General features: G+C 43.5%; 50 protein-coding genes, 1 pseudogene and 1 other annotated feature (2 of these 52 cut by a window edge). Of the genes and pseudogenes, 16 read left to right on the top strand and 35 right to left on the bottom strand.

Going from position 1 to position 57671, the window contains the following annotated elements; translation table 11 throughout:
* Window positions 1–216, bottom strand: partial view of a DNA ligase D gene (locus AC0L13_RS06355; protein ID WP_473645098.1) — the beginning only. It extends 1626 nt beyond the left edge of the window; the window shows 216 of its 1842 coding nt (coding positions 1–216); it begins with the start codon at window positions 214–216; its stop codon lies off the left edge, out of view.
* 108 nt (window positions 217–324) lie between these two features.
* On the opposite strand from AC0L13_RS06355, the gene ku reads away from it, so the two are divergent.
* Window positions 325–1152 (top strand): non-homologous end joining protein Ku, encoded by an 828-nt coding sequence (ku, locus tag AC0L13_RS06350; RefSeq protein WP_473645097.1) that lies wholly within the window; start codon window positions 325–327, stop codon window positions 1150–1152.
* Window positions 1153–1365: 213 nt separating this feature from the next.
* On the opposite strand, the gene tyrS is transcribed toward ku, so the two are convergent.
* Window positions 1366–2631, bottom strand: coding sequence for a tyrosine--tRNA ligase (tyrS, locus tag AC0L13_RS06345; RefSeq protein ID WP_473645095.1), 1266 nt, complete (start codon window positions 2629–2631; stop codon window positions 1366–1368).
* A 363-nt stretch (window positions 2632–2994) separates the two neighbouring features.
* On the opposite strand from tyrS, the gene AC0L13_RS06340 reads away from it, so the two are divergent.
* Window positions 2995–5967, top strand: coding sequence for a transglycosylase domain-containing protein (locus AC0L13_RS06340; RefSeq protein WP_473645093.1), 2973 nt, complete (start codon window positions 2995–2997; stop codon window positions 5965–5967).
* 46 nt (window positions 5968–6013) lie between these two features.
* On the opposite strand, the gene acsA is transcribed toward AC0L13_RS06340, so the two are convergent.
* Window positions 6014–7732: an acetate--CoA ligase gene (gene acsA, locus AC0L13_RS06335; protein ID WP_473645091.1), complete on the bottom strand. Its 1719-nt coding sequence runs from the start codon at window positions 7730–7732 to the stop codon at window positions 6014–6016.
* A 178-nt stretch (window positions 7733–7910) separates the two neighbouring features.
* On the opposite strand from acsA, the gene AC0L13_RS06330 reads away from it, so the two are divergent.
* From AC0L13_RS06330 to AC0L13_RS06320, 3 genes are read left to right on the top strand one after another with little or no spacing between them, the layout of a single operon-like run.
* Entirely contained in the window at window positions 7911–8543 is a 633-nt protein-coding gene (locus AC0L13_RS06330; RefSeq protein ID WP_473645090.1) for a GNAT family N-acetyltransferase, read from the top strand.
* A 15-nt stretch (window positions 8544–8558) separates the two neighbouring features.
* Window positions 8559–9206, top strand: coding sequence for an acetoin utilization AcuB family protein (locus tag AC0L13_RS06325; protein WP_473645088.1), 648 nt, complete (start codon window positions 8559–8561; stop codon window positions 9204–9206).
* Window positions 9206–10360, top strand: a complete 1155-nt coding sequence (locus tag AC0L13_RS06320) for an acetoin utilization protein AcuC (protein WP_473645086.1) — start codon at window positions 9206–9208, stop codon at window positions 10358–10360. The genes AC0L13_RS06325 and AC0L13_RS06320 overlap by 1 nt, the downstream gene beginning before the upstream one ends.
* 79 nt (window positions 10361–10439) lie before the next feature.
* Here the strand turns inward: AC0L13_RS06320 and AC0L13_RS06315 are convergent.
* The 3 genes from AC0L13_RS06315 to AC0L13_RS06305 form a co-directional block, all read right to left on the bottom strand.
* Window positions 10440–11767, bottom strand: a protein-coding gene (locus tag AC0L13_RS06315; protein WP_473645084.1) for an IS3 family transposase whose coding sequence is annotated in 2 segments (ribosomal slippage) — window positions 10440–11389 and window positions 11389–11767 — 1329 coding nt in all. Because the reading frame shifts where the segments join, the coding sequence is not laid out codon by codon here.
* 133 nt (window positions 11768–11900) lie between these two features.
* Entirely contained in the window at window positions 11901–12899 is a 999-nt protein-coding gene (ccpA, locus tag AC0L13_RS06310) for a catabolite control protein A (RefSeq protein ID WP_473645083.1), read from the bottom strand.
* A 113-nt stretch (window positions 12900–13012) separates the two neighbouring features.
* Window positions 13013–14095 (bottom strand): bifunctional 3-deoxy-7-phosphoheptulonate synthase/chorismate mutase, encoded by a 1083-nt coding sequence (locus AC0L13_RS06305; protein WP_440501519.1) that lies wholly within the window; start codon window positions 14093–14095, stop codon window positions 13013–13015.
* Window positions 14096–14236: 141 nt separating this feature from the next.
* On the opposite strand from AC0L13_RS06305, the gene AC0L13_RS06300 reads away from it, so the two are divergent.
* On the top strand, window positions 14237–16384 hold the full coding sequence (locus AC0L13_RS06300) for a cell division protein FtsA (protein WP_473645081.1): 2148 nt from the start codon (window positions 14237–14239) through the stop codon (window positions 16382–16384).
* 52 nt (window positions 16385–16436) lie between these two features.
* Here AC0L13_RS06300 and AC0L13_RS06295 read toward each other — a convergent pair whose 3' ends face one another.
* The 9 genes from AC0L13_RS06295 to AC0L13_RS06255 all read right to left on the bottom strand — a co-directional run bounded on the left by AC0L13_RS06295 (window position 16437) and on the right by AC0L13_RS06255 (window position 26038).
* Window positions 16437–17075, bottom strand: coding sequence for a YtxH domain-containing protein (locus AC0L13_RS06295; RefSeq protein ID WP_473645079.1), 639 nt, complete (start codon window positions 17073–17075; stop codon window positions 16437–16439).
* Between the two features lie 32 nt (window positions 17076–17107).
* Entirely contained in the window at window positions 17108–17593 is a 486-nt protein-coding gene (locus AC0L13_RS06290; protein ID WP_473645076.1) for a DUF948 domain-containing protein, read from the bottom strand.
* Window positions 17594–17782: 189 nt separating this feature from the next.
* A complete protein-coding gene (gene murC, locus AC0L13_RS06285; RefSeq protein WP_473645074.1) occupies window positions 17783–19096 on the bottom strand; it encodes a UDP-N-acetylmuramate--L-alanine ligase in 1314 nt (437 codons plus the stop codon).
* A gap of 143 nt (window positions 19097–19239) precedes the next feature.
* Window positions 19240–22113: a DNA translocase FtsK gene (locus AC0L13_RS06280; RefSeq protein WP_473645072.1), complete on the bottom strand. Its 2874-nt coding sequence runs from the start codon at window positions 22111–22113 to the stop codon at window positions 19240–19242.
* 157 nt (window positions 22114–22270) lie between these two features.
* Entirely contained in the window at window positions 22271–22876 is a 606-nt protein-coding gene (gene ytpR, locus AC0L13_RS06275; protein WP_473645070.1) for a YtpR family tRNA-binding protein, read from the bottom strand.
* A complete protein-coding gene (locus tag AC0L13_RS06270; protein ID WP_473645068.1) occupies window positions 22873–23691 on the bottom strand; it encodes a DUF1444 domain-containing protein in 819 nt (272 codons plus the stop codon). Before AC0L13_RS06270 ends, ytpR begins: the two co-directional genes overlap by 4 nt.
* A gap of 72 nt (window positions 23692–23763) precedes the next feature.
* Window positions 23764–24279 carry a hypothetical protein gene (locus tag AC0L13_RS06265; RefSeq protein WP_473645066.1) on the bottom strand — a complete coding sequence of 172 codons (516 nt, stop codon included), beginning with the start codon at window positions 24277–24279 and terminating at the stop codon, window positions 23764–23766.
* 83 nt (window positions 24280–24362) lie between these two features.
* On the bottom strand, window positions 24363–24884 hold the full coding sequence (locus AC0L13_RS06260) for a DUF84 family protein (RefSeq protein ID WP_473645064.1): 522 nt from the start codon (window positions 24882–24884) through the stop codon (window positions 24363–24365).
* Window positions 24885–24964: 80 nt separating this feature from the next.
* A complete protein-coding gene (locus tag AC0L13_RS06255) occupies window positions 24965–26038 on the bottom strand; it encodes a M42 family metallopeptidase (RefSeq protein ID WP_473645062.1) in 1074 nt (357 codons plus the stop codon).
* A 162-nt stretch (window positions 26039–26200) separates the two neighbouring features.
* Between AC0L13_RS06255 and AC0L13_RS06250 the strand changes: the two genes are divergently transcribed.
* Window positions 26201–26515 (top strand): hypothetical protein, encoded by a 315-nt coding sequence (locus AC0L13_RS06250; protein ID WP_473645060.1) that lies wholly within the window; start codon window positions 26201–26203, stop codon window positions 26513–26515.
* A 68-nt stretch (window positions 26516–26583) separates the two neighbouring features.
* On the opposite strand, the gene AC0L13_RS06245 is transcribed toward AC0L13_RS06250, so the two are convergent.
* From AC0L13_RS06245 to pepV, 5 genes are read right to left on the bottom strand one after another with little or no spacing between them, the layout of a single operon-like run.
* Window positions 26584–27429, bottom strand: coding sequence for a YtnP family quorum-quenching lactonase (locus tag AC0L13_RS06245; protein ID WP_473645058.1), 846 nt, complete (start codon window positions 27427–27429; stop codon window positions 26584–26586).
* Between the two features lie 25 nt (window positions 27430–27454).
* The gene (gene trmB, locus AC0L13_RS06240) at window positions 27455–28099 is read right to left on the bottom strand and encodes a tRNA (guanosine(46)-N7)-methyltransferase TrmB (RefSeq protein WP_473645056.1); all 645 of its coding nucleotides are present in this window, start codon (window positions 28097–28099) and stop codon (window positions 27455–27457) included.
* An 18-nt stretch (window positions 28100–28117) separates the two neighbouring features.
* Complete coding sequence (locus tag AC0L13_RS06235) at window positions 28118–29104, bottom strand: nuclease-related domain-containing protein (RefSeq protein WP_473645054.1); 987 nt, start codon at window positions 29102–29104, stop codon at window positions 28118–28120.
* Between the two features lie 32 nt (window positions 29105–29136).
* Window positions 29137–29991: a D-amino-acid transaminase gene (gene dat / locus AC0L13_RS06230; RefSeq protein ID WP_473645052.1), complete on the bottom strand. Its 855-nt coding sequence runs from the start codon at window positions 29989–29991 to the stop codon at window positions 29137–29139.
* Window positions 29988–31403, bottom strand: a complete 1416-nt coding sequence (gene pepV, locus AC0L13_RS06225) for a dipeptidase PepV (RefSeq protein ID WP_473645050.1) — start codon at window positions 31401–31403, stop codon at window positions 29988–29990. The genes dat and pepV overlap by 4 nt, the downstream gene beginning before the upstream one ends.
* 265 nt (window positions 31404–31668) lie before the next feature.
* Between pepV and AC0L13_RS06220 the strand changes: the two genes are divergently transcribed.
* Window positions 31669–31890 carry a DeoR family transcriptional regulator gene (locus AC0L13_RS06220; RefSeq protein ID WP_239431539.1) on the top strand — a complete coding sequence of 74 codons (222 nt, stop codon included), beginning with the start codon at window positions 31669–31671 and terminating at the stop codon, window positions 31888–31890.
* Window positions 31891–31987: 97 nt separating this feature from the next.
* On the opposite strand, the gene AC0L13_RS06215 is transcribed toward AC0L13_RS06220, so the two are convergent.
* Window positions 31988–32704, bottom strand: coding sequence for a pseudouridine synthase (locus tag AC0L13_RS06215; RefSeq protein WP_473645048.1), 717 nt, complete (start codon window positions 32702–32704; stop codon window positions 31988–31990).
* Window positions 32705–32707: 3 nt separating this feature from the next.
* On the bottom strand, window positions 32708–34324 hold the full coding sequence (locus AC0L13_RS06210) for a putative polysaccharide biosynthesis protein (protein ID WP_473645046.1): 1617 nt from the start codon (window positions 34322–34324) through the stop codon (window positions 32708–32710).
* A gap of 130 nt (window positions 34325–34454) precedes the next feature.
* Here AC0L13_RS06210 and AC0L13_RS06205 point away from each other — a divergent pair, with 130 nt between their 5' ends.
* A complete protein-coding gene (locus AC0L13_RS06205; RefSeq protein ID WP_473645044.1) occupies window positions 34455–35723 on the top strand; it encodes a BaiN/RdsA family NAD(P)/FAD-dependent oxidoreductase in 1269 nt (422 codons plus the stop codon).
* Window positions 35724–36031: 308 nt separating this feature from the next.
* On the opposite strand, the gene leuS is transcribed toward AC0L13_RS06205, so the two are convergent.
* The 4 genes from leuS to AC0L13_RS06185 all read right to left on the bottom strand — a co-directional run bounded on the left by leuS (window position 36032) and on the right by AC0L13_RS06185 (window position 41632).
* Entirely contained in the window at window positions 36032–38446 is a 2415-nt protein-coding gene (leuS, locus tag AC0L13_RS06200; RefSeq protein WP_473645042.1) for a leucine--tRNA ligase, read from the bottom strand.
* 73 nt (window positions 38447–38519) lie between these two features.
* Window positions 38520–38735, bottom strand: a binding site (T-box leader).
* A gap of 265 nt (window positions 38736–39000) precedes the next feature.
* Window positions 39001–39645 (bottom strand): 3-oxoacid CoA-transferase subunit B, encoded by a 645-nt coding sequence (locus AC0L13_RS06195; RefSeq protein WP_473645040.1) that lies wholly within the window; start codon window positions 39643–39645, stop codon window positions 39001–39003.
* Window positions 39646–39654: 9 nt separating this feature from the next.
* Window positions 39655–40341, bottom strand: coding sequence for a CoA transferase subunit A (locus tag AC0L13_RS06190; protein ID WP_473645038.1), 687 nt, complete (start codon window positions 40339–40341; stop codon window positions 39655–39657).
* Window positions 40342–40450: 109 nt separating this feature from the next.
* Window positions 40451–41632, bottom strand: coding sequence for an MDR family MFS transporter (locus AC0L13_RS06185; RefSeq protein WP_473645036.1), 1182 nt, complete (start codon window positions 41630–41632; stop codon window positions 40451–40453).
* A 155-nt stretch (window positions 41633–41787) separates the two neighbouring features.
* Between AC0L13_RS06185 and mnmL the strand changes: the two genes are divergently transcribed.
* Together mnmL and mnmM are read left to right on the top strand one after the other, a co-directional pair.
* Window positions 41788–42747 carry a tRNA modification radical SAM protein MnmL/YtqA gene (gene mnmL / locus AC0L13_RS06180; RefSeq protein WP_473645034.1) on the top strand — a complete coding sequence of 320 codons (960 nt, stop codon included), beginning with the start codon at window positions 41788–41790 and terminating at the stop codon, window positions 42745–42747.
* A complete protein-coding gene (gene mnmM / locus AC0L13_RS06175) occupies window positions 42744–43343 on the top strand; it encodes a tRNA 5-(aminomethyl)-2-thiouridylate-methyltransferase MnmM (protein WP_473645032.1) in 600 nt (199 codons plus the stop codon). The genes mnmL and mnmM overlap by 4 nt, the downstream gene beginning before the upstream one ends.
* A 37-nt stretch (window positions 43344–43380) precedes the next feature.
* On the opposite strand, the gene AC0L13_RS06170 is transcribed toward mnmM, so the two are convergent.
* Both AC0L13_RS06170 and AC0L13_RS06165 read right to left on the bottom strand, forming a co-directional pair.
* On the bottom strand, window positions 43381–44109 hold the full coding sequence (locus AC0L13_RS06170; RefSeq protein ID WP_473645028.1) for an SDR family NAD(P)-dependent oxidoreductase: 729 nt from the start codon (window positions 44107–44109) through the stop codon (window positions 43381–43383).
* 114 nt (window positions 44110–44223) lie between these two features.
* Entirely contained in the window at window positions 44224–44808 is a 585-nt protein-coding gene (locus tag AC0L13_RS06165) for a 3D domain-containing protein (protein WP_473645026.1), read from the bottom strand.
* 126 nt (window positions 44809–44934) lie between these two features.
* On the opposite strand from AC0L13_RS06165, the gene AC0L13_RS06160 reads away from it, so the two are divergent.
* Together AC0L13_RS06160 and AC0L13_RS06155 are read left to right on the top strand one after the other, a co-directional pair.
* Window positions 44935–45450 carry a GNAT family N-acetyltransferase gene (locus tag AC0L13_RS06160; protein ID WP_473645024.1) on the top strand — a complete coding sequence of 172 codons (516 nt, stop codon included), beginning with the start codon at window positions 44935–44937 and terminating at the stop codon, window positions 45448–45450.
* A gap of 114 nt (window positions 45451–45564) precedes the next feature.
* Window positions 45565–46227, top strand: a complete 663-nt coding sequence (locus AC0L13_RS06155) for a GntR family transcriptional regulator (RefSeq protein WP_473645022.1) — start codon at window positions 45565–45567, stop codon at window positions 46225–46227.
* Window positions 46228–46527: 300 nt separating this feature from the next.
* Here AC0L13_RS06155 and AC0L13_RS06150 read toward each other — a convergent pair.
* The 5 genes and pseudogenes from AC0L13_RS06150 to AC0L13_RS06130 all read right to left on the bottom strand — a co-directional run bounded on the left by AC0L13_RS06150 (window position 46528) and on the right by AC0L13_RS06130 (window position 54527).
* Window positions 46528–47896, bottom strand: a pseudogene (locus AC0L13_RS06150) (IS1182 family transposase).
* Between the two features lie 276 nt (window positions 47897–48172).
* Complete coding sequence (brnQ, locus tag AC0L13_RS06145) at window positions 48173–49537, bottom strand: branched-chain amino acid transport system II carrier protein (RefSeq protein ID WP_473645020.1); 1365 nt, start codon at window positions 49535–49537, stop codon at window positions 48173–48175.
* A 195-nt stretch (window positions 49538–49732) separates the two neighbouring features.
* Window positions 49733–52810 carry an AAA family ATPase gene (locus AC0L13_RS06140; RefSeq protein ID WP_473645017.1) on the bottom strand — a complete coding sequence of 1026 codons (3078 nt, stop codon included), beginning with the start codon at window positions 52808–52810 and terminating at the stop codon, window positions 49733–49735.
* The gene (locus AC0L13_RS06135; protein WP_473645015.1) at window positions 52807–53958 is read right to left on the bottom strand and encodes an exonuclease SbcCD subunit D; all 1152 of its coding nucleotides are present in this window, start codon (window positions 53956–53958) and stop codon (window positions 52807–52809) included. The genes AC0L13_RS06140 and AC0L13_RS06135 overlap by 4 nt, the downstream gene beginning before the upstream one ends.
* Before the next feature lie 194 nt (window positions 53959–54152).
* Complete coding sequence (locus AC0L13_RS06130; protein ID WP_473645013.1) at window positions 54153–54527, bottom strand: nucleotide excision repair endonuclease; 375 nt, start codon at window positions 54525–54527, stop codon at window positions 54153–54155.
* A 168-nt stretch (window positions 54528–54695) separates the two neighbouring features.
* Here AC0L13_RS06130 and AC0L13_RS06125 point away from each other — a divergent pair, with 168 nt between their 5' ends.
* Window positions 54696–55310 carry a DUF3298 and DUF4163 domain-containing protein gene (locus AC0L13_RS06125; protein WP_473645011.1) on the top strand — a complete coding sequence of 205 codons (615 nt, stop codon included), beginning with the start codon at window positions 54696–54698 and terminating at the stop codon, window positions 55308–55310.
* A 71-nt stretch (window positions 55311–55381) separates the two neighbouring features.
* Here AC0L13_RS06125 and AC0L13_RS06120 read toward each other — a convergent pair whose 3' ends face one another.
* Together AC0L13_RS06120 and AC0L13_RS06115 are read right to left on the bottom strand one after the other, a co-directional pair.
* Complete coding sequence (locus AC0L13_RS06120; RefSeq protein WP_473645009.1) at window positions 55382–55954, bottom strand: hypothetical protein; 573 nt, start codon at window positions 55952–55954, stop codon at window positions 55382–55384.
* A gap of 67 nt (window positions 55955–56021) precedes the next feature.
* Window positions 56022–56696: an SOS response-associated peptidase gene (locus AC0L13_RS06115; protein WP_473645007.1), complete on the bottom strand. Its 675-nt coding sequence runs from the start codon at window positions 56694–56696 to the stop codon at window positions 56022–56024.
* Window positions 56697–56788: 92 nt separating this feature from the next.
* Here AC0L13_RS06115 and AC0L13_RS06110 point away from each other — a divergent pair, with 92 nt between their 5' ends.
* Both AC0L13_RS06110 and AC0L13_RS06105 read left to right on the top strand, forming a co-directional pair.
* Window positions 56789–57550 carry a metallophosphoesterase family protein gene (locus AC0L13_RS06110; protein ID WP_473645005.1) on the top strand — a complete coding sequence of 254 codons (762 nt, stop codon included), beginning with the start codon at window positions 56789–56791 and terminating at the stop codon, window positions 57548–57550.
* Window positions 57531–57671: the 5' end (the start) of a protein-tyrosine phosphatase family protein gene (locus AC0L13_RS06105; RefSeq protein ID WP_473645003.1), read on the top strand. The gene runs 285 nt beyond the window's last position; 141 of the gene's 426 nt are visible here — the first part of the coding sequence; it begins with the start codon at window positions 57531–57533; its stop codon lies off the right edge, out of view. Before AC0L13_RS06110 ends, AC0L13_RS06105 begins: the two co-directional genes overlap by 20 nt.

The following is a 57671-nucleotide window of genomic DNA, read 5'->3' as shown; positions in this document are numbered from 1 at the left end:
GATGGGCAGAAAAGGCTCTATCAAATTTTCGATGCAGCGACATTCCTCAATTATTTCCGGAAACATATCGTTCAGTAATTTTTCATTTCTGCTGAACAGCTGTATTCCTTTTTTATCCCATTGAAGAATTGCTCTGAATCCGTCATATTTTGCTTCGTATAGCCAATCTTTCCCTACTGGCACTTCATCTGCATCCATCATTAGCATCGGTTTCATCTGATCGCTCCAAGTTTTATGTATTATCCTTATTGTTTGACGGAACTTATTTCGTATACATAGGAATGCGTCAGCTTTCCATACTAAAAATAAAAGCAGGTGATTTCATTGCATACGATTTGGAAAGGCAGCATCAGTTTCGGTCTTGTCAATATTCCAATCAAGCTTCATACGGCTACTGAAAACAATGATATTAAATTGCGCCAACTTCACAAGGAATGCCATTCCCCGATCAGCTATCAAAAAGTATGCCCGATTTGTGATAAAGAAGTGAAAAACGAAGAGATCGTTAAAGCGTATGAGTACACAAAAAACAAGTTTGTCGTTCTCGATGATGAAGATCTCGAAAAGCTGAAGAAGGAAAATGAAGATAAAGCTGTTGAAATCATTGATTTTGTAAAGTTGGAGGAAATTGACCCGATTTATTTCGAAAGGAGCTATTTCATGGCTCCTGATGCAAACGGCGGAAAGGCATACGCTCTATTGCGGAAAGCTTTGAAGGAATCCGGCAAAATCGGTGTTGCCAAAATAATCATTCGTTCGAAGGAGCAGCTGGCGGTAGTACGAGTTTATAAAGACGCTTTGTTGATGGAAACAATTCATTTCCCCGATGAAGTGCGAAATGTGGGAGAGGTACCGAATATTCCAGATGAAGATACCGTCGTGAAAAAAGAGCTTGATACCGCGCTTTTGCTAGTCGATCAACTGACGACCGCATTCGATCCCGATAAATATACGGACGAGTATCGAACGGCTCTTATGGAATTAATCGAAGAGAAGAAAGCGGGCAATACGACCGTTGCCAAGACGGAGAAGCCAGCGATTTCTCCTTCGAATACAAACGATTTGATGGCAGCATTGCAAGCATCGCTCGATAAGACGAAAAAGAAGAAGCCGGCGCCACGGAAAAAGACACCAGCGAAGATGAAAGCGTAAAAAGCTTCCCGGAAGACGTGTTATCACCGATTCGTAATGGTTTATCACAGACTCTCGAGATGTTATCACCGACTCGATGCATTTTATCACCGACTCTTGAGAGTTTATCACCGACTCGGCAATTTGCGACAGACTTTAGATTGTTTACCACCGACTCTGACTTTCCACCTATACAAAAAGGCCATTCCCCGTTTAAAGGATGGCCTTTTTGCATTAGATGAATCTCACCATTTTATAATTTTTCTTCCCTCTACGAACGATTGTGAACGCGTCATCTAGACGATCAGTTGCAGTAACTTCGTATGCGAGGTCCGTTACCTTTTCTCCGTTCAACGAAATCGCACCGTTTGTCACATCTTCACGTGCTTGGCGTTTAGAAGAAGACACGCCAGCTTCGACGATGAAATCGACGATATTCTTATCTGCCTTATCCACTTCGGACGTCGGTACATCTTTGAATGCGTCTTTCATTTCCTCAACAGTCAATGCTTTCAAGTCTCCGCTGAATAACGCTTTCGAAATGCGGATTGCTTGGTCGAGTGCTTCCTCACCGTGGATGAGACGCATCATTTCTTCAGCAAGTGCTTGCTGCGCTTTGCGTAAATGCGGTTCTTCCTGTACGGAAACTTCTAGCGCCTCGATCTCTTCACGGTCCATGAATGTGAATATTTTCAAATACTTGATAACATCAGCGTCAGCTGTGTTGATCCAAAATTGGTAGAATTCATAAGGGGATGTTTTTGCTGCATCCAGCCAAACGGATCCACCAGCTGTTTTACCGAATTTCGTACCGTCCGCTTTTGTAACGAGAGGAATTGTAATGCCGAACGCTTTCGTCTCTTCCTCATGCGTTTTCCGGATAATTTCAAGACCTGTCGTAATATTGCCCCACTGGTCGGATCCGCCAATTTGTACACGGCAGCCGTAATTGTCATACAAATGATTGAAGTCGGCACCTTGGATGAGCATATACGTGAATTCCGTGAAGGAGATGCCCGTTTCCAGACGGGATGCAACATTCTCTTTTGCGAGCATATAGTTGATGCTTAACAGCTTTCCATAGTCTCGAAGGAAGCTGATGGCAGACATTTCCCCGAACCAGTCTTTATTGTTAACTAAGATAGCACCGTTTTCACTTTCGAAATCAAAGATGTGCTTCAATTGTCCGCGGATGCCCGCCACGTTTTTCGTAATTTGCTCATCTGACAGAAGCTGCCGCTCGTCCGCCTTGAAGGAAGGATCCCCAATCATGCCGGTTGCTCCGCCCACCAGAACGATAGGACGGTGGCCGTGTTGCTGAAAACGGCGAAGCGTCAGAAAAGGAACAATATGACCGATATGCAAGCTGTCCGCCGTCGGGTCGACGCCGCAATATAATGAAATCTTTTCCTCATTCAATACCTTTTCAAGACCTTCCTCATCAGTTTGCTGATACAGAAGGCCTCTCCATTTCAAGTCTTCCAGCAATGCGCTTTTCATCAAAATCCCTCCTATAAATTGAAAAAGCCCCTACACGATTCAATCGAATCATGCAGGGACGTTAGACACATAGTCAAATAACGCGGTACCACCCGGCTTGAGAACATATAAATTCTCCGCTTTAAGACGCATTATCGCCGCGTACGCGTCACACTCCAAAGCTGTAATTCGTAAACGATGTACCGGACAGCTTCCACCAACCGCTGCCTCTCTATACGGATCGACCGTTCCTACTCCGGCTTTCTCACCATGTGAAAAATGATTTAAACCTTATTGTAGTCTAAAATATCGTTTTGTCAAACATTTTCTATTGATTTGCACGAAATGTGCTATAATAGGAAAGATTTTAGGGGGGATGAAAACTTGCGCGAAAAACGTAAAAACAGGATAGATCTTATAGAAGAAAAATTTGAATCATTGAAGAAAAAGGGATGGGCAAAGGGAGTCCGTATCACATCAGGAGTAATTTGGAATCTCTTTCTCCTCTTCCTCGTCTTCGGTCTGACATTAGGTGTTTTTGCAGCCTCCGTCGGTGCAGGTTATTTCGCATCATTAGTCGCGAAAGAACCGCTCCGTTCGAAAACTGAAATGCGAGGAGATATCTTCAATTACGAAGAGACTTCGGAAATCTACTTTGCCAACGACATATATTTAGGGAAAGTTAGTGCAGATATCGAACGGAAAGAAACGACATTGAAAGATGTTTCTCCTTTCGTCATTGATGCAGTTCTCGCAACGGAAGACGAGTATTTTGAAACACATGATGGAATTGTCCCGAAAGCGATTTTCCGCGGACTGTTCCAAGACGTGACGAATTCATCCAGCCAGACGGGTGGCTCGACCCTCACCCAACAGCTGATCAAAAATCAGATTCTCACGAATGAAGTTTCTTATGAGCGGAAAGCGAAAGAAATCCTTCTCGCCATGCGGCTTGAACATTTCATGGATAAAGATGAGATTCTAGAAGCCTATTTAAATATCATTCCATATGGAAGAAATGCCATGGGACAAAATATTGCAGGAATCGAAACTGCCGCTGAAGGTATTTTTGGCGTGAAGGCAAAAGAACTCAATCTTCCCCAAGCGGCATATATCGCAGGAATTCCTCAAGCACCGTTTGCATATACCCCTTTCCTGAGCAACTATTACGGCGGCGGCTTGAAGAAGGAAGAAAATATCAAGCCCGGAATCGACAGGATGAAAACGGTCCTTTTCCGTATGAAGGAAACCGGCTATATTACCGAAAAGCAATATGAAGAAGCGATCGCTTACGATATTACAAAAGACTTTCGCGAAAAGACGGAACGCGCAACCGAGAGATATCCATATTTGACCCAAGAAATCCAAGAACGCACGAAGGACATTTTAGCCGGGATTCTCGCTGAGAAAGATGGTATTGATGCGGAACGTCTAGAAGAAGAGAAAAAACTCGCAGAAAAATACCGCATCTTAGCGGAGCGCGACATGCGCACGGGAGGGTACCGGATTTATTCGACAGTAGATAAAGATCTTTACGACGGAATGAATAAAGTCGCAGAGGAATTTGAGAACTACGGATTCACTTACACACGTGAGGAAAAGGATATCAGCACAGGCGAAGTCATTATGAAAGATGACCCTGTACAAGTCGGAGCTATTATGATCGAAAACAAGACAGGCCGAATCCTCTCATTTGTCGGAGGACGCGACCATAATCTTGAGAACACTAATCATGCGACAAGAGCTTTCAGGCAAAACGGATCCTCCATGAAACCGCTTCTCGTCTATGCTCCAGCAATTGAATATGGGGTAATCGGTGCAGGAAGCCCTGTCGTCGACGTAAAATTCGAAGTGCCAGACAACGGAACAATTTGGGCGCCAACGAACTATAATGCTAACGTGGAAAACGGAATTATCCCAGCCAGGCAGGCGTTAGCTGAATCCCTCAACTTACCGACAGCAAGACTTTACAAGGAAATCGTGGATCGACGGCCAGCAGAGTTTCTTGAGAAGATGAACTTCACCAAACTCACGAAGGGGGATTACGTCCATCTATCCGTTTCATATGGTGGAATGGATGTAGGAGTCAGCGTTGAAGAAAATACAAACGCATTCGCCACTTTCGCGAATGGCGGCAAGTTCATACAGTCTTACATCATTGAACGAATCGAAGACATGTCTGGAAATGTCGTGTATGAACACAAGATTGAACCTGTTGATGTGTTCAGCCCTGAAACTTCGTATATCGTAACAGATATGCTCAGAGATGTTATAAAACCTGGCGGAACAGGACAGCAATTGCCTGGATTCATGAATTTCAAAACCGATTTGGCAGCAAAAACCGGGACGACGAACGGATACGGCGACGCTTGGCTAGTCGGGTACAATCCGAACGTCTCGATGGGCCTCTGGTTTGGCTATAAGGATCAAAAGCGTAAATTGTACACCCGAAAATCCGGCGCGATGCATCCGACAACCCGGACGACAATGCTCTTCGGAAGATTGATGAATAAAGTGAATGAAATAAAACCCGATATCGTCGGAGCAGGCAGCACCTTCAAACAACCAGAAGGAGTCGTTTCGAAAGCGTTTTGTGGAATTTCAGGATTGGCCCCATCAGCTGCATGTACATCCGCTGGATTGGTTAGGTCTGATCTGTTCAATTCAAAAGTAATGTTGCCTACAGAACCGGATGACAGCATTATCAATGCTTCCTATGTCTCCGTGAAAGGCAGCCGTTACATGGCGCTCCCTTCAACACCTGCTGAATTTATCGTTTCAGGAGGAACAGGGGTTAACCAGGCGTTCATTGACCGGATGCTCGGACCTTGGGGCGGTGATGCTTCGAAGCTGTTCCCATCCATGTCTGTGTTTGCTTCAAGCGTCGTATCGGGAGCGACTTTCCCAGCCGACGATGCAGCACCGGGAGGAGTTAGCGCCTCTCTTAGCGGTTCGACATTGGTTTGGTCTGATTCCCCTTCCAATGATGTAATCGGCTATTACGTGTATCGGAACAATGATCGGATTGCAACAGTTATTGACGGATCAGCAAATTCGTTAGATGTCGGCCCAGGCGATTACTATGTAAGAGCCGTTGATATTACCGGACTATTATCCGGAGGATCCAATATCGTAATTGTCGATAACCCGGAACCGCCACAAACAGAAACGCCAGATGATGAGAATTCACCGCCGACACCTCCAGGAAATGAAGGCGATGGCGATGAAAACGGTGACGGCACTAATGGAAACGAGAATAACGGCGGAAATAACGGGAACAATGGTAGTAACGGTAATGGCAACAACGGAGGAGGTAATAAACCTCCTTCAGACGGCGATAATGAAGACGATGATTAAGTAGAAAGGGACTCCCACAACCGGGAGTCCCTTTTGTTATATTCATTTAATCTTCCATCGTCGATAAGTCGCCTGTCGGCAAGTTCAGTTCCCATGCTTTTAGTACACGGCGCATGATTTTTCCGCTTCTCGTCTTCGGAAGCTTATCCTTGAATTCAATTTCCCTTGGGGCTGCATGTGCCGCAAGTTCCTTTTTAACGAATTGTTTAATTTCCTCTTCGAGCTCATCCGTCGGTTCATATCCTTCATGAAGTGCGTCAAACGCCTTAATGATTTCACCACGGACCGGGTCGGGCTTTCCGATAACCCCCGCCTCGACAATCGCCGGATGCTCTAATAGCTTGCTTTCCACTTCAAACGGTCCTACACGTTCGCCGCTTGTCATGATGACGTCATCAACCCGTCCTTGGAAGAAGAAATAGCCGTCCTCGTCCATATAGGCGGAATCTCCGGAAACATACCATTCATCATTTAAGAAATACGAATCATATTTCTCTGGGTTATTCCAAATTTGCCTCATCATAGCTGGCCAGCCTTTTTTAATCGCTAAGTTGCCCATCCGGTTCGGCGGCAATACTTGCCCTCGGTCATCGACAATCGCGGCTTCGATCCCCGGCACTGCTTTGCCCATGGAGCCCATTTTAATCGGCAAAGATCCGAAGTTACAGATCGTTTGCGCACCAGTTTCTGTCATCCACCAAGTATCGTGGATGCGAAGCTTAAACACTTCCATTCCCCAACGGATAACTTCAGGGTTCAACGGTTCACCGACTGATAGAATATGGCGCAATGAAGATAAATCGTATTTTTCTAAAGGTCCCGCACCAGCTCCCATCAACATCCTGAATGCTGTCGGCGCACTGTACCAAACCGTTACTCCATACTCTTGGATAGCTCCGTACCAACTATCTGTAGAAAATCTTCCACCGACTATTAGTGATGTCGCACCAGCAAGCATCGGTCCGAAAATACCATATGCAGTCCCTGTAACCCAACCCGGATCCGCCGTACACCAAAAAACATCTTCATCTTTTAAGTCCATTACCCAACGTGCCGTCTGTAATTGCTGCACCATCGCCTCCTGCACATGCAGAACGCCTTTCGGTTTTCCTGTAGATCCGGATGTATAGTGAAGCAATGTTGGAGATTCTCGATCCATCCATTCCACTTTGAAGTATGGTGACGAATTTTTGAAATGCTTAAGGAAATCTATATACTTATCATCTTCTTTAATATTTTCGCCGACTAGAAAGATTGTTTTCAAGTGAGGCAATTTGTCTACTGGTATCCTGTCCAATAATTCCGGTGTCGTCACAATCGCTTTTGCTTCACTGTCTGATAGTCTATCATAGACTGCACCTTCCATGAATGCTTCGAATAGCGGCCCGACGATTGTCCCCATCTTCAATGCGCCGAGTATCGCGAAATACAATTCAGGAGAACGTGGCATGAAAACGAATAAGCGGTCCCCTTTTTCCAATGTCGAATGGTTCGTCAATACATTTGCAGCTTTATTGGACATTCTTTTCATTTCATTGTAAGTATACGCTTCCTTGCGTACCGCATCTTTGTAGAAGAGTGCAACTTTGTTTTTCCGATAGGAATTCGCATGACGATCTACAGCTTCGTGCGCAATGTTGATAAGCCCGGTCTCATGCCAGCTGAACTCCTTCTCTACGTCAGACCATTTGAAATCCTTCGCTGTTTGGTCATAATCCTGTAATTGATAATCCCCCTGCATTACAGGTAAAATGTTAATCTCCATTCCTATCACCCTTTCGTGAAACATTTACCTCTCTTATTCTACATTATCATTTCTTTATTTGCTAATAAATTGATATTTTTAGTATTGTCGTTTAATTGTTGCTTATAAGTTCTCTACCTCATATATAATTGTTGTATACTATGTATAAGGTCTATTTATTTGTAGGACGGTGATAAGTTTGGAGCATAAGAAAACGTATAATGCGATGGAAGTTAAACATAAGAATGGCGACCTCGTAATTGAAGGCCCAATTCCTGGAAAAGAATTGGCAAACCTTGAGTTCCATAACGATTTAATTGCTTTCAGACCGCCTGAACAGCAGCATAAAGCACTGATTGAAATCGCCGATCTCCCGGAAGGACGGATACTTATCGTACGCGACATGAATGAAATTGTCGGTTATGTTACGTACTTGTATCCAGACCCTCTAGAAAGATGGTCGAAAGGCAAGATGGAGAATTTCATTGAGCTAGGAGCAATCGAAGTAATTCCTAAATATCGAGGCGGCGGAGTCGGAAAGGCATTGCTTGAAGTGTCCATGATGGACGATGCAATGGAAGATTATATTATAATTACAACAGAGTACTATTGGCATTGGGATTTAAAAGGAACGAAATTGAATGTATGGGAATACCGAAAAGTTATGGAAAAGATGATGAACGTTGGCGGGTTGGAATATTACGCAACCGATGATCCGGAAATTAGCTCACATCCGGCTAATTGCCTTATGGCAAGAATCGGAAAACGAGTGGATCAGGAATCGATTCAACAATTCGACAGTCTTCGTTTCATGAACCGATTCATGTATTGATGGGAGGATATTCTAGTGCTAATTGAAGAGATTATGAAAAGGGACGTCATCTCCCTTTCACCGGACCATACTGTAAACGACGCTTTGTTGATCATGCAAGAGAAAAAGATCAGGCATTTACCAATTATAACCGAAGATAAAGGGCTTGTCGGCGTCGTAACAGACCGTGATTTGAAAGATGTCGTTCCTTCCCTTTATTCTGATTCATGCCATGTAACCGTTTACAAAACGCCACTTTCTAAAATTATGACGAAAAACCCAATTAGCGGACATCCGATGGATTTTGTAGAAGAAGCGGCTGTCATTTTTTACGATAACCGCATCGGCTGTCTTCCCATCGTCACAGGCGGCAAACTTGTCGGCATCATTACAGAGACGGACCTACTATATAAGTATATCGAATTGACCGGGGTTCATCAGCCCGGTTCCCAGATCGAAGTCCGTGTTCCCAATATACCCGGCATCCTTTTTGAAGTGTCCAAAGTGTTCCATGAGCATAAATTGAATGTGCTAAGTGTTCTTGTTTATCCTGATAAGGAAAATGAAAATAATAAAATTCTTGTCATTCGTGTGAAGACGATGAATCCGCTCAATGTCATAGATGGCTTGCGAAACAATGGATTTGAAGTCCTTTGGCCGAATGTACCTGGCATTGACCTATGATGAAAGATGCTGTATTTATTTATTCCAAGGAACAACTTGGCTATTCGTTTTCGGATACCCACCCATTCAATCAAAAGAGGATTGTTTTGACGCTGGATCTATTGAAGAAAAGCGGTGCCATATCCGATGAAGACATTGTTATACCGCGATCTGCGACTGATGAGGAATTATTATTAGTGCATGACCCGAAGTTCATCGACATCGTCAAAAGGGCGGGCAAGGGACTTATTAGTGAAGACGTCGGCTCCGTTTATGGCATTGGAACAGAAGACACCCCCATTTTCCCGCATATGCACGAAGCGAGTGCTATGCTTGTTGGAGGGACATTGACAGCTGTCGATGAAGTAATGGAAGGAAGGGCGAAATACGCTTTGAATTTGGGAGGAGGGCTCCATCATGGATTCCAAGGAAAAGCTTCAGGCTTCTGCGTCTACAACGACAGCTCTGTCGCCATAAAATATATCCAAAAGAAATACGGTGCCCGTGTGCTTTATATCGATACCGACGCACATCACGGCGACGGTGTCCAATGGACTTTTTACGACGATCCAAACGTCTGCACACTCTCCATTCATGAAACAGGGAGATACCTTTTCCCTGGAACAGGAGCTATAAACGAACGAGGAAACGGAGAAGGTTATGGGACTTCTTTCAATTTCCCGATAGATGCTTTTACAGAGGACGAGTCATTTCTTGAAATTTACAAAACCGCCATTGAAGAAGTCGCCGCTTATTTCAAGCCGGATGTAATATTGACACAAAACGGAGCCGATGCACACTTTTTCGATCCCCTTACCCATTTGTACGGAACGATGAAGATTTATGAACAAATACCACGGATGGCACGTGAAATTGCCGAGCGTTATTGTGAGGGACGCTGGATTGCTGTTGGCGGCGGAGGTTATGATATTTGGCGTGTCGTTCCAAGGGCATGGTCGCATATTTGGCTCGCCATGAAGCAGTATCCTGCGCCTGCAGGAAGACTGCCCGAACAATGGCTGACTGCTTGGCAAGCTGATTCCCCTGTACCTTTCATTGAAACGTGGGAAGATCCAAATCCGCTGTACGAGCCTATTCCAAGAAAAGCGGAAATTATGGAGAAGAATGCTCAAATGCTTGAACGCGCGTTACATATCGTGCGAAGTCAGCAATAAATCTCAAATGAAAAAAGCTGTTCCGGATAATTGAACTGAGCCCCATATAATGGACAGTTTAAAAAAACAACGTTTTAATCTATGCAGCTAAGAGATGACTTCGGTATTGTTCCGGAGTCATCTTTTTTAAATCCCATTGTTTGCGCGTGGAGTTGTAGTGTCCCATATATTCATCTACCATTATTTTTAACTCTAACAGACTGGATGCTTCCTTGTAGTCTACATCGTCCTTAAAATGACCAAAAAATGATTCGATAGGTGCGTTGTCCAAACAATTCCCCCTTCGGGACATGGATTGTGTGAGTTGCATTGCTTTAACACGTGCTTGGTATTCTGGATGCGTATAGTGAAAACCTTGATCAGAATGAATCATCGCCTCTGGATGGACATTTCCGTCTAATGCTTCCTTTAGCTTCCTTAAGGTTCGATATACAATTCCCATACTTAAGCTTACCGAAAGTTCATAAGCGATTATTTCACGGCTAGCTACATCCTTTACACAGGAAAGATAAGCAGTCTGTCCAGTTTTCATTTGGAGATAAGTAATGTCTGTGACGAAAATCTTGCCCGGTTCATCTTGAGTGAATTGTCGATTCAAGAGGTTTGGTACCGTACGGTGTTCTTGAGTAGCCTGAGCTATATTTCTATAAGGATTTTTTCTTCGTATTTTGGCAAAGAGATTAAACTTACGCATTAAACGAAGGATCTTCTTATGATTCATAGGGGTCTCCAGTAACTCCTCTAACGCCATATAGAAGCCTCGATAGCCGATTTTCCCCTTGAATGCATCATAAACACATTTAAGTAACAGGTAATCTTGATAGTCGTTTTCCTCGCGGATGGCATGACTCTCCGACTTTTCTAGCCATGCATAGTAACCACTTCGATGTACTTTTGCCACTCTACACAGGTGAGCTGTGAACCTCTTTAATTGAAATTTACGAATCACTTCATTAATCACCTGATATTTCTCACCGGATGTCAGTATTACTTCCTCGCCTGCCTCTCTAGTTCCTCTAGCTTTTTTAACAACTCGATCTCAGCTTCAAGATATTTAATTCGTGCTTCAGCTTTTTCAAGTTTTTTCTCAGGAGATACTCCTTTAGTTGATGGACGCCCAGTACTTCCTTTTCCACGGCGCTCCTCAAAAAATCCCTCTTCACCGTGAAGCTTATATGTTCTTCTCCAACGACTAAGTGATTCTTTAGCTTTCTTCGTACCAATCATTTCTAAGTCAAATCCATTTTCAATAAAAATTTGAGAAGGACCTTTACCGCTCAGATTCTCTTTGACAGCTATTATTTTAAACTCTGGCTTATATTGAATAGAACGATCCGAAACTGAATTCACATTTGGATTAGCTTCTAATAGTCTACGTTGGTGTTCATTGAAAATTATTTTACTCATTGAAAACACTCCTGTCAGGATAGTTATTTTTAGTATACCTAGGCTTTTAGACAGAAAAAACCCCAAATGGGGTCACTTTTTTAAAAGTGTCTACCATTTGGGGTTCAGTTCAAATCTCGCGGAACAGCTTTTTTCATTTCGTCGATTGACGTTCTTCCTTATGATACGGCAAAATCACATTTATATCGTCGACTTCCTCACCATTCATCAGCTTCGTCAACAGACGCATCGAAACCGCCCCTAAGTCATACAGCGGAACGATGATAGCCGTCAATTGTGGCCTTACTGCACGCGACAGCAACGTATGCTGGAAACAGATCAATTCGAAGTCATCCGGCACTGAAAAGCCGTCATCTCTAATTCCATTTAAAACACCTACTGCAATTTCATCATTGCCGGCAAAAATGGCAGTCGGCTGCTCTTCAAGGTTTCGTATAATGGACCACTTTTCATAAGCGTCATCATACGTATTATCAGTTTCAATGAAATATTCCTCAATGATCGGAAGACCTGCTTCCTTCAATGCCCTTTCATATCCAACCTTTTTACACAATCGATTGATGTCTCTGGACATCGGTCCGCTCACATGTGCGATACGTTTATGTCCATTTTCAATCAATTTCCTCACTGCTTCATATGCAGCTTCTTCATGGTCTATGTTCACCGTCGGCAAATCCGTTTCAGTTCCTAATGTACCTGCCAAAACAATTGGCACATTCGCTGTTGCCATTTCTGATCGAATTTCCTCTGAAAGCGAATCGCTCATGAAAATAAGTCCATCAACCTGTTTGCCGAGATGGTCTTCTAAGAGCTCCACTTCCCTCGTCGCCCGTTTATCTGAATTGGACAAGATGATATTGTATTCATACATCGTCGCAATATCCGCAATTCCTCGGGAAAGTTCGGCATAATAGCTTTTTGAAATATCCGGAACGATAACGCCGACTGTTGTCGTCTTTTTACTCGCAAGACCTCTCGCCACAGCGTTCGGACGATAACCGAGGCGCTCGATGCATTCAAGCACCTTTTTTCGTGTTGCCGGTTTTACGTTCTGATTTCCGTTTACAACACGTGAAACTGTAGCCATGGAAACATTCGCTTCCCGTGCTACATCATATATAGTAACTGCCATTGACGAATCTCCTTCCCATCCGTATGTATTCGCTTACCTTCATTATAAACAAAACACCGGATCCTTTAAAGGTCCGGCGTTGTTTATAGAATAATTAAAATAACAACCCTTGCTTAGACAGTTTGATGGGTATTCATAAATCTTTGAATTTCCGCGTAGAACTCATCGAATTGTTTAATATCCATTTGCTGTGCAGAATCGGATAGAGCAACAGCTGGATCAGGATGCACTTCTGCCATAACTCCGTCCGCACCTACCGCAATTGCCGCTTTTGCAGTTGGCAGCAATAAATCTTTTCTGCCTGTTGAGTGAGTGACGTCAACGAATACTGGTAAATGTGTCTCCTGTTTTAAAATTGGAACTGCAGAAATGTCCAATGTGTTACGTGTCGCCCGTTCATATGTACGGATTCCGCGCTCACAAAGCATAATTTGGCTATTGCCTTTAGAAATGATATATTCAGCTGCGTTGATGAATTCATCAATTGTAGCTGCCAATCCACGTTTCAGGAGGACAGGTTTATTCACCATGCCTGCTTCCTTCAACAATTCAAAGTTCTGCATATTGCGTGCCCCGATTTGGATAACATCGATATAATCAAGAGCCTCTTCCAAATGGGAAGGCGTAATGATTTCCGTCACGATCGATAAGCCAGTTTCATCGGCTACACGTTTCAAAATTTTCAATCCTTCTAGGCCAAGTCCTTGGAAATCATAAGGTGAAGTACGCGGTTTGTACGCGCCGCCCCTCATCATTGTCAAACCTTTTGCCTTGATGGATTGTGCAACCGCAAGAACTTGTTCATATGATTCAACGGCACAAGGACCGAATACAAATGTCGGTTCCCCATTACCGATTTTTTGTCCATTGACGTCTACAATTGTATCTTCCGGCTTGCGTTCACGGGATACAAGCAATGCATTGCGTTGCTCATCTTCTTGAATTTCCAATGCTGACATGAAAATCCCTTTGAAAATTTGTTCTAGAACTCCGTTTGGAATCGGGCCATTATTCGATTGGACTAATGCGTTAAGCATTTCCCTTTCACGGATCGGATCATATCTGTTGACACCTTGCTTTTCTTTCACTCTGCCAATTTCTTGGACAACCGCTGTACGTTCATTGATCAAGTCCAAAATTTTAGTATTTAACTCATCTACTTGACCTCTAAGCTGATCTAAATCATTTTGTCTCATCATTATGTCTCCTCCCCGTACACATCATTCCCTTTTCGAAGTGGGAATTCTATGTTACATTTTTATATAATAGTCCTTAGTATAATGAAAAGTATTTGAAAAGTCACGTCATTTTTATAAATTGTTTAATTTCGTTAGTATTTGACGAAAAAGAGGTGTATTATTCTGTCGAACAAACTTTTTGCACTCGATATTGGAACTCGTTCTGTCGTAGGCATCATTCTGACCGAACAGGACGGTATTTATCACGTTGCCGATCTCGTCACAATTGAACATAAGGAACGCTCGATGATTGACGGGCAAATACATAATATTGTAAGCGTCGCAACAGTCATATCTGAAATCAAAGCCATTCTGGAAGAACGCCATGGGGCGCTGAAAAAAGTAAGTGTCGCCGCCGCAGGACGAGCGCTGAAAACGATGGAAGGCTCCATGACGATCGATATTGCAGGGAAACCGCTTTTCACTTCAGAAGATATTAACCGGCTTGAATTAGCCGCTGTACAACAAGCACAACAAAAATTATTATCTTCTGCATCTGCCGCTGATGACTATTATTATTGTGTCGGCTATTCAGTTCTTCATTACAAGCTGGATGGAGATGAAATCGGCAGTCTGATCGATCAAGCCGGTAGGACCGCAACAGCCGAAGTCATTGCAACATTCCTTCCTCGCGTCGTCGTCGAATCGCTTCTATCTGCATTAAAACGGGCTGAACTCGAGATGGAAGCATTGACGCTCGAACCGATTGCCGCCATTAATGTTCTCATTCCGCCTTCCATGCGCCGGTTGAATGTGGCGCTCGTCGATATCGGCGCAGGAACATCGGATATTGCGATAACGAATAATAATACAGTCGTCTCGTACGGCATGGTTCCGATTGCTGGGGATGAAATTACAGAAGCGCTCAGCAACAACTACCTTCTCGATTTTCCGGTAGCTGAACTCGCAAAACGCTCTCTTGCAACAGACGAAACAATTGCAATTACTGATATTCTCGGATTTGAACAGCAAGTGCCTTCTTCAGAAGTTATTGCCGCCATTAAGCCTTCTATCGAAAAGCTGGCGACGAGCATCGCAGAAGAAATCAAAAGACTTAATAACAGTAAATCACCTCAAGCTGTCATGGTTGTCGGCGGAGGCAGCCTCACACCTCATTTAACAAAGGAATTGAGCAGCCGACTTGATTTACCGGAAAATCGGGTAGGTATACGTGGGCTGGATGCATTGTCAGAAGTCACTTTGTCGGATGGGATTATTTCGACACCTGCCCTCGTCACGCCAATCGGCATTGCGATTGCAGCGAGAAGAGCACCTATCCATTATATGTCTGTTATGGTGAACGAAAAAACGATACGCTTATTTGAGTTAAAAGAAATGACGGTCGGTGACGCATTGCTTGCAGCAAATATTAAAGCGAGACAACTGTACGGAAAACCTGGTATGGGAATGTCAGTTACATTGAACGGGAGCCTTATGACAATTCCCGGAGAACATGGCAGATCATCCACGATATTGTTGAATGGAAGTCCTGCAAGTACGAAAGATTTCATTTCAAACGGGGATGAAATTAAACTCGAGCCTGGAAGGGACGGGAATGATGCATCAGCAACCATTCGAGATTTAATTGGTGAAATTTCTCCAATCGAGGTGACGATCAATGAAAGTAAACATACAATCGTACCACGTATTGAATGCAACGGCATTCCAGTTGATCTTGATACAATCGTGCATGATAGGGATCAAATAAGTTATTCCTACATTACGAAACTGAATGAAGTCCTCTCGCAACTCGGTATTGAAACTATTGAGCCATTTGAAATATACGTGAACAATAAAAGAACGCTACTGGAAAAATGGACAACTCAGTTTTTCATCGGCAATATGCCTGCCTCACCTGAGCAGCTATTGAACGATGGGGATGAGGTCAGGTTAGGTATTCAAAATCCACCAACCGTTGGCGAAGTCGTTTCTTCTTTGAATCATCCGGCTCAAACGACAGCGATTACATTCAACGGAAAGCCCGTGACGATGGCAAGCAGCGGGTCAGCTATTTTATTGAACGGCAAGCAAGCGGATGTTTCTGAGATTGTTCGTCCAGGGGATCGTCTAACACTGGCAGAAGCTCCTAGCAGATCGTTTTTGTTCAGCGATGTTTTCCTTTTCATTGACTATACTTTGCCGAAGACAGCATCCACTTCCTATCAATTGCTGCGCAATGGAGAACCGATCGGCTTCAATGATCCGATTTTCAGCGGGGATGCATTAGAGATTAAGTTCGACTCCTAAAAAAATCATACTAAAAGCCAGGCACCGAATAAGGGCTGCCTGGCTTTTCATTTCACTTTTCTTTTTCAACTGAAATATGATTTTGATTTACATTCTTTTCTTGTCCGATATTCTCACTGTTGTCATAGGAAACATTGCTGTTCTTCGTCGATTGATCCTCAACGGCATTTTTATCCTTTTCCGTTGAAGTCGAGACAAAATCGATTGCTTCTTCACCTTCAGAAGAGGCTGTTCCATCATCCATAGGAACCGAAGTCTTATTCGCCATCGATTTCACTTTATCTACGAGTTGTCCAGATTGTTCTTGAATCGTTTTTGTCAGGCCATCCGTCTTTTCCTTCGCAACTGAGGTGATTTCCGTCGCTTTATCCTTCGCAACAGCACTCAATTCAATACCTTTATTTTTAAGCTGTACAGCTTGCTCCGAAAAATCATCGCGCATTTCCCTGCCTGTTTTTGGCGCAAGGAACAATGCAGCAGCCGCTCCGATAACTCCTCCTACGAGAGCACCTAATAAGAAGCTCCCTGCACCGGAATTGTCTTCATCATAGAAATCGTCTGTATTAGAACGGTATGGATAGCTGACGGGCAATTGGGATGGTTCACCAAAAGTATTTTTATATTCTTGGTTTCCGTAATATTGGTGATCAAAATGAGCATCGTTATAGTTCGGTTTTAGTTTTTCAGTCATGTGAATCCCTCCGTTATGATTTTTTCCGGTTATTAACGTCCATCCGGACTAGGCAGCCTTTTTTGACTCGAGTCTGCTTTATAAACAGTCCATCCTGATGATTTTTCCGTTTTCATATCTTTCACTTTACCGATGATGCCGAATGCGACGTTGCTCCATTGAACAATTTGGGCTATTTTATCACTGTTCTTCTCGGCTTCGACAGTGATAGAATTGGTGACTCGGCGAACTGAACTATTTAAATTGCTGACAGAGTCCCCTACCCCTTTCACTGCATCAACAACAGTGTTCAATTTTTCGGATTTCTGTTGAATATCCTCGGCAAGGGCATTTGTCTTATGAAGAAGTTCAGTCGTTTCCGACGTTACCCCTTCCAACTGGTTCGTCAAGCCATTCAATGTTTCGGAAACGCTTCGTAATGTTGTTTTCAATGAACCTAATGTCATTGCAAGGCTAATGCATAAAATCAAAAATGCGATTGCAGCCACTATGGCAGCAATATACAGTAATACTTCCATGGCAATCCTCCTCCCGATAAACATCCATAAATAATTTTACCCTTTACATGAGGTAAATAAACGCCGCCTACTCTAACCTTTTTCGACATTCTTTTCAAATCTCCTTCATTTTTTCCGAAATAAATTATTTCTGGATATTGTGATAAAGATTTATATGTAAAAATGTAAAAAACAGCTGACCCGTGGGGATCAAGCTGTTTCTTCTTTTTTAGTATGTTCAGCGAAGACGTTCAAATACTTTTGAATATCGCCCGCGCCCATGAATAGGTAAACTGCGTTTCCGTGTACATCGAGCACGTCGATATTATCCAATTCGAGATGTTTTGCTCCCGGGATTTTACCGACAAGATCGTCAATCGACAAATTGCCTGATTTCTCCCTGGCGGAGCCAAAAATATCACATAAATAGACGTGGTCGGCCCCTGAAAGACTATCTGCAAATTGCTCAAGCAATGCTGCTGTCCTTGTAAACGTATGCGGTTGGAAAATCGCAATGATTTCTTTATTAGGATACTTCTGCCTTGCAGATTGCAATGTCGCCTTGATTTCCGTCGGATGGTGGGCATAATCGTCAACGATTGTTCTACCGTAAGACTCTGTTATGGTAAATCGTCTTTTCACACCATTAAACGTCGCCAATCTCGCTTCAATGCCTGCAACCGGAATTCCTTCATAGTGGCATAATGCAATGACGCCTAATGAATTCAAAATTCCATGGTCACCCGCCAACGCGATTGTGAATGTATGGAAAAACTCATTCCGCACATACACATCAAATGACGCACCCTTCTCCGATTTCACTATATTCTTTGCAGAGAAGTCATTCACTTCATCAAAGCCATAATAGACAACAGGAACATTCGCTTTGATTTGTTGCAAATGAATGTCATCCCCGCAAGCAATAATTGCTTTCTTCACGTGTAATGCCATTTGGCCAAATGCATCCATTACATCATCAAGATCTTTAAAATAGTCCGGATGATCAAAATCGATATTCGTCATGATCGCATAGTCAGGCTCATAGGCAAGGAAATGGCGTTTGTATTCACAAGCTTCAAAAACAAAGTACTCGCTATCCTCGACACCCTTGCCCGTGCCGTCCCCAATCAAATAAGATGTTGGGGCATTTCCGGACAAGACATGTGCCAACAGTCCCGTTGTCGATGTCTTTCCATGGGACCCCGTAATACCGACTGAAACGAATTTTTCCATATAGTTACCCAAAAATTCATGGTAGCGTATTACTTCTACGCCTAATTCATGGGCTTTTACAATTTCAGGATGACTGTCGGGGAACGCATTCCCGGCAATAACCGTCATCCCAGGCTTAATATTATTTTCATCAAAAGGTAAGATGGTTATTTTTCTATCATGTAACGGATCTTCCGTAAAGAAATATTTCTCCACATCAGAGCCTTGTACTGCATAAGATGAATCATGCAGGATCTGTGCTAGGGAACTCATCCCCGATCCTTTGATTCCTGTAAAATGGTACAATGTCATAATGCAACCTCCCGGGATCAAAACTGTTCCCACATTCTGGAACATCAGCCGAAAACTATTTTAACGGCTAATCCCCCATTCTTTTTTAGTATTCTCTATTCCCAATTCCATTTCTAACGAATCGTCTTTTGTATTTTTCACACTTAAACAGTTTTCTCATTGCCGTTTAAAAAATGGTTAAGTTCGCTTTCCGTCAAATAAACTTCCCGCGCCTTGCTTCCTCTTTGCTCGGAAATGAAACCTAGTTTTTCCATGCGGTCCATCAATTTTGCTGCGCGATTATAGCCAATGCTAAAGTTGCGTTGCAATAAGGATGTAGAAGCACTGCCTTGCTCGATTATGAACTTGCAAGCATTGGCAAATAAAGGATCAGATTCCTCTTCTTCCATCGTGTTCGCCAATAAATCCTCTTGACCGAACAAATAATTCGGTTCTGCTTCGTTCTGAACGTGTTCTATTATACGTTCAATTTCGGCATCCGTGACAAATGTACCTTGTAACCGCATCGCAGAGGATTGACCGTTTCCGAGATATAGCATATCACCTTTCCCAAGTAGCCGTTCAGCTCCTGGTGTATCAATGATCGTGCGAGAATCAATCTGAGAGGAAACTGAAAATGCGATACGGGTCGGGACATTTGCCTTGATTGTTCCAGTGATGACGTCGACGGATGGCCTTTGTGTCGCAATGATCAGATGGATTCCGCATGCTCTTGCTTTTTGGGTGATTCGGCTGATGGAAACTTCCACATCCGCAGGGGCCATCATCATCAAATCCGCAAGCTCGTCAATAACAATGAGTAAATAAGGCAGTTTCAAAGAAAACTTGCGGTCCTTCTCTGCCATTTCATTATATCGTTCAATATTTCTCGCTCCGACATGAGCAAATAGTTCATAACGGCGCTCCATTTCACCGACCGCCCATTTCAGTGCCGCAGTCGCAGCTTTCACGTCGGTTATGACAGGACTCAATAAATGCGGAATGCCATTGAATGGAGCAAGTTCCACCATTTTTGGGTCGATGAGCAGCATCTTTAAATCTGCAGGTGACGCTTTATACAATAAACTAATTAAAATTGAATTGATGCACACTGATTTACCAGATCCGGTCGCTCCCGCAATCATCCCATGTGGCATCTTCCGTAAATCCAATGTTACCGGCTCACCCGTCAAGCTAAGTCCTAAGACTGCTTCTAATGGAGATTCGGAATCTTGAAAGCGTTTCGTTTCAATCACTTCCGAAATCCGGACCGCTCTTGGCTTCCGGTTCGGGATTTCAATGCCGATGGAGCTGGTCCCTGGAATCGGCGCTTGAATTCGGATATCCTCCGCTGCTAGCGCTAATTTAAGATCATCAGTTAGATTACGGACTTTACTCACTTTTGTTCCGTGGCCTACCGTCAATTCGAATCTCGTGACGGTTGGGCCTTGCACCGCTTCAATGACATTCGCCTGTACTGCAAAATAGGACAGCGCCTCTTCCAGCTTTTCAGACTGAGACTGAAGCCAATCCGTATCTTCTATATGCTCTTCAGGCTGAATAAGAAAGCCTTTTGAAGGGAATGCATAATAAGGTTGTTCTTCCATCTCTTCAGGAGCATCATCCATTTCAACTGAAACTTGTTTTGATTCCGTTTTAATAGCATCTGTTCTTTCGATATTATTATTTGTGGAATCAATGCTGGAGTAATTGGTTATTCTTTTTTCCCGTTCCTCGTATTTCAGTTTATCATTTTTCAGCATAATGACATTGAATGGCACTATTTTTTCTTTTTTCTGTTCCGTTCGCTCAGGCACAGTCACTTCGTCAGTTATCGTTTCCGGAGAATGAGCCGGCTCATTCTCTCCATCAATTTTTTGCTCCATAGCATAGTCGGACTCAAACTTTTCATCTGAAATTGATACAGAAGCTTCAGTTGCCTCGAAGTCTTTCTCTACCGGTAATTCCGTTACTTCTGTCAGCTCGAAATCTTCTTCTACCGGTAATTCCATTGCCTCCGTCGGCTCGAGCTCTTCTTCTACTGGTAATTCCATTGCTTCCGTCGACTCGAGCTCTTCTTCTAATGGTAATTCCATTGCTTCCGTCGGCTCGAGCTCTTCTTCTACTGGTAATTCCATTGCTTCCGTTGACTCGAGCTCTTCTTCTTCTGCTGCTAATGACGCTATTGATTCCATTTGTTCGAGTTCTTCCTCAGCTGGGGTTGCCGTTGTATAGTCAGGCTCAAGCTTTTCTTCGATTATTTCATTCGAAGGTAAATCAAGTTCTAGCTCTTCCTCGGCAGTGGGCAGAGGTATAGGCTCAAACTCTTCTTCTGCCGATTCGGCTAGCGTCGTTTCTTCGACTTCGTCAGCCAACTTTTCTTTATCTACAGTATGTGCATGTTCTTCCAAATCAATGCGGCGGATTTCTTCTTCCACAATAGTTTGCTCACTAGTGAAATCAGCTTCATTTTCAATAAATGCCTTTTCAGATACAGCTTGCGCCTTTGTTAGGTCAGGCTGTGATTCTAGTTTATTTACTTTCGGCCTTGAATAACCATAAATCGGAGACGGCACCTCGGTTGGCGTGAATGGACGGCTGCTCTTTTTCCGAATAATTGCCGAATTACTTTCCTCTTTATCTTCTGCAACGGCAGTCTCTTTTTTCGGGGCTTGCTTCGGAATGATTTCCCGTTCTGGTTGGTATTTATTTTGATACTTTAACGGTGCAGTCGCCCTGTGAATTTTCGGTTTTTCATTTCCACCCGGCCATCTTTCATTTTTATATAACGGTACAGGTTCGAAGCCGTCGTTATCCAAATCCGTAATTAAATTATCTGCTTTTTTTCGTTCGTTTTCCGGATCGGGTTCCCATCCGTAAATTTCAGCATCGGTTATGATTGGAAAACGAAATGCAGGCTTTTCGAGACGTACTTCTTCTTTACTTTCTTCCAGCTCAATATCATCAAAATCTTCTTCGAATTCTTCATTTTTTTCAGTATCAAATATGCGATTCATCATTTTTTTAATCCAAGTCAAATCTATCACTCTTTTCAAGTCGATCATTCTATTTTAGCAGGTTTTCATCAACTAAATCAATCAGATGGCCAAAATAAGAAAAACGTACTGCTGTAAACAGTACGTTCAATCAATTACGACTTGGCGTAATTACTGGATTAAGTGAATATATTACAAATTATATTACAAATGTTTCTCCGGGTACCGCATCTTCTGAAAGAACCATAATCCCTTTTTCAGCTGGAGCATTCGGAATGCCCAGCTCTTTTGCTGAACAAATCATGCCCGATGATGCAATTCCTCTAAGTTCTGCATCTCTAATGACCATTCCGGATGGCATGACCGCTCCCACTTTTGCCACGACAACCTTTTGACCAGCATCGACATTTGGCGCACCGCAGACGATTTGAAGTGTTTCATTCCCAACGTCGACCTTGCAGACGCTTAATTTATCTGCATTTGGGTGTTTTTCTTTTTCAACGACGTGTCCAACTACGAACTTAGGACTGAAATCCACATCCAATTCAAGCTCCACACCATTCGCCTTTAGTGCTTCCTCTAGCTGACCGACAATTTCTTCCGTCGTTTCAACTTGACCATCGGCTTCGACCTTCACATAAGTAGATGCGTTGAAGACGTTGAAAGCAACGACGTTATTCGTTTCTTCGTCTTTGATAATAGCTATATCCTTCTTTTTTTCTACTTCCTTATACTTTGGGCGTTCAGTCGTTAATTGGATGAAAAGCACATCGCCCACTCCGTTTTGATTGTAAAAAATATTCATTTCCTTTTCCCTTCCTTTCGAGCAACCCGATTTTTTGCCATAATGAAAATCGGTTCCAATTTACCATCTTCATAAATAAATGACAAGGACGTGACAGGCACCGCTCCAACTGTGAAAAATTGCATCGTCATTTGTGCAAGGACATCGTATCCTGTATCGTTTCGAATGTCGCCAATAATGAGAACGTCTTGATGGGGAACCGAAACAGTCATATGTCCTTCAATTTTCTCTTCCATATCCTTTAGGAAGGATTGATTCAAAATACGGCTCGCATCATATCCATCATTATTATTGACGAAATAAAACATATTGCCAGCAACTTCATCCTTTTTCATATTTGTCGGCAATGCTCTAACTTTAAACAGCGCCGACTCTATTATTTCCGACTCCGTCATGCCAATGGAATCTAACATTGATTCGTCGATAAGACGATATGTCGTTCCCAAGTCCAAAGCATAGAAAATTCTCGTTTCCGCAGTGTGGTCTTTTACGATAAAACGATCTCCTGCTTTCGACGTTTGAGGGAATGAAGTAGAGCGAATAACCGGATAGATTGCATTCTCTGTCACAAATCCGTCTTTCTGTTCTTTTTCCATCGCCTTGAAAGTTTCCCTTATCGTATAGACAACTTCATTGATTGCCGCTTCTTGTTTTGTTTCATACTTCGCAAGGATTTCCGGCAAGGAAATATCCATCCCTTTTTTCAGAACAGAATGCTCTAAACGGACTTTATCAGTTTTCCGATCGAAACGCCATTGCAGATTTTCGGACGGCAAATGTTCCTTTAATAGTTCCACTAGTTGTTGTGAATTCATACCTTTCACCCTTTCTTCAAAAATAAACGGCCGCTCGCCGCAATTGCGTCGGGTGACCGCCTAGTCAATGGATTACGAGCCTTGTTCGATGGAACGTACAATTTCCATCATTTTGCCCATATTCACTTCAATATTTTTGTTTTTTGTAATCGTTGTCATCTTAATTCCACCGACACTTGCAACGAGCTCGACTTGATCCTCGCCCTTTTTCACAATCGATGCGAAACCGAAATACCCATCATCGGTAAATACTTCCTCAACCCGCTTATCATCCTCTGTTCTTGTTAACAGATCATAAAAGAGTCTGCTATTCTTATCTTCATTCGGATTAATGAAAAGGAGAAATGTCTCGTCGCCTTTTTTCATAACAATGTTTTGAGCATCGGACTTCTCTTCAATCGTAAATCCAGCTGGTTTATATAAAGGAACTCCATGAACTTCATCATTCACATGTTGATCATGCAATTGAAAGGCCTCTTTTGCTGATAGAATCGCCTCGGCGGCTTGTTCATCGAAAGTTTTACCACATGCGGTTAATACACTAATGGATAGGAATGCCAGGAATAAGAATTTCCACAGGCGGAACATTCAGCTTCCTCCAATCGTACATTTTTAATCAAATACCGTTACCTATTTTAAAGATAATAATGCTTATATGCAAATATCGCGATTTAGTTAGCCTTCTTATAGTATTTTAATTGGCCAATCAATAATTGCATGACATGTTCGAACAGCAAATCACGGGTTATTGTCTGGTCTGTAAACATCCCGATAGCGCCTTCGCTATGCCGGATGCCACTTGCCTTGAAATATTCATCGACAACAACACCCAATTCACGGCCTTTTTGTAATTCGGAAGCGATTTCGTCAGGCAGAGGGATCTGAGCTCCTGCAGCTGTAAAAGACTTACCGGACGGCAGTACGAGCGCTCCCCAGTTGCAAACGAACATCTCGTCACCAAGCATACGTACTCCGCCTTCCAATCCGATGCCGATTGCCCCTACTAATTCATTAGCGGCATTCGTTGCGCGGTTCAATGCGCCCGTCCTTGTTTCCTCATCTCCAAAAGGCTGTTCCTTTACTCCGGAAGGAGCTTTCACCGTAGACAGTTCACTTCCTGGAAAATAGCTTTCAATAATTGCTTTTGCCGCTTTCACTTTCGCCTGATTAGTAGATCCTATGATGAATTTCATGCTGTTCTCCTTTCCGTCGAAAAAAGCCATCCTTATTGCATCTGAAAGGATGGCTCTATTGTTACTCGACATTGATTCAATCACATATTGCTTTTAATTGTTTCAACTGTCGTTTTATCGCATGCTTTCACCAGGTTTACGAGAAGCTCTTTCGCTGCTGCGTAATCATCTGTATGGATGATGGAAGCGGACGTATGGATGTAGCGAGAGCAGATTCCGATTACGGCGCTTGGTACACCTTCGTTAGAAATATGCACTTGTCCTGCATCCGTTCCCCCCATTGAGATGAAGTATTGATAAGGGATTTTATGCGTTTCTGCCATATCAAGGATGAATTCACGCATACCACGGTGAGTCACCATCGAACGGTCAAAAATACGCAGTAGCGTCCCTTTTCCAAGCTGGCCAAATTCACTCTTATTCCCTGAGGCATCATTTGCCGGGCTTGCATCCAAGGCGAAGAACAGATCCGGGTTGATCATACGTGCAGCAGCCTGCGCCCCACGCAACCCGACTTCCTCCATGACATTCGCTCCTGAATAAAGGGTATTCGGCAATGTTTCGCCATGAACTTCTTTCAATAATTCGATTGCCAAGCCGCATCCGTAACGGTTATCCCAAGCTTTCGCCAAAATCTTCTTTTCGTTTGCCATCGGCGTGAATGGGCAAATCGGCACAATTTGCTGGCCGGGACGGATGCCGATTTTTTTCGCATCCTCTTTATCGTCAGCTCCGATATCGATGAGCATATTTTTAATATCCATCGGCCTATTCCGAACTTCGTCACTGAGCAGATGTGGTGGAATGGAACCGATGACACCAATAACCGGGCCTTCATCTGTAATGATTTGGACACGTTGCGCCAACAGCACTTGGCTCCACCAGCCTCCAAGCGGTTGGAAGCGAAGCATGCCGTTATCTGTAATAGCAGTTACCATGAAACCGACTTCATCCATATGGCCGGCTACCATGATGCGTGGACTGTCCTCTGGGCCTTTTCGTACGCCGAACACACCACCAAGGTTGTCTTGGATGATTTCATCGGAATACTTCGCTAGCTCCTCACGCATATACTTGCGAACCATATGCTCATTTCCTGGCGCGCCAGGCAGCTCGGTCAATGTTTGGAACATTGTCAACGTTTCGTTGTTCATGAAAAGTTTCCCCCAATTCGATATGTACTTCTTCTAGTATAGTGTACGTATTTGAAACTTTCCATCATAATATTTAGCTTTCCGAACTAATATTTCAGCAGTTAAACATTTTTTTGAAATATGGTACACTTGGGGAAGATTGATGGAGGGGGTTTCTTAGCCATGAAAGTGAAAGATTTCGTAGCAGGGGTTTTGACAGGTGTAGCTGCCGGACTGGTTGTCAATCAAGCAATCGGGAAGATGAACCCGAACACTCCGGCGGAACATGTCTTGAACGCAGTGAAGGAGTCCTTCAAAAAAGAAGGTCCGATTGATGGCTCTTGGATTGTCATGAAACCTGAGCCGTTTACTAACAATGTTTTGTCTATGGAAGTATACCGAGGCGGCGTCACAAGAATCCGGAATGGTGAACTAGAGCAATTTGAGTTTGCGGCGAATTCGCAAACGGGCACTGTCGTTGAATTGATACAAAAATGATGCATACAAAAAGCAACAGTTGAAGGAGCATAGCATAGCTTCCCTTCATCTGTTGCTTTTTCTATTTCTTATTTTGTGCGTTCGATTGATTCGATGATTTCCTTGCCGCTTTCATCCCACTGGACGAGACGATAAACTGCATCATGATAAAAAATGAATCGATATCCGTTTGGCAATGCTTCTTTCATTAGCTTTTCCTTTGCAAAGATCGAAGTCATCGGATAATCATCAAAAGCGAGCACCCATAGCGGATTGCTATGAGCATGCGTCGGCATTATGTCACCCATATGAATGAGCGTTTCACCGTTTTGTGTCAGCTTAACGACGCTATGTCCGTCGCTATGGCCTCCGGTATGGATCATCTCAATGCCCGGTAATACTTCCACCTGGCCTTCGAAAGTTTTCACTTGGTGCTGGATCGGCTCCCAATTTTCTTTCCAATACGTATTCCTTGAACGGATATTAGGATTCCTCATCTCATCCCATTCAACTTGAGATACATGAATTTCAGCGTTCGGGAAAACCGATACAAGCGCGTCATCCTTCCAGCCGGTCAACCCTGCAGCATGGTCATTATGCAAATGAGTCATGATGACAATGTCGATATCAGCAGGCGTCAATCCGAGCTCCTCCAAGCTTTCCTCCACCTTCGTCTCAGCATGGACACCGAGATTGCGTTTCTGCTTGTCCGTAAGTTTCCCTTTCCCGATCCCTGAATCTATGATGATATGCTTTCCTTCATAGGCAATATAAATTGGATCGGTCCGCAGCTCTATCAAATTGTTTTCGTCGACATCATATTTGCGCGACCATAAAGCTTTCGGAACGACCCCAAACATCGTCCCGCCATCAAGAAAATTGACTCCCCCATCAAGCCAAGCAAGTTTCATATCGTGAAAATCGTATGTATCCAAACAAAACCTCCCCTTTCACTTGTCTTTAATTATTGAACATTGCCTCCAAACGATATATCGGTTGCCCTTTTGCTGAAAATTTCTCTTCATATTCAGTCATAATATTGTCCTCAGGCATTTCCGCATGCAGATCAAGTGACACATCTTGAAGGATCATCCCGTAAGCAGACATCGAAACAAGCGAGTATTCAAAAAGCTTTCGATTGTCAGTCTTAAAGTGGATTTCCCCTCTTTTCTTCAATACTTTCTCATAGCGTGCCAAAAACGATTCGTGGGTCAACCGGCGTTTTGCATGGCGGGATTTCGGCCATGGATCGGAAAAGTTCAAGTAGATCCGGTCCAATTCCTCGGCTTGGAATAAATCCCCTAGATTCGCGCCATTTCCTCTTAAAAGGCGTAGGTTGGAAGGCTTTTCTGCCTCTATCACCTTTTCCAAAGCAGACACGATGACATTATCAAAATGCTCGATTCCAATATAGTTGACGTCAGGATTGGCTATCGCCATTCCGATGATAAATTGCCCTTTTCCCGTCCCGACTTCAACATGGATCGGATTTTCATTGCCGAAAACCGATTTCCAATCGATTGTTGTTCCTTCTTCTTCATGGATCAGTACATCAGGATGTTCTGCCATGAAGTCTTTTGCCCACGGTTTATTGCGTAGCCGCATAATTCATTACACTCTTTTCTATTCGTTATTATCAGGTTCTCCCTGCTCCGTCTGCTCTTCAAAAAGTCTGCTCATTGCAGTAGTTTGTCCCATATCTAAAATCGATTGGGCCGCTTTGAATTGGTTGAACTTCATCGGAACAGTCGATTTCCGTAGCGAGTCGAACCAAGCTCCGTACATTTTTCGATCAATGATTTCTGTATCGAATGGCAATCCCGGATAATCGATATAACCATTTCTCGAAATGACTAATTTCTTAATAGGGAAATCGATGTCATTCGACGATAAAATTCCAGATATTATTTTTTCCATCCGACTCAGTCCGATAAAAGGATTCAATACCCTGGATTCTTTATCTCCGAATTTTTTCGTCCAAAAGCGATCGCCATTTCCAATGAACGCCGCAGCGTCCTCCCCTTCCAACACGGTGATGCATAGGCATTCTATCGGTGTGACAAGAATAATGTCAAGTTCAACAGGTGCTTTTTTCACTTTGAGAATCGGATAGTAGAACAGAAGATAGCTGTCAGGAAGCTGTTGGGTAAAGCTTCTTAACAATGTATCCCTCATAAAGCTTGCATCCAAATTCGACTTTTCCATCATCGTCGAGCTTGCCCATTTCAACTGGAAATGGAATAGCTGGTCCAAGTAAAGCTTTCGAAGCTGCTGCTCGGTTTTTGGATTATAAATGATGTTCGGATTAAAATCCAATATACCTACTTCATCCTGTTCGTCTTTCGCTGTCTCAATCGGCTCTGTTTCTTCGGAACGACCTTTTCGATTGCCAAAGAGACGGAAGAGAGGGGAGTACCACTTCCCCTCCTCAGCCTGCTCTTCCGTCTCATCGGGAATATACTGCCAATCCGACAAGTCAGCACCATGCTCCCATTGAGTTTTCATCCGTTTCCACTGGGAGTTTTTCAAGCGGATATATTGTGTCGGATAACGTGATAAATCATTTTCATAGCGAGATACATAATCAAGCAGTTTGACGAGTTGCGCCAATTTCATCCACTCCGATCAGTAGGCAAAGTTCATTATTCCCCCGCCACGGTCAATGGAATCTGCCGTGCGAATGCCTCTTGCAATTGTCTTGTTATTACCCCAGGCACTCCGAATCCAACTGGTTTTTCATCGATCAACACGACAGGAGTGATTTCGGCAGTCGTCGAAGTGATGAAAAATTCATCCATCGCAGCCATTTCATCGGGAGTGAATGCCCTTTCTTCGACAGGAATACCCTTTTCAGCGCAAAGCTTCAATACAACTTGGCGAGTAATTCCGTTCAAAATGAGATTTGTAGCCGGATGTGTAATGACAACCCCGTCTTTCACACCAAATGCATTGGAGGATGATCCTTCCATGACAAGTCCGTCACGGATAAATATCGCCTCTGCACAGCCTGCTTCATAAGCCTCTTGTTTCGCAAGGACATTGGCAAGCAAGTTCAAGCTCTTAATATCGCAGCGCAGCCAGCGGACATCTTCAACCGACTTCACTGAGACACCGCCTTCAATATTGCTCAATGGCCTTGGATTATGGATTGCATAGGCGGTCACAACAGGAGCAACTGATAGTTCAGGGAACTGATGGATCCGCGGAGACGCCCCTCGTGTCACTTGCAAATAAATATGGCCGGTATTCACTTCGTTCACTTTAACTAATTCTTTCGCAATGTCAATCAGCTGTTGTTCCGAATAAGGAATTGCCATTTTGATTTTCTTAGCACTCTGGCAAAGGCGCGCAAAATGCTCCTCTGCTGTATACAATTCCCCATCATACACTTTAACGACTTCATACACTCCATCACCGAAATAGTATCCCCTATCATCTACAGAAATGTTCAAACTATCCTTGCTCGTGAACTTCCCATCAATAAAATAAATCGTCATTTGTTTTCCCCTTCCCCTTTATCGGATGCAAGACGGCTAATTGCTTCCGTGTAAATAGCTGTCGCCTTCAATAAGTCCTCTATATATACATATTCATCCGCTTGGTGAGCGACATCGTCCCGTCCAGGGAATAGCATACCGAAAGCTACACCCTTATCAAGCACTCGGGCGTATGTGCCTCCGCCAATCGCCAATAGCTCCGCCTCTTCACCCGTATAGGACGTGTAAATTTCCTGCAATGTTGTAATGAATGGATCATTTGCATCGACATGATGCGGTTTCGAGTTCGATTTCACAGTCATCTCGAATGTAGAATCCTTTAGCCTGTCATTGCACGTTCCGATTTTATCTTCAAACGGATATGTGACAGAATACCGCATGCTCACTAGCACTTGACCGCCTTGTTCGGGAGTGAAGGTCACGATACCGGCATTCAATGTTGTATCCCCGGAAATTTCATCATTATAAGCTAACCCTAGAAAGCGACCTCGAGTTTCTGTCCCAAATGCGTCGAGAATAAATTGGGTAAAATCCTTCGATTCGCCCTCTTCGAAAATCTTATTCAGGAACGCAGCGAGAAGGACAGCTGCATTTACACCGTTATCAGGCTCCATCGCATGTGCCGATTTGCCGTGAAAACGTAAAATTGCCTCGCCGTTTCCCTCGACGATGGAAGCCACAATTCCATGGATATTCGTGTAGCTTTCAAACTTACTTTGAATATCCTTGAAATCGAACCCTTTAATATGCGCTTCCGCATAATCGGGCACCATATTCGTCCGGTCCCCCGATTTAAAATGAAGAAGCTGCCCATCAGCTTTTTTCGTCTCTTGGGTAAACACTAACGTAGAGATTCCTTTTTCTGCGTTGATGATCGGGAAATCTGCATCTGGAGCAAACCCGATTGTCGGCATCTCTTCTTTTTCAAAATAACGTCGAACACAGCGGAAACCGCTTTCTTCATCCGCGCCAATAATAAGCCGGACTCTTTTATTCAACGGTATGCCAGCTTCCTTCACTAATTTCATGGCATGCCAAGCAGCGATTGTCGGCCCCTTATCGTCAATCGCACCACGGCCAAACAGTTTTCCGTCCTTTACAGTTCCATCAAACGGGCCGAATGTCCAATTGCCGCCAGCAGGTACAACATCGACGTGACAAAGGATGCCAAGCAGCTCATTCCCTTCTCCCATTTCAATATGGCCAGCCATATTGTCGATGTTTTTCACAGTAAAGCCTGCTTTCCTGCCTTCCTCCAAAAGCCAATCGAGCGCACGCTTCGGCTCAGGTCCAAACGGTGCATCCTCTGTCGCCAAGCTTTCGTCAAGTACGGACGGAATGGAAACCAATTGCTTTAAATCATCAATCAGAAGTTCTTCTCTTTCCAACACTTTTTCATTCCAATTAACCAATCCAAGCACCCTCTTTCCTAATACCCTATTTTTACATGTTCAGCTTAGAAAATAAAGAGCAAAACATTTCTTACAGAACTTTAACAAAAAATCCATGTACTATTGTTAAAAATGAGTTATACTTATATTGTCAGAACATTGCATCTGACGCAACGTTCTGATGAAAGGAGTGCATTGTCGGGGGCAATTCAACTAACATACGGTACATTCAATAGTCTCATGCCCATCGTTTTTGGAAAATGAAGATGAAGGAGTGGTTCCACAGTTGAATCCAGCTACTGATCGTATGCTTACCCGCATCAAGGACGTATATTTATATATCCTTGACAGGGGTATTGTCACAACGGAAAATGTTGTTGAAGAATTCGGCATCACAAACCGCACAGCGCAAAGGGACTTGAATGTCCTCGAATACAACGAGCTCATTACAAGCCCGGCCCGCGGAAAATGGACGACAACGAAGAAAAAAGTTAAATTGCCCTCATGACATCACTTCAATAAACAAAAGAGCAGGGTGATTGTCTTTCAGAGCCCTGCGTCTGGACGTTACAAAATATGAAAAAGGCTGAACCGGAACATCCGGTTCAGCCTTTTTCATCTCGGAGCATTGCAACTTCCTCTTCGGTCAGCTCCCTATATTCTCCTAAGTGTAAGGCACTATCCAATTCCAACGGCCCCATCGATAATCGTTTCAAATAGACGACTCGTTTCCCGACTGCTTCGAACATCCGCTTCACTTGATGAAACTTTCCTTCTGTAATCGTCAGTTCAATTTCCGATGTCTCGCCTGATTGCAAGATGCGGAGTTCGCCTGGTTTCGTGAAGTAGCCATCATCCAACGTCAACCCTTCCGCAAACTTTTCAATATCGGTTTCATCCACCGGACTATTGATATGGGCATAATACGTTTTCGGAACTTCCTTTTTCGGCGACAATAATTCATGCGCCAATTTCCCATCATTTGTAATCAATAAAAACCCTTCCGTATCTTTATCGAGCCTTCCTACAGGAAACGGTTCGAAATGACGATGTTCATCATTCAGCAAATCAATGACGGTTTTGTCACGGTTATCCTCGGTTGCAGAGATGACACCTTGTGGTTTATTCAACATCAAGTAAATGAATTCCTTATAGTCGACCCGTTCACCTAGGATCGTTACTTCATCCTTTTCCGGATTGACATGGAGCGCCGCATCCTTCACCGGTACAGCATTCACTTGAACGGCACCTTTCTTCAACAGCTGGCGCACTTCCTTACGGGAACCGAATCCCATATTCGCCAATAATTTATCGAGACGCATTTCTTACCCTCCAAAGCCAAGCTTCTTTGTAATCTTCGTCAATCGATCGCCGAACAGCTTTTGCGCAAGCCCCGATTTCAAAGAAAGAGCTCCGTAAACAACTACTCCAACAACCGCACAAATTAAAACATATAACAATGCTTGCATCTTGCCTTCTACAGGACTAATTGCAAGCAATCCTTTTAATGTAAAGTGAACTGCAATAAGCATGATCACATTGAAAATCCCAATAAGAATTAGGCGTCTGAATACCATTCTTGAACGGTAGTGAAGGACCCGTGAAATGACATAAATATTGATCCCGACCGCAATGGCATATCCGATCGCCGTGGCAGCAATAGCACCGTTCACTTCGAAAAGCTTGATGAGCGGGATATTCAAAATCATTTTGAATAATAGGCCTGTTAGCGAAGTGAAGACGATCCATTTATGCCTGTCAATTCCTTGCAGGATTGCGGCAGTTACTGAGTAAAGCCCAAACAGGATTGCGACAGGCGCGTATGACGCTAATATACTCGAACCGACAGTACTTTCGCTGTAAAGGAATGTATAAAATTCATTCGATAGGACAATGAGTCCAAGAACCATAGGCACTGTTAAATAAAGCATAATCTGAAATGTTTGGTCTAATGAACGGGTAATGCCTTTCTGATCCTTTTTCGTATAATATCCCGTAATGACCGGAATAAGCGCCATAGAAAATCCTGTCGCGACCATTACTGGAATCATTACGACCTTATGGGTTAAGAAGTTGAGCATCGTCAAATAGACATCAGTGACTTCGTCAAGTCCTATACTTGTCATCGCTCCGTTAAACGTAATCATATCAACGAATTGATACAAAGGATTGATAACACCGACGAGGACGAATGGAATCGTGTACCCGATCACTTCCTTGTACATATCGACGAAAGTGACATTGCTTGCCGGTGGACTGTTAGCATAAAGCTGGGTGAATTCTGGTTTGTATTTTAGCCAGTATTTATATAAGACGACAAGACCAGCAAGCGCACCGATGAATGCTGCAAATACCGCAAAATTCACTGCTGTCCGCGGAGACAAATCCAGTACATTTACTACAATAAAAGCACCGACAAGGACAACTAAAATCCTGACAATCTGTTCGACAAGCTGTGAGACGGACGTCGGTTCAAATTTTTGATTCCCTTGCAAATACCCTCGTACGATACTCATTAGCGGAACGGCAAGCAAAGCAAAGCTTACCGAACGGATGACAGATGTAATTTCTTCTATCGTGAAAATCTGGTCTTCACTCTTCCGTACAAGATGGGCAATTGGTTCGGCCATGAAAAAAAGGACTAGAAATGAGAGAATGCCAGATACTGTCATGACAAGCATTCCTGATTTCATTAACTTGCGCCCAGTTGCATAGTCGCCCATCGCATTATATTTCGAAATGAATTTGGAAATGGCGAGAGGAGCACCTGAAATTGCAATTGCCAAAGCTAAGTTGTATGGAATGTATGCGTATTGATATAAACCAATATTTTCTTCACCGACAATCGCATAAAACGGAATAACATATAAAAGACCGAGCGCCTTCGATAAGAAGAGGCCGATCGTTAAAATGGCCGTGCCTTTAACAAGATTTGATGACATAGTTGATCCTTCCAATCATAAGAACTACTCCACAAAGCTACTTATCAGTTTACCCCCCGACGGCACTTTTCACAATGATTAACGGACACTTAATGTATAATGGAGAAAAACTGAAAGTGTGGTTCCATATATGTATGACGTCATAATCATCGGCGGGGGTCCCTCAGGACTGATGGCCTCGATCGCTGCAGCAGAAAACGGAGGCAAAGTTCTCCTTCTTGATAAAGGGAAGAAGCTTGGGAATAAATTATCGATATCAGGTGGTGGAAGATGTAATGTGACAAACCGTCTGCCCTTGGAGGAAATCGTGAAAAACATTCCCGGAAACGGAAGGTTTTTGTATGGTCCGTTCTCTGTCTTTAATAATGAGGATATCATCGCATTTTTTGAAGGGCTTGGCGTTCCGTTAAAAGAAGAGGATCACGGCCGAATGTTCCCTGTTTCGAATAAAGCGAAGGATGTTGTGGATGCTTTGCTATCGGAAATGGATCGCTTGCATGTGGAAGTCAGGTTGACGACTCGGGTGAAAAAACTACTGATGGACGATGAACGGATTTTGGGCGTGCGGCTTGAAGATGGTGAAGAAATCCGTTCTCATGCAGTCGTTGTAGCGGTAGGCGGCAAGGCGGTCCCGCAAACCGGAAGTACAGGAGATGGCTATCCATGGGCGGAAAAAGCTGGACATACAGTGACGGAGCTCTACCCGACAGAAGTGCCGTTATTATCCGATGAGCCGTTTATCCAATCAAAGGAACTGCAAGGACTAGCATTGCGCGATGTTGCTGTTTCCGTTTTGAATGCTAAAGGGAAGACGCTTATCACCCATCAGATGGATATGCTTTTCACCCACTTCGGACTGAGCGGCCCAGCAATATTGCGTTGCAGCCAATTCGTCGTGAAGGAGCAGATGAAAAATGGAAAACAGCCCGTCGAAATGCGGATTGACTCCCTTCCTTCGCTGAATGAAGAAAAGGCTTTTCAAATGATCCATACGATGCTGAAGGAAGACCCGAAAAAAGCGGTAAAAAACAGTTTGAAAGGAATCGCTCCAGAGCGATGGCTGCTGTTTTTATTTGACCGTGCAAGCATCGATGAAGCTGATATCGGTGCAGGACTTTCAAATGAAAAAATCCGCAAACTTGCAGGGTTGCTGAAAGGATTCCCGATGACTGTGAACGGCACGCAGCCGATTGAAAAGGCATTCGTCACAGGTGGGGGCATTTCCACGAAAGAAATCGAGCCAAAAACGATGGCTTCCCGGAAAAAAGACGGGCTTTTCTTCTGTGGTGAGATTTTGGATATCCATGGTTATACCGGCGGATATAATATTACTTCCGCGCTCGTTACTGGGCGGATTGCAGGGATGAATGCAGGGGCATTTGCGAAGGAGGAAGGCTAATACCTTTAAAACACCAGATTCTGGTGTTTTTTTGATTTGGAAGAGGATTGCTTTGGACGTGATGCTGCTTGCTTTAGACGTATAGCAGCTTATTTTGGACGCGCAATGGCCAGCTTTGGACGTGTAGCAGCTTACTTTGGACGCGCAACGGCCCGCTTTGGACGCAGAGCAGCTTACTTTGGACGCGCAACGGCTCGCTTTGGACGCGGAGTAGCTTACTTTGGACGCGCAACGGCTCGCTTTGGACGCAATCAAAAAATCCGAAGAAATGGACGCATCCATTTCTTCGGATTTCTATTTTATTGGAATCAAACTGCCACGATATTAACCAATCTTCCAGGAATTGCAATGACCTTTTTCAATTCTTTCCCATCAATCCATTGCTTTACCTGTTCGTCTGCGAGGGCAACTTTTTCAAGTTCCTCTTTTGTAATGTCTTTAGCGACATCAATTTTCGCACGGACTTTTCCGTTGATTTGAACGGCGACTTCCACTGTATCATCGAAAAGTTTCGATTCATCGAATGTTGGCCATGCAACGTATGCGATGGATTCTTCATGACCTAACATCTCCCAAAGCTCTTCAGCAAGATGCGGAGTGATAGGTGAAATCAATGTAACAAAGCCTTCGACGTATTCTTTTGGAATCGAATCTGCTTTATACCCTTCATTGATGAATACCATCATTTGTGAAATGGCAGTGTTGTTGCGCATGCCTTCCAAGTCTTCCGTCACTTTCTTAACCGTTTGGTGGTACACCTTTTCAAGGGCACCGCCCGGCTCGCCAACAATTTTTGAACTTAGTGTGCCGTCTTCATTGACGAATAGGCGCCAAATACGGTCTAAGAAACGACGAGAACCGTCTAGTCCGTTTGTCGACCATTCCTTCGATGCATCAAGTGGCCCCATGAACATTTCGTATAGACGAAGCGTATCTGCACCGTGTGAATGAACGATGTCGTCTGGATTGATGACGTTGCCAAGCGACTTGGACATCTTCACATGCCCTTCCCCAAGGATCATTCCTTGGTTGAAGAGTTTTTGGAATGGCTCTTTCGTCGGTACGACACCGATATCGTAAAGCACTTTATGCCAGAAGCGTGCGTATAGAAGGTGAAGCACTGCATGCTCCGCACCACCGACGTAAATGTCGACAGGCAACCAGCGTTCTGCCAGTTTCGGATCAATTAGCATTTCGTCATTATCTGGATCGATATAGCGTAAGTAGTACCAGCAGCTGCCTGCCCATTGCGGCATCGTATTCGTTTCACGACGGCCTTTCATGCCAGTTTCCGGATCAACGATATTGACCCACTCTTCAATATTCGCAAGCGGAGATTCTCCTGTTCCGCTCGGTTTGATATTATCCGTTTTTGGTAGCATCAATGGCAATTCGGATTCGTCGACAGGAGTCATCGAGCCATCTTCCCAATGGATGATTGGAATCGGTTCACCCCAATAACGTTGTCTGGAGAACAACCAATCACGTAGACGATACGTAATTTTCTTCTCGCCTTTTCCATTTTCGACGAACCACGCAATCGCTTTTTCGATCGCTTCGTCTTTTCCTAGACCGTTCAAGAAATCGGAGTTGATATGCTCGCCATCGCCAACATATGCTTCCTTCGAAATGTCGCCACCTGCAACGACTTCCACAATCGGCAATTTGAATTCAACCGCAAACTCATAGTCTCTTTCGTCATGTGCAGGAACCGCCATGATGGCACCAGTTCCATATGAAGCAAGGACATAATCTGCAATCCAGATCGGCATCTTTTCACCGCTTGCAGGGTTGATTGCATAAGCGCCTGTGAATACACCGGTTTTCTCTTTCGCAAGGTCAGTCCGTTCCAAGTCGCTTTTCGTTTTCACTTTATCCAAGTAAGCATCAACTGCTTCCCTTTGTTCAGCAGTCGTAATTTTATCGACAAGCTTATGTTCAGGGGCAAGGACAGCATATGTTGCACCGAAAATTGTATCTGGACGTGTCGTAAATGCTTCGAATGAAAGTTCAGTTCCATCAATATCGAACGTCAATTGAGCACCTTCAGAACGTCCAATCCAGTTGCGTTGCATATCTTTCAAACTATCTGGCCAATCAAGCTCATCCAGATCCTCAAGCAAGCGATCTGCATATTCCGTAATGCGCAATACCCATTGGCGCATCGGACGGCGTTCAACCGGATGACCGCCACGTTCTGATTTACCGTCGATCACTTCCTCGTTCGCAAGGACCGTACCAAGTGCAGGGCACCAGTTGACCGGCACTTCATCGATGTACGCAAGGCCTTTTTTATACAATTGGATGAAAATCCATTGCGTCCATTTGTAATATTTCGGATCTGTCGTATTTACTTCACGATCCCAGTCATAAGAAAAACCAAGATCATTCATTTGGCGCTTGAACGTCGCAATATTTTTCGCAGTGAATTCTGCTGGGTCATTGCCCGTGTCAATCGCATATTGTTCAGCTGGCAAGCCGAACGCGTCCCATCCCATCGGGTGAAGGACATTATAGCCTTGCTTCCGTTTGAATGAACTTAAAATATCTGTCGCGATATAGCCAAGCGGATGGCCGACGTGAAGTCCTGCCCCGGATGGGTATGGGAACATATCAAGCGCATAAAACTTCGGCTTCGATTCGTCGTTCACCATTTTATACGTCTTATTGTCCTTCCAATATTGCTGCCATTTCTTTTCGATTTCCACATGCTTGTAACTCATCTCTGTTCATTCCTTCCCATTACATTCAAATCGCGTTATTGCGGAAATAAAAAAACTCCCGTCCCTTAAAACAATAAGGGACGAGAGGTATATGTACTCCCGCGGTGCCACCCAAATTGACGGCAATGCCGCCCAACTTGATTCCTTAACGCGGAAAACGGCACTGGCTACTTTTCGTTCACCGATGCAGGCTCAAAGGCGAGTTCATCGTAGTCGTACAGGCTTGCACCAACCGCCTGCTCTCTTCAATCGACCGGTCCGATTACTAATTCCTTTTCAACGCCAACGCTATTTGAATTCAGTTTATTGTAGTGTACCCGAAAGTGTTACAAATTACAACTAAATGTCTTATAATTTAATGGAAGTCACTAGGAAACGGATGAGTCCATGGTCCCTTTTTGGTGATATCTTTCCTGATTCAATAGATAACTTCACGTATTCAATAGATAACTAATTCGATTCGATAGATAAGTCGCCAGATTCAATAGATAACTCCACTTATTCGATAGATAAAAAAATACCAAGTCCATTATCGAGGACTTGGCATTTCGTGCTCAACCAATATTGACTTTCAATTCCGCTTCTGTCGAATTGATGACGTCTTCGACGGTGAATCCTTCGAACACTTCTTTTAACTCCAGTCCGTCAGGCGTTACGTCGATCAAGGCGCGTTCAGTAATGATTTTATGGACGACACCTTTTCCAGTCAGTGGCAAAGAGCATTCCTTTTTGATCTTTGCTGAGCCGTCTTTTGCGACATGGTCCATAATGACAATGATTTTCTTCGCGCCATGCACGAGATCCATCGCACCGCCCATCCCTTTGATCATTTTCCCAGGAATCATCCAGTTCGCAAGATCTCCTTTTTCAGACACTTCCATTCCACCGAGAATCGCCACGTCTACATGCCCTCCACGGATCATCGCGAACGATTCTGCACTGTTGAAAAATGCAGATCCAGGGATTGTCGTCACCGTTTCCTTGCCCGCATTGATCAAGTCCGGATCGACCTCATCTTCCGTTGGGTATGGCCCGATTCCAAGAAGTCCGTTTTCCGACTGAAGCACAACCGTTTTATCATCAGAAATATAGTTGGCAACCAAAGTTGGCATGCCTATTCCAAGGTTTACATAATCACCATCGTTTATTTCCTTTTCTGCGCGTCTTGCAATTCTCTCTCTGAAATTCATCGTGAACATCCCCTTCCCTTATCGAGTCGTTAATCGTTCTATCCGTTTTTCCTGTTTTGCTTGGAATAGACCTTGCACATAGATGCTCGGTGTGTGGATCGTTGCAGGATCGAGCTGTCCCGTTTCTACAATCTCTTCCACTTCCGCAATTGTAATCTTGCCCGCCGCTGCCATCATCGGATTGAAATTCTGAGCAGTCTTGTTATAGATCAAATTTCCGATCTTATCCGCCTTCGCTGCGCGAATCAATGCAAAATCGGCAACAAGCGCTTCCTCTAGGACATATTCTTTGCCATTAAACACTCTTGTCTCTTTGCCGTCCGCTACAGTCGTTCCAACTCCTGCAGGTGTATAAAATGCGGGAATTCCAGCACCGCCTGCACGTATCTTTTCAGCGAGAGTCCCTTGCGGAGTCAATTCGACTTCAATTTCTCCAGATAATACTTGCCGTTCAAATTCCTTGTTTTCTCCTACATAGGAGCCGATCATCTTTTTAATCTGCTTTTCTTTCAATAAAAGGCCGAGTCCCCATTCGTCCACGCCGCAGTTATTCGAAATGATCGTCAAATCTTTAACGCCTTTTTCAACGAGTGCTAAAATGAGTTGTTCAGGTATCCCGACAAGTCCGAAGCCCCCCACCATTAATGTGGATCCGTCTTGAATTTGTGAAATCGCTTCCATAGCTGTTGAATAAATTGGTTTCATCCAGCATTCCCCCTTTACATACTTCAGAAAAATTGCAAATATCCTATATTCATTTAATCAAACTATTGTATAGGACGCAATCTCCGAAACTTAAAAAACCGGAAACCCATTATTGGATTTCCGGTTTTTCTACCGATTTCAACGGTCGATCGTATAGTAGAGTCGTTACGATTGTAATGGCCATGAGGCTTGTTAATAGCAAAAGCATCATTTTCATACCGTGGATTTCGACGAGGATGCCCCCTGCCAATGGTCCGATCATGCGTCCGATCGTTGCAGCGGAGTTGACAATTCCTTGGTAGAACCCATCTCTCCCTTTCGGTGCAAGTTGGCTCGCCAACGTCGGGATGGCTGGCCAGACGATCATTTCACCAAATGTGAGGATGACCATCGAAGCGATGAACATTTGGAATGAGCCAGCAAAACTGACAACGATGAACGAGACGATGAAAATAACTGTTCCGATGACCATTTGTGCTTTCAGCTGATTTTCAAGCCGTTTAATGAGCGGTTTGATAAGCGGCTGTCCGACAACGATCAGCAGTCCATTAATCGTCCAAATAAAGCTGTACTCTCTCAACGTTACGCCAATTGATAATGCATGCGTGGAAATTGTCGTCGACCATTGTGAATAGACGAGCCACGTGATCAAATAGCCGCTCACTAAAATGAGCAATGCATAAAAAGGTGCTTTATTCTTAATTCGCGCTGTTTCCCGAATGACGTCCGTATGGCGATCGGGTGCGATTTCAAGCTTTTTGTACCCAAAATAAGCGATAAAAAGAAAAATAGCGTAAAAGATTAAGTTCGCCAAAAAAATATAATCGATATGGACAGAAGCTACTAGACCAGCGAGCGCTGGACCGATAGCGACGCCGACATTCTGCGCCAAATAAATCGAGTTGAACGCCTTCCTGCCGCCTTCAGGCCATACAGTCCCCACCATCGCATACATACTCGGAAAAATGACGCCTCCGCTGAATCCTAAAATGGTTAGCAAAATGATATACGGATACCAACTATGGTCGTACACAAGGTAAGCAAGTGCCAAAATCGAAATGACAATGCCCGCCATGATTGATTTGAATCCACCGATCTTATCGAATAAAAATCCACCAAGCAAATTCCCGACGACACCCGCTCCAGCGTTCGCCATTAAGACAAGCCCCGCTACCGCCAACGATTTGCCGAGGTAATCATGCATATAAATTGTATTCAAAGGCCATAGGAACGAGTTCCCTATGACATTGACAAACATCCCTATAATGAGAAGCCAAACTTTATTAGGCATTTATTTCGCCTCCGATCTTTATCTCCTGCCAAAAGCTATTTCGAGTGTATTCCTTTTTCTGGTTTCGGACAACAAAAACGGAATATGTTCCGCAATTCAGATGACACTGATTGAATCCGACATGATACAATGTACGATTAGAGGAGTTGAAACAGATGGCAGACTTCAGTTACCCGTTCCCGACAGAAGGGAAACGGTATCATACATGGTCAAGACATTTAAAGGATGAATTCGGATTCAAAGTATTTAAAGTCGCGCTGGATGCAGGCTTTGACTGTCCAAATCGCGATGGTACGGTCGCATTTGGCGGCTGCACGTTTTGTAGTGTTGCAGGCTCTGGAGATTTTGCAGGAGACCGGGCAAAATCGATAGATGACCAGTTCGCGGAAATCCGTGATAAAATGCACCAAAAATGGAAGGAAGGCAAATATATCGCCTATTTTCAGGCGTACACGAATACACACGCCCCGCTTCCTGTTTTGAAAGAGAAGTTCGAAGCAGCACTTGCTCAACCCGGTGTTGTCGGACTATCAATCGGCACACGCCCCGACTGCCTTCCCGATGATGTCGTCGAGTATTTAGCCGAATTGAATGAAAGAACGTATTTATGGGTCGAATTAGGCTTACAAACCGTTCATGAAAAAACGGCGAAGCTCGTGAACAGAGCGCATGATTACGCAACGTACGTGGAAGGCGTGGAAAAATTGCGGCGGCACGGCATCCGCGTATGTACGCACATCATCAACGGTCTACCGCTAGAAGACAGAGAGATGATGATGGAAACGGCAAGAGAAGTGGCAAAGCTGGATGTACAAGGCATTAAGATTCATTTATTGCATTTACTGAAAGGAACACCGATGGTGAAACAATACGAAAAAGGAATGCTTGAGTTCCTGACTATGGATGAATATATTACCCTTGTCGTCGATCAGCTTGAAATTCTTCCCCCTGAAATGATTGTCCATCGGATTACCGGAGACGGACCGCTCGATTTAATGATTGGTCCCATGTGGAGTGCGTCGAAGTGGGATGTGCTGAACGGCATCGACAAAGAATTAAAACGCCGCGACAGCTACCAAGGAAAGTTTTTCGGAAAGGCGGTTGAACATATATGAGTCAAATTTTATTGCATCGGGTTTTACCATTTTCAAAGCGATTGATCAGCGAAACTGTGTTGCCAGGTGAATCGGTAGTTGACGCGACTGCTGGAAATGGAAACGACACATTATTCTTGGCGGAGCTCGTCGGTGAAGAAGGACGAGTGTACGCTTTTGATATCCAACAAGCAGCGCTCGAAGCGACCGCCAACAGATTGGATACGCTGAACGACCGCGTCACATTGATTTTGGACAGCCATGCCAAAGTGGATCAATACGTAACGAAGCCGATTGGTGGTGCAATGTTCAATTTAGGCTATCTTCCATATAGTGAAGATTTGTCCATCATTACAAAACCCGACTCTACAATTGAAGCGCTCGATAAGCTGCTTGGCATGTTGAAAAAAGGCGGAATCATTACGATATCCGTCTATGATGGACATGAAGGCGGAAAGGAAGAGCGGGATGCATTGCTCGCATATGTGAAATCTCTCCACCAGGCCGATGTTCACGTTGCCCGCTATGAATTGCTCAACCAACGAAAAAATCCCCCATTTTTGATCGCAATCGAAAAAGTGAGAGATTTTGATGCAGTCGTTCGAGTAGCCGAATAATAAATCGCTTGGATCTTTTTAGGATCCAAGCGTTTTTTCATTTCCCGATTTGCCGTATATCCGCGATCGGTCCCAGCTTGCCGAGGTCCTCGCGATCCAAAACGGCTATCAGTTTGCGCGCCGTCTCTTCCGCACTGCTTAAATGCCCTTGCTGCTTGTAGTCAACGAAACGGTCGTGCAACGGAAAATCATCCGCATTGCTTGCCCGGATTGTTTCCTGCATGCCGGTGTCGATAATTCCAGGGGCAATCGAAATGATCTCCACAGGGAACTCCGCTTTCTCCTGTTCTAAAGATATGACTCGCGAAAAATGATCGAGCCCCGCTTTCGTTGTACAATAAACGCCCCATCCTTCGTATGGATTCCGTCCTGCCCCTGAAGATATATTTACGATCCTTTTGCGTCCCTCAAACTTTTCAAGAACAGAGATGAAGGCATTCGATAAAATCATAGGCGCGGTCAGATTAACAGCAAGCGCTTGCGCCATTTTCGTTTCGTCAATCGTTCCGACTAAACCGATCGGCTCCACTGTTCCCGCGTTGTTGATCAATGTGAACGACGTGGAGGATGAAAGATTCTCTTCCACTATATTCGCAATGATGTCATCCAATTGATTGGTCTGCGAAAGATCTGCAGTCACCATGTGAGCGGCTTCGTTTTCATTCGTCCTCGCAATGCCGATTACCTTGTCTCCTCTTGATTTTAACTGTCTCATTAATTCAAAGCCGATTCCTTTAGATGCACCGGTAACTATAAAAAAATTCATCTGACTTCCCCTTTCACAATCGCATGTTTTACACTAGTTTACCATGGTGGAGGAATGCTTGGAGAAATAAAAATAGCCAACCCCCTCGGCAATGAAGGGATCGGCTTATTATCGTCATTTCAATATTTTTATCTTCACTTGTTTTCTGCCCCATTTGTACGCTTCACTTTTGCTCGGGAAGAAAACATCGATTTTATTTCCTTTAATCGAGCCTCCAGTATCTCCCGCGATAGCGTACCCGTACCCTTCCACGTACACTTTCGTGCCTAATGGTATAATGGAAGGATCAACAGCAATCACTTTAACGTCAGGATTGCGCTTTAAGTTGATGCCAGTTGAAGTGATACCGGAACAGCCATTGCAATTCGCTGTATAAGCACTGGCAGAAACTGTTATTTCTTTCACTACATTGTCGTCCTCAGATCGCGATGGTGTTTTCGCTACCTTTTTAGTTTTCGATTGCTTCTCAACGTTTGTATCGGTCTTCACGACCTTCAATTTTTGATTCGGATGTATGGTGTTCGACTTCATGCCATTCCAAGCTTTCAATTCGTTAACGGTGATCTTATGCATTTCCGCTATGCTATATAGCGTGTCACCATTTTTGACCTTATACGTTGAAGAGGCTGCAAAACTTTCGGTCGTACTACCGATCAATAACACTACTGTAAAAATGATAGTCACAATATGTTTTTTCAAGTTTTCTACTCCCCGCCTTTTTAGTCTATCCATAGATTAGCAGTGGAATATTACATACGTGTTACAGTTTGCAGCCATTATCATTACAAAAGAAAAGTGATTATTACAATTGGAGGCGCAAGGAACATGTCAGAAATTTTAGTGAGAACAGCAAGGAGAGACGAGGCAAAAACCTTAGCTGACTTGCTTTCTAGATGCCAGTGGTTCACTTACGGAGAACTGTTTTCAGAGGCTTATATTGAGCGATTAATCGAGAAATATTACAATGTCGAACGCATCAAACAGGAAGTCGCTTTAATCGACAAATACTGGCACGGCTATATTGTTGCTGAAAGGCAGGGAAACATCCTTGGAGTGATCGGCGGCGGGATGAGAGATGAAACCGATGGGGAGATTTACGTCTTTTATGTAGCTCCTGAAATCAGGGGAACTGGAATAGGATCAAGACTGCTTGATTTTTATACAAAGATTCAAAAGCATACATATGGAGCGACTCGGCAATGGGTTTCGGTTGCCAAAGGTAATATGTATGGAATCCCTTTTTATGAAGCGAAAGGCTTTTCATTTGAAAAAGAAGAGGTTTCTTACGGAGCGACAGAAGAGGATGAAGATATTTCCCTCGTCTATTCACGTGAAATCTAAATCCGATATATTGCATATCATCCCTTTCTTCCTTCATTCGTATCATGTATACTAATAGTACTAGAAACAAAGTAAGACATGATAGTCAAATTGCATGTAGGATGGTGACTAGTAATGCCAATACCTTCGGAGCATCAAAAGCCCACACGAAAAACAGCAAAAGAAAGTGCGTTTACCCAATTACAGCAATGGATCATCGATGGAACATTGCAGCCAGGTGAAAAGTTGAACGATATTGAATTGGCAGAAGCGCTCGGTGTAAGCCGGACGCCCATCCGTGAGTCACTTCAATTGCTCGAGGTACAAGGATTTGTGAAAATGTATCCCGGAAAAGCGACGCAAGTGACTGAGGTGGATAAAGAGTCCATTAATGATCTGTTACCACCGCTAGCCGCTTTGCAAGCATTATCTGCGGAACTTGCAATTCCACATTTGGATGAAAGCGCCGTAAAGGAACTGGAAGAAACAAATAATCGTTTCGCCCAAGCAGTCCACGAAGGGGATTTCTTTACCGCATTGAAAATCGATGAAGACTTTCATCAGATCATCGTCGACCAAGCGTCAAACCGCTTTATACATTCCATCGTAGCTTCTTTACAAACTCATGTGCGCCGGCTATTCTTCCATAACTCCATCATTTTGACAGAAGAGTCGATTGAAGAGCACAATGACATTATCCGCTTCCTAAAAGAAGGAAATGCAGAAAAAGCGGCTGCCGTCATGCGTGAAAACTGGCTCCGTGCCATCGACGAATTCAATTCCATGAAAAAAGATTAAAAAAAGTACTCCAATACTGAGTACTTCAGACTGTAGACAAAAGGGTTGGAAATCGTAGATTTCCAACCCTTTTGCTTAAACATGTGAATTTTAACTGTTAGTAGACTGAAATAACGTTGATTTCCGTTTCGGGCGGACGCTTTCCGGGGGCTTGCCCTCAGCCTCCTCGGAGGTGCTGCTCCCAACGCTTCGCTTTTGGTCGCAAAAGCCGTTCTTCGTTACGGCTTTTCCTGCGGGGTCTTCACGCTGCGCTGATCCCCCAGGAGTCGCCGCCCTACACTCCAATCAACTGGAAATCCCTTAAGACAAGGTCATCATTTCAACCTTCACAGCCGGCGCTCTCCACGTCCAACTTGCCAGCTTCTTCAAATTTATAGCAGCAAAAGTCAGCATCGCCTGCATGGACATTTTCTCAAGTCCCCGTAGGGTTGTCCATCGCATGCCATGCTTTTCTTTTGCATCAGCAAAGACGCGCTCAATCGTCTCTTTGCGCTTTCCGTATAGTTCCTTGATTTCATGATTATGTCACAAGTCCTCAGCTACATCCAAATAGTCCTGCCAGACATGCCTCTGAATCATCTTTTGTTGATTCTTACTTTGCGTGCATTGGCCAATCACTGGACACGCGGCACAAATAGAAGGCGTCGATGCATACTGGCGGTATCCTTCCTTCGTTGTTGTTCGGTAGGTTAGCACCTGTCCTTCGGGACAGAGATAGCAGTCGTAATGCTCGTCATAGACATACTCGTGTTTTCTGAAAAAGCCTTCTTTTGTCATTGGTCGTTTGTACGGAAGTGCAGGAAGAACCTGATTCTCTAAAAGGAAGTTGGTAATGGCTAGTGTTTTGTAAGCGGCAACGACGACTGGACGTCCTACTTGGTCGATGATCTTCCGGACTAATGGTACAAGCATGTTGCTGTCGTGGACATTCCCTGGCGTGACGATGTTTGCGAGTACAAACCCCTTTTCGTCCGTGGCAGCGTGAAAAAATAAGCAAACTGCTTTGTCCGTTCATCTTTAACGTAATAACCACTTTCCCTGTCTGTTGTCGACTCCTTGATTTCCTTGTACTCTTCCTTTTCAAACTTTTCCGGTGAAAAAGGCTTCTTCCCATTCTTTTCCCGATCCAGGTTGAGCTCCTCCTGGAGCCTCTTCTCATAAGCCCGCGTCTCTTTGAGCACAACCTTCTTCTCAAACTTTCTCTTATTGGCACTCGCTTTCACATGGTTGAATCAATAAAGACATTTTCCGGGCTGAGAAGTCCACGGTTTGCCACCTCGTTTAGAACTTTATAGAAAATCTGCTCGAACAGATCCGTATCAGCAAATCGACGGACATAGTTCTTCCCGAACGTGGAGAAGTGTGGAACCTCTGTATGAAAGCCGAAGCCAAGGAACCAGCGATATGCCACGTTCGCTTCAATTTCCTTGATTGTCTGGCACATAGAGCGGATGCCGAAGGTATACTGAATGAATGTCATCTTGATGAGTACGACAGGATCTATGCTAGGCCGCCCAATGGTTGAATACAGATCTTCAACTAATGGATAGATGAAGGAAAAATCAAGGGCCGCATCCAGTTTGCGCACCAGATGGTCTTGAGGAACCAACTGCTCTATGGTTAGCATTTCTAACTGTTCACGTTCATTAATTTGATTCATCGTCATCATATCCATCACCTCATTCGGTTAGTAGCGAACTCCGTTGATTGGAGCGGAGAGCGGCGACTCCTGCGGGAACAGCGCGAGCTGAAGACCCTGGACGGAGCGCAGCGAGGGAAGCGGCTGAAGCCGTGCCCGCGGAAAGCGTCCACTCGCAGTGGAAATCAACACTGTTAGCTTTATCTCTACTATTTTAAAAGAAAAAGACCATAGGCAAACACCAAAATTCATGGTGTTTGTCTACAGTCTGAAGTACTCCAATACGGAGTACTTTTTTCTTACTTATTATCTAACAGACGGGGTTGGCTGAAACAACTTAGCGATAATGCCAGTAAGCAGCATTACAATTACTACCGGGAGAAGCCAGCCAAGGCCTTCGCTGTAATATGGTAAAACTTGATTGTAAAACGCAACGATGGAAGAAAGCCAATTCGGCCACTGCTCTTCAGCAAATCCAAGCGTGCCGTAAAGTGTTTTGATGCCGTCAATTGTGCTAATTAAAAACGCTACAGCAGTCGCACTCACATAGACAAATCTTGCATGATTAAACAATGGCGAAGTGAACGTCAACAACATTAGAACGACCGCTAACGGATATAAAAACATCAATACCGGAATCGAATACGTAATAATATTTGATAATCCGAAGTTTGATACAATGAAGCAAAATGTTGTAAAAATGGTGACAAACGCCTTATAGCTCACCTTTGGTATAATCGTGTGGAAGTATTCTCCACAAGCAGTTACTAATCCGATGCTCGTCGTCAAGCAAGCCAATATAATGATTACTGCAAGCATGACCGATCCGAAAGTGCCGAAATAATGAGCGGATGCGCCGCTTAGTACAGGTCCACCTGTTTCAAATATACCAAATTTTTCTGTAGTTGTTGCTCCAAGATACGCAATTCCAACATATAGAAGCGCAAGAAATCCCGCTGCAACTACACCTGTTTTAGCTGTAGTTGAAAAAATTTGCACCTTATTCGTAACGCCTAAGGAACGGATGACATTAATGACGATAATACCGAATACGAGCGATGCTAATGCATCCATTGTATTATACCCTTCCATGAAGCCTTTCATGAACGCCCCGCCTGTATAAGCATCCACAGGATCTTGAATCGTACCTATTGGATTAATGAATGCCATGGCTAGCAATACAAGCAATAATACAATGATGGCCGGCGACATAATCTTCCCGACACGATCAACGATCTTTGCCGGATTAAGCGATAACCATAATGTTAATCCAAAAAAGATAAGTGTAAAGACAAACAAACCGATACGAGCGAAATCTTCAGGAATGAATGTAGAGATGCCGATATCATAGGCGACTGCCCCGGTCCGTGGAGCTGCAAAGAACGGTCCAATCGTCAAATATAATAATGATGTAAAAAGTACCGCGTAGACTGGGTGAACTCGACTTGCCAAATCTTGCAAGTTCCGGCTGCCTGAAAAGCCCATTGCAAGTATGCCGAGGAAAGGTAATCCTACTCCAGTAATAAGAAAGCCGATGACTGCTGGCCAAAGATTCGTTCCTGCATTTTGTCCCAATTGAGCAGGAAAAATAAGGTTTCCAGCACCGAAGAATAAGGCGAACAGCATGATGCCGATAAATAGATATGAGGAGAAAGACAGTTTATTCTGCATGGTATTTGAGTCCCTTCATGTTGTAGATTTTGTTTTATAACGTATGCAATATATCGCTGTTGTCTAATAATAAGCTCTCTTACTGTAAAATGCAATAGTAAAATATTCTTTGAATATAACATTTTGTCATTCATTTCTGTTAAAGATAAATATAAAAGGAGCAGGCGGTTGTATAATTCCAGCCTGCTCCCAATATCATTTTAAAACAAATCGAGTGACGCTATGTCCTTCCCTTGATTTCTGAACTTCTAGTATTGCCGGGAATGCAGCTTTCAACTCTTCCACATGAGATATGACGCCGATCATTCTGCCAGACTTTTGCAAATCAACGAGTGTATCAACCGCTTTTTGTAAAGCTTCCTCATCCAATGTGCCGAATCCTTCATCGATGAACATCGTTTCGATGGACACTGCACCTTGATAACTTTGGATGACATCCGCCATGCCCAATGCCAAGCTAAGGGATGCATTGAATTTCTCTCCGCCCGATAACGTCTTCACATCCCTGTTTTGCCCTGTATATGCATCATACACGTCCAAGCCTAGGCCGCTTTGTTTTCCGCGCACTTCCTGACGGTCGCTGCGGATCAATTCATACTGTCCGTTCGATAGATTTCTCAGCCTTTCATTAGCAGATTGGATGATCCTCTCTAAATAATCGATTTGAATAAAACGTTCAAATGATAGCTTATAATCGTTTTGTCCGCGTATAACATCGTATAAGTCCGTTATCTTTCCGACTTTCCGCTCCAAATCGTCCACGCCCTGTGATGTCTTTTCTATATCGACTTTTAAACGGAGCAATGCTTTTTCATATTCGCTTGAATGATTCCAATCCGCGAACGCTTTTTCATAAGTGGACTTCAATGATTGAATTGTACTTATAAGCCCTTCCAATTCGGTTTTCTCTTTGCCCATTAGGCTCGTTTCAAGATCTTTGATCGCTTCTTTCGTAGTATGAAGACGCTGTTTGAAATCCGTAATATATTCCTTCAAATGAAGCTTTTCTTCATCTGACATTTTTGCTTGCCGATATTCTGCCTCTGTCTTAAATTCGGAAGCTTGTAAAGCGTTTTTGAAACGGAGTTCCGCTTTCTCTCTTTTTTCGATGCTTTCATCAAATGATTTCTTCAAATGATGTTCGGAATTTACGCTTGTCGCTAGTCTTTCTCTCGCCTCTTCCAGATTTTTTCGCACCGATTGCCAAGCTTCATCCAGTTGACGTTTCCGTAACTCCGTTTCTTTGATCTCTGCTTGAAGCCGCACTAAATCCCGCAGCTCTTCCGGAATAGAAGAGTGCTCTCTCTCCAACAAAGCAGACTGTTGTGCAAAAAGCGTTTTTTGTTCAAACAATGCTTGCTCATGTTCCGACTTCCTTGTAATCCAATCGGTCAGTTCCCGATCTTTTACTTTTTGCCGCTCTTTTAACGAAACGAGCTCTTCACGAATACGTTTTAATTGTTCAACTTTCTCAGCAGTTTCCTGCCCTATGTTAAACAATGCTTCTAAACTGTCCTGAATGTGAAGTTCTCCCATTTCTTGTTCTTTAGCGGCAACCTGGGCGAGGACACTTTCCGCTTTCGCCTCAGCAGACCTAAATTCACTTTCAACATTTGCTAAATTCGATCTCTTCAAATCGAGTTTCTCACGGGAGACTGCCTCGGTATCATTTTTATGATTTTTTGAAGGATGGTGAGCGCTTCCGCAAACCGGGCAAGGTTCCCCTTCTTTTAACGTTTGTGCCAAAAATGAAGCTTGATCATTCAACCACGCATTTTGCATATTCTCAAACTCATTTTTCGTCTGCTTGAATTTGGTGAATGCTGCCTCTTTCTTTTGCATCCAAACTGCATAATCTTTTTTCAAGTTTTCATAATCCCGAACGACTTTGTAATGCAATCTGGTCGTATTTAATTGTTCAAATAGCTTGTCATAAGGAATAATCGCCTGTTCAAATTTCTCAATTTGTAAATTCAGGTCGGCTACTTGTTTTTTTGCTGCCTCAACCTTTTCTGATGTTGTAGAAAAATCGCTTTCGAGTTTTCCGATCTTCACTTTTAAGTTTCGTACATTTGCTTCCTTTTCTGCCAAGTCAGTGACGGCAGGGAGGTGATCTCGCAGGCGGATGATTCTTTCTGCCGCCGCCCCTCTTTCCTTCTCTTTTCCTTCTTCCACCTTATACGCCAGCTCTTTCTCTTCCAGCCATTTCGTCGCCTCTTGTACAGCTGTAATCGCATTTTGCAATTCGATTCTCTTCGATTTCGCTTCCTCATCTAATATGAGAAACTGACCTTCAATTTCATGTATGAAAGATGCCCGTTCGGCGTTTTCTATCCGCTTTTGCTTTTGATCAACAGATGGGATTTCTTCCTTTAACTTGTCAAGAACGGCTTTACGTTGCTCCAACTGTTCAAATTGCTCATTGCAATTTTTGGCCGCATGGTATGTCTCCAAAACTTCAGCATGCTTTTGATAGGCAGCTGTATAATTCACTTCATCTTTAGCGCATTTCTCAGTGTAATACTCGATTTCCTGTTCAAGACCAGTTATCACTTGCGATATATTCGTATATTCTTGAGATAAAACATCAAAAATGAGTGACTCCCGAGGGGGTACGAGATTCTTAATTTGGTGGATATACCCATCCACTTTCCTTTTCTCATCCATCAATTGATGATTCGCTTCATCTCTTCTCATCTTTAAACGGTTGACGATTTCCCTATACTCTTCTGTTTTGAAAATCTTCCGCATGATCGTTTCTTTATTTTCCGTATCGGAAGTTAGGAATTTACGGAACTCGCCTTGTGGAAGCATAACAATTTGACTGAATTGGGCTTGTGTAAAACCAACAAGCTGCTCGACTTTCCGATTGATTTCCGAAACGATTTGACGATCGACAAAAGGAACTTCTCCATCATCGACCATCTCAAAAAACTCACATCTCGCATTTGTCTCTGTTTTATTTCCGCTTTTCGTATAAGGTATTTGCCTCATAATACGAAAAGTGCGGCCATTTATTTCAAAAATCAATTCAACAGCTGTCTGCACTGCATCATCCGCAAAATCACTTCTCATCGATCTATATTCTGTTCTGTCTTCCCCGCTTGCCTGTCCATACAATGCGAAGCAGATTCCGTCGAAGATCGTCGTCTTCCCTGCGCCAGTTGCACCGGAAACTACGAATAATCTATGTTCTTCAAGTTTCCGGAAATCGATCGTTTCTGTTCCCTTATACGGCCCGAAAGCGGTCATCGTCAGTTGAATCGGCTTCACTTTTCGACGCCCCCTTTAACTTCGTGCAACACTTCAGCAAAGATCTTCTCCGTTTCAGCGTCAGGTTCTATATCATTCATCTCGACATAAAAGAACCGGAAAAGCGTCAGATCATCCGGCTGTTCCTTCATAACTGCCGCTTCATGCTCGAGTGCGGCTGATGTCCTTACTAGTTTCCTTTCAATATGCATCGCATTCGGATAGACGGACTTAACTTTTTCCATCGGAAATAAAACAGGAGTTTCATCTTGCAGCGTAACAAATACATAATCCGCACTAGTCGGATGTGCGAGGATTTCCTCTATCGTGCCCTCCACTCTACGCATGTCATGTAAAGGAGTGAGTCCTCTTTTTTCTACCTTCACAATTCCTTCTCCATCCATCTCCACAATGAAAAACCCTTTTGCATGCCTTTCTTCTGAAATGGAATATTTCATCGGAGAACCTGCATAGCGAATTTTTTCATCGAGGACATGATGCGCCTGATGTAAATGACCTAGCGCTGTATAATGAAACGGTGTAAACAAGTGGGCCGCCACGTATTCCGCTCCGCCAATTGCAAGCGGACGCTCCGAATCGCTCGTATTTTCTTCTTCCTCACCTAAAGGCGTGACAAAGGCATGTCCAACGAACACATGACGAGCAGTGTTATCCATCGATTCTTGAATATTTTTGACCACTTTTTCCATCGCAGTATGATGGTCTAGGACATTATGGTCTTCATATAACTGCTTAACAATCGACGGGTCACAAAATGGCACCAAGTGGAAATGAACTTCTCCAAATTGATCCGTCAGAACGACTGGTTCAAGTTGCGCAGACATTTGGCCGACAATATGGAAGCCGTTCGATTGCATCAGTCTGCTTCCAAATTGCAGACGACCAGGGCTATCATGGTTGCCTGCGACCGCAATGACAGGCGTTTTCAGCTCCATAACAATTTCCCAAAGTATATCATCCAATAAGGCAACCGCTTCCGGTGGTGGTACCGCCCGATCATACAAATCACCCGCAATGATGACTGCATCGGGCTTTTCTTCGCGAACGGCATCTACGAATTGACGAAGGACATACCGCTGCCCATCAGTCATATATACGCCTTGCACTAATTTGCCAAGATGCCAATCGGCAGTGTGAAAAAACTTCATTACCATTACCCCCTACTTAATTTATATTTTCATTCTCTAAATGACGCATAATTTTCTCCGTACTCATCAGGAATAATACAATCTACCATTCATTTTACAGTAAGTTCAACGAGATTTACATCTGACAATAAAAAAACGGAACACCCTTTAAATGGGTGCCCCGTCGGATCGCGCTATAGCTGGTCTGTCGTCAATTATTCAAAAAACACTTTATCTACATTATATTTTGCACGTAATGTATTGATGATATAAGTTTCATAAATTTCCCGTTCCATCGGATCATCAACTATGATGACGGAAATCTTATTGATTTCATTTCGATGATTTTTAATTGGTGATGTAGTATCTTCAAGATGCTTTTTCACACGTTGACGAAGCTTTCTTGCTTTCCCTGCAAACAACAATTCATCACTTTTATTGTAAAAAAGAATGAGTCCTCCTTTGTCGCGTGGAATTTCATGAAGATCGATAAAACCATTGATTGGTTTGATCGGCGCTTCATCTGCACTCATTTCTTGCTTGCGTTGCTGAATTGTTACATCCGGATTCGGAATTGTAATTGAGATCATTCATTTTCACGTCCTCTTCTTTTGTGAATCTAAATCCTACCATAATTCGGAACGGATTGTGAAATGTTATGCCGTTCGCTCTTAATCGGAGTTTCCCTTCAAAAGGGGTATTTCCCATTCCTCTTCTCATATACTAGAGGACTTATGAAAAGAAAAGGGGTTGCCTGGATGGATTTCCCGGTTTCTATATTAATAAAAAAGCTTCCCAATACATCGCCTAAAATTAATGTATATTATCCACTTGTAACACAAATGAACGATGCAATCATTCAACGGAAAATAAACAATGCGATCATTCATACTCTTAATGAACTCCTTATTGAACAGCAATTTTACAATCCCGCTCTCGTTGAATTGCTGGCAAACTTCGAAATTAAGAACAATCAGCGAGGCATCTTCAGTTTGAATTTAATCGTATATTCATTCACAGGCGGTGCCCACGGTATGACAATCATAAAGTCATTGACATTCGATACGAAAACTGGCAAGCAATATGAGCTGAAGGATTTATTCAAACCAGGAAGCGATTATGTGAAGAAGCTGTCCGACATTATCCGTGTGGACATCAAGAAATGGGACGTACAATTATTAGATCCTCCATTTTCTGAAATTCGATCAGATCAGGATTTCTATATTGCCGATACCTCTCTCGTCATCTATTTCCAATTGTATGAAATCACACCATACGTCTGGGGGTTCCCTTACTTCCCGATTCCGATCCTTGATATCGCGGATATCATTCAACCGCAAGGCCCTCTAGATCGGATGATGTCTTTTACGTAACAATAGAGATGAAAAAATGCGTGCAGTATGTGCTCGTAACGCTGCGCTATTACTCGCTCTTCATGACGACTTTAGTTGCGCGCATTTTTCTTTAATTTTTTGTATTGGAAACCGATGAATATGAAGATTAATCCGACAATAAATATAGCAAACGCCCACCAGGGGAAGGAGGAATCCTTTTCATCTTGACCTCCATGTGTACTGCTTACTTCCTGTCCATCACCCAATGCGTTCAAATCTTCAGTTGCACCGGAAATTTCAGTTGTCCTGTGGCAAATCGTGGTAGATAAAGTGCCCGCCTCATACATATTGCTCGCTGATGCATATACGAGATATTGCTGTCCCTCTTCAAAAGAAATGCCGCAATCACCACCGCCATATCCGGTAGTGATGACCATTTCAGATTCATCAGTTCCCTTCCACGCCTTATCAACTTTGAAATGAACGACATTTCCATACCCACGCATAATCCCCTTATTCTCGATCACCTCTACCACTTCACCGCTGAATACAGCATCTGCCTGATCTAGTGCATCTTCCGGTGGCGGTGGCATGACGCACGAGCATGCGGAAGCGTCTAATGGTTTCCACCATAATAAAACTAATAACAATACGCTTATAGGAATAATACGCTTACATCTCAAGCTATTCCAACCCCTCTCCCTTGTTAACTAGTAGACGAAGGAGAAAGAGATTCGTTTCAAATTTCAATCAATAAACAGGCACAATAAGCGCTTCTTCGTTATTCTTCGGTGAATTTACTGCAGATGAAACACTATACGCATCCATTTGCCTCTCGTCGAATGGCCGCAACATATTCCCCAGGAAATCAATATTATCATTCCGAGGATCAAGCCATGCAGCCTCATCCTCTTTTTTCAAAATAACCGGCATTCTATCATGAATCGGCTTCATCAAATCATTTGGTTCAGTCGTAATAGCGGTACAAGTATGAATGATCTTTCCATCAGGAGTCTTCCATGATTCCCACAATCCTGCAATGGCGAACAGTTCATCATTTTTAAGCCTGATGCGCATCGGGATCTTCTCCCCGTCTTTCCTTTGCCATTCATAAAATGAGTCTGCAGGAAGTATGCAACGCTGTTTCTGGAACGCTTTCCGAAAGGTCGGTTTTTCGGCCACCGTTTCAGCACGCGCATTGATCATTTTATAGCCGATTTTTTCGTCCTTTGCCCATGGTGGGATCAATCCCCAACGGAGATGACCCAAACGATTTTTCCGCCCATCATTAATAATTGCAACTACTTGTTGGGAAGGAGCAATATTGTAACTCGGTATATAATCGCTTTCGGCAAATGCCGATTCAATATCAAATCGCTCGATGATTTCATAATACGGGGCAAATAAAGTAAAGCGGCCACACATAGAAACCCTCCTCCTACTTTCACGATAATTTAGTTAATGATACCATTGCTATTGGGTAGTTTCATGAAAATTGTCAGGAAAGGGTGATTTCAATGAAGAGAACACTTGTCATCAGCGATATTCACGGAGAGTTGGGGTTATTCGAAAAGCTGTTGCAAACAACTGGGTATGATTCCACTCAGGATCAGCTCATACTTCTAGGTGACTATATCGATAGAGGACCCCATTCCAAAGAGGTGCTTGACAAGGTGATGGAGTTGAAAAGCGAAGGAGCAATTGTTCTAAAAGGAAATCACGATGAAATGTTGGTAAAGGCATTCAGAACCGATGAGGAACGGGCTTGGAAGAACTGGACTAACCGGAATGGCGGAGATGCAACATTGAAAAGTTATGGCTTTTCCGAAGAAGAATTTAAAGTCGGAGAAGAAGATCCTTTCGTCAAACCAGAAATCCATTCCGTTGAATTGGAGGAACATATTCAGTTCATACAAACCCTCGATTATTATTTAGAATGGGATGATACGATTTTCGTCCATGCGGGCGTCCATCCGGAAAAACCAATCGAAGAAACAGATCCTTATGAGCTCATTTGGATTCGAGACGTCTTCCACAACGGATATAATGGAGAGAAGACGGTTATCTTCGGCCATACCCCGACAAAGAACTTACATAAGGACAAGCAAGGTTATTCAGTGTTCTTTGGTAAAAATCGAATAATCGGCATCGATGGTGCTGCCGTATACGGCGGACAGTTGAACTGCCTCCAGCTTCCCGAAAAAATTGTTTACTCCGTTACAGCAAAAGAAAAAAAGAATTTGAAAAAAGGTGAGATACATGACAAACAAACCGTATAAGGCACTAGTGACCGATCGGATCTTCTTCGGTGGTGTTGATGCGATCGAAGAATTGATGGCTAATGAAAAGATTGACGTTATCTATGATTTGCGTGCAGAAGTGAAAGGTTCATTACCGAGC

This window comes from Sporosarcina sp. QA0331, assembly GCF_055808055.1.
The sequence above is the reverse complement of the archived record's forward strand: the minus strand, read 5'-3'. Positions and strand labels throughout refer to the sequence as shown.

What these genes read in the sequence shown, in the direction of transcription:
- dat (WP_473645052.1), bottom strand. Translation starts at nt 29,991, where the DNA reads ATGACGATTTATTTTATTGATGGGAAGTTCACGAGCAAGGATAGTTTG.
- leuS (WP_473645042.1), bottom strand. Translation starts at nt 38,446, where the DNA reads ATGAGTTACAAGCATGTGGAAATCGAAAAGAAATGGCAGCAATATTGG.
- AC0L13_RS06130 (WP_473645013.1), bottom strand. Translation starts at nt 54,527, where the DNA reads ATGATCTCAATTACAATTCCGAATCCGGATGTAACAATTCAGCAACGC.
- AC0L13_RS06195 (WP_473645040.1), bottom strand. Translation starts at nt 39,645, where the DNA reads ATGTTCACGATGAATTTCAGAGAGAGAATTGCAAGACGCGCAGAAAAG.
- AC0L13_RS06260 (WP_473645064.1), bottom strand. Translation starts at nt 24,884, where the DNA reads ATGAAATTCATCATAGGATCTACTAATCAGGCGAAAGTGAAAGCGGCA.
- AC0L13_RS06290 (WP_473645076.1), bottom strand. Translation starts at nt 17,593, where the DNA reads ATGGAAGTATTACTGTATATTGCTGCCATAGTGGCTGCAATCGCATTT.
- AC0L13_RS06270 (WP_473645068.1), bottom strand. Translation starts at nt 23,691, where the DNA reads ATGAATTCACAACAACTAGTGGAACTATTAAAGGAACATTTGCCGTCC.
- mnmM (WP_473645032.1), top strand. Translation starts at nt 42,744, where the DNA reads ATGAGTCAAATTTTATTGCATCGGGTTTTACCATTTTCAAAGCGATTG.
- AC0L13_RS06115 (WP_473645007.1), bottom strand. Translation starts at nt 56,696, where the DNA reads ATGTGTGGCCGCTTTACTTTATTTGCCCCGTATTATGAAATCATCGAG.
- AC0L13_RS06215 (WP_473645048.1), bottom strand. Translation starts at nt 32,704, where the DNA reads ATGCGTCTCGATAAATTATTGGCGAATATGGGATTCGGTTCCCGTAAG.
- tyrS (WP_473645095.1), bottom strand. Translation starts at nt 2,631, where the DNA reads ATGAAAAGCGCATTGCTGGAAGACTTGAAATGGAGAGGCCTTCTGTAT.
- mnmL (WP_473645034.1), top strand. Translation starts at nt 41,788, where the DNA reads ATGGCAGACTTCAGTTACCCGTTCCCGACAGAAGGGAAACGGTATCAT.
- AC0L13_RS06295 (WP_473645079.1), bottom strand. Translation starts at nt 17,075, where the DNA reads ATGACTGAAAAACTAAAACCGAACTATAACGATGCTCATTTTGATCAC.
- AC0L13_RS06125 (WP_473645011.1), top strand. Translation starts at nt 54,696, where the DNA reads ATGGATTTCCCGGTTTCTATATTAATAAAAAAGCTTCCCAATACATCG.
- AC0L13_RS06135 (WP_473645015.1), bottom strand. Translation starts at nt 53,958, where the DNA reads ATGAAGTTTTTTCACACTGCCGATTGGCATCTTGGCAAATTAGTGCAA.
- AC0L13_RS06265 (WP_473645066.1), bottom strand. Translation starts at nt 24,279, where the DNA reads ATGTTCCGCCTGTGGAAATTCTTATTCCTGGCATTCCTATCCATTAGT.
- ytpR (WP_473645070.1), bottom strand. Translation starts at nt 22,876, where the DNA reads ATGAATATTTTTTACAATCAAAACGGAGTGGGCGATGTGCTTTTCATC.
- AC0L13_RS06160 (WP_473645024.1), top strand. Translation starts at nt 44,935, where the DNA reads ATGTCAGAAATTTTAGTGAGAACAGCAAGGAGAGACGAGGCAAAAACC.
- AC0L13_RS06320 (WP_473645086.1), top strand. Translation starts at nt 9,206, where the DNA reads ATGAAAGATGCTGTATTTATTTATTCCAAGGAACAACTTGGCTATTCG.
- AC0L13_RS06190 (WP_473645038.1), bottom strand. Translation starts at nt 40,341, where the DNA reads ATGAAACCAATTTATTCAACAGCTATGGAAGCGATTTCACAAATTCAA.
- brnQ (WP_473645020.1), bottom strand. Translation starts at nt 49,537, where the DNA reads ATGCAGAATAAACTGTCTTTCTCCTCATATCTATTTATCGGCATCATG.
- AC0L13_RS06210 (WP_473645046.1), bottom strand. Translation starts at nt 34,324, where the DNA reads ATGTCATCAAATCTTGTTAAAGGCACGGCCATTTTAACGATCGGCCTC.
- murC (WP_473645074.1), bottom strand. Translation starts at nt 19,096, where the DNA reads ATGACATTGTACCATTTTACAGGAATCAAAGGATCGGGGATGAGTTCC.
- AC0L13_RS06305 (WP_440501519.1), bottom strand. Translation starts at nt 14,095, where the DNA reads ATGAGACAAAATGATTTAGATCAGCTTAGAGGTCAAGTAGATGAGTTA.
- AC0L13_RS06250 (WP_473645060.1), top strand. Translation starts at nt 26,201, where the DNA reads ATGAAAGTGAAAGATTTCGTAGCAGGGGTTTTGACAGGTGTAGCTGCC.
- ccpA (WP_473645083.1), bottom strand. Translation starts at nt 12,899, where the DNA reads ATGGCAGTTACTATATATGATGTAGCACGGGAAGCGAATGTTTCCATG.
- acsA (WP_473645091.1), bottom strand. Translation starts at nt 7,732, where the DNA reads ATGGAGATTAACATTTTACCTGTAATGCAGGGGGATTATCAATTACAG.
- AC0L13_RS06170 (WP_473645028.1), bottom strand. Translation starts at nt 44,109, where the DNA reads ATGAATTTTTTTATAGTTACCGGTGCATCTAAAGGAATCGGCTTTGAA.
- AC0L13_RS06205 (WP_473645044.1), top strand. Translation starts at nt 34,455, where the DNA reads ATGTATGACGTCATAATCATCGGCGGGGGTCCCTCAGGACTGATGGCC.
- AC0L13_RS06110 (WP_473645005.1), top strand. Translation starts at nt 56,789, where the DNA reads ATGAAGAGAACACTTGTCATCAGCGATATTCACGGAGAGTTGGGGTTA.
- AC0L13_RS06255 (WP_473645062.1), bottom strand. Translation starts at nt 26,038, where the DNA reads ATGAACAACGAAACGTTGACAATGTTCCAAACATTGACCGAGCTGCCT.
- AC0L13_RS06185 (WP_473645036.1), bottom strand. Translation starts at nt 41,632, where the DNA reads ATGCCTAATAAAGTTTGGCTTCTCATTATAGGGATGTTTGTCAATGTC.
- AC0L13_RS06155 (WP_473645022.1), top strand. Translation starts at nt 45,565, where the DNA reads ATGCCAATACCTTCGGAGCATCAAAAGCCCACACGAAAAACAGCAAAA.
- trmB (WP_473645056.1), bottom strand. Translation starts at nt 28,099, where the DNA reads ATGCGGCTACGCAATAAACCGTGGGCAAAAGACTTCATGGCAGAACAT.